We start from the raw sequence: 57,671 nt of genomic DNA on the forward strand, positions 1-57,671 counted from the left end.
CACCCCCCCAAATCACCTAAGGGGAGTGAATCACCGTCCGTCAGCTAACGGAATCCATTTATGAGTACAGAACCTAGTCGGCGGCCGTCGACACCATGCCGCCGCCGCCGGACATCCAATTCGGCTGCCTGGTCATGTCGGGCATTGGCGGCCGCTTGCCGGTGGTGGGATCGGCTTGCGGCTCGGCGATGCGTGCGGCCTTGTCCTCGCCGACGGAGAAGCCGGTGTCGGTCAGCGCCAGCGGCTTGCTGATGCGCTCGGCAATGAACTGATCGAGCAGCTGGCCCGAGACGACCTCGACGATGCGGCCGAGCACGTCGGTCGACATGCTGTAGTCCCATGTCGTGCCCGGCTGCGCCGCAAGCGGCAGCTTCGCCAGCTTCGTGATCAGGTCGGCCGATGTCTGGCTCGGATCGAACAGATTGGCATTGTTGTAGGCCTGCTTGACCAGTGACTTGCCGAAGATGCCGTAGGTCAGGCCCGACGTGTGCCGCATCAGGTCCTGCACGGTCATCTCGCGCCGGGCCGGCTCCAAGGTCAGCTCCGGCTGGCCGGTGCCTTGATTGATCTTCTCGACGCCGACCTGCAGGCCCTTGAACTCCGGCAGATAGACCGAGACCGGGTCGAGCAGTTGCAGCCGGCCTTCCTCGACCAGCATCATGGCCGCGACCGAGGTGAACGGCTTGGTCATCGAGGCGACGCGGAAGATCGCGTCCAGCTTCATCGGCAGCTGCTTCTCGCGGTCCTGGAAGCCGAAGGCCTTGGCATAGGCCACCTTGCCCTTGCGCGCGACCAGCACCACGGCGCCGGGGATCAGCCCCTTGTCGACGTCGGCCTGGAACGCATGGGTCAGGCGTTGCAGCCGCTCGGACGACAGCCCGACGTTTTCGGGCCGATCGACCTTGGGCAGGCCTTCGGCGAAGGCCGGGATCGTGAGGCTGGCGGCTAGCAGCAACGATGACAGCGTGGCGCGCCACGGCCCTTGCATCTTCAGAGACGGTCGCATGGCTCCTCCCTCTGGTGTTGTTGGGCAGTCAGAACAGCCTGCGCGTGCGGAAGCCGTCCGTGATTGATTTGGGTCAATGGCGACGTCCGCGCCGGCGAGGCCGGGCGCTTCGTGAGCTTCAGGAACCGGCTCAGGCGGCTTTCCAATGCGCCCGCAGCGCCGCTGCGATGCTGTCTGGCCGCTCGACGATGCTCCAGTGGCCGGCGTCCGGCTCGACATGCAGCGTAGCGTCGTGACGCCTGGCGAAGCGGCCGAGGACATCGAAGGACATGTAGGGATCGTGCGCGGCTGAGATCACGAGCCCGCATCGCGGCAGCTGCGCGAGGCGCGCGATCCAGTCGCCGCCGAAGCGCAGCCCATCGGCGGAGCGATACAGCGCGAGGATCGCCCGGCGCATCGGCGCCCGCCATGCCGCGGCTTCACGCGCGGCCAGCTCCGGTGGCAGCCCGCTCTGCCGGAACATCCGCGCCATCGCCCCCTGGGTCGACACCGCCATGACGACCTCGCCCAGGACCGGCGTGTTCCAGAGCCGAGCGATGCGATGGCCGCGATAGTCCGGATCGAGCACGCCGCCGGCCACCGCCCAGGAGCGCACCAGCTCCGGCCGCAGCGACGCCGCGCGCAGCACCAGCAGTGCGCCCCAATCATGCCCGACCAGATCGAGCGGCCCGAATGCCGCATGCTGTGCTTCCATCAGGGCGACAAGCCAGTCGGCGTAGGCGTCCTTGGTGCAGGCGAAGCCCGGAGGCACATCGCCCCCGAAGCCGGGCAGGGCGGGCACTGCCACGGTCTCGCTGAGCGCTGCGATCAGCGGTCCCCAGATTGCGGGCGTATCCGGCACGCCGTGGACGAAGATGCGGTTTGTCATGAGGTCATGTACCATATGCTCGATCTTCGTATTCGGCGAAATTTTCTCTTTCCCTTTTTCAGAAAACGTGCTTCTCTACGCCATCCCGCCTCATCGAAGAGGGGCGTACGCGTCGTCACGATACGTGGAGTGCGGGGAGCGATGGCCGTGAGGCGCCGGTGGACGACCGGTGTCTTGCGGACGGCGAAGTCGTGTGGTCCTGGCCTCCCGATGCTGAGGTCAAGTTCGTGCCGTTGCGCGAAGCAGCAGTGCGGATGATGGGGGCAAGAAAGCCCGGTCCCCAGGGAGAGCACGAAGTAAGCCGTAAAGCCGTTGCGCAGGGAAGGCCGGGATGTCCTGGCCGATCCTGTGGTTCCTGCCCCGTGCACTTCTTTCCGCACGGGGGCCGCGGGTGTCGGCAGACGCCCGGCCTTCCCTGCACCCTCGATTGCCGAGGGGCGGTGCTGATGATCAGCCTGGGCACGATGGTGCCGCGGGAGCGGAGAGGTGTGTGCGGATGCGATTGGAACAATCGATCAAGGCCAGAGGGGCGCCCAGCTCGTGCGTCAAACACCGGCGTCATTGCGAGCGGAGCGAAGCAATCCAGGGCTGCGTGCGTGACTCTGGATTGCTTCGCTTCGCTCGCAATGACGCGGAGAGAGTTTGCCCCACCCACGGCTGTCATCGTCCGCGCAGGCGGACGATCCAGTATTCCAGAGGCAGTTATGGTCGGCTGAGAGGCGGCGGCGTACTGGATACCCCGCTTTCGCGGGGTATGACGGCGGGGGATGGGGCGGCGGCGCTGGCCCCCAGCGCAAGAGAACTGGGCCTTAGGCAAAAGAATGAGGACCAGAGGCCGCAAGCCCCCCAATACGTCACCCCTTCTGACCCTTATTCGGCGTTGCGAGGCCCTCTTATTCCCGGTAAAAGCGCTGTCGAGGGCACCTCGGCAACAATCCATCAATGGTTTTGCCGCACTGTTTTCGTGTCTTCGCAAAAGGGTTTGGCAATGCTGATTCGCAGCGCAGAGATCGAGGCCATCGCCGGGGCAGACGCCCGGTCGATCGCGCTCGCCTCGCTGTCCGCTCGCGGCCTGACCGGCGCGCTCGAGCTTCTGCTTCTTAGCTGCCCCTGAGGGCCGGCTGGGCGGGATGCGCCTGGGCACTCAGGGGGCTGCTTCGACACCGAAACACCCTTCAGCGCCCAATGTCTGGAGATCCTGACAGCCAGGCGCGCCACCTTCAGACTTCGAGGAAAGCCAATGTCCAATCCCGTTCAGTCCGACAAGGACCGCGTCGTCATTTTCGACACCACTTTGCGCGACGGCGAGCAGTGCCCCGGCGCCACCATGACGTTCGAGGAGAAGCTCAACATCGCCGCCATGCTGGACGGTATGGGCGTCGACATCATCGAGGCCGGCTTCCCGATCGCCTCCGACGGTGACTTCGAAGCGGTCAACGAGATCGCCAAGCGCACCCAGAACGCGGTGGTCTGCGGCCTGTCGCGCGCCGGCGCCAAGGACATCGACCGATGTGCGGAAGCGATCCGCCCGGCCAGGCGCGGCCGCATCCACACCTTCCTGTCCACCTCGCCGGTGCACATGAAGTACAAGCTGCAGATGGACCCGCAGCAGGTGTTCGAGCTGGTGATCTCCTCGGTGACGCGCGCGCGCAATCACACCGACGACGTCGAATGGTCGTCGGAGGACGGCACCCGCACCGAGTTCGACTTCCTGTGCCGCTGCGTCGAGGCCGCGATCAAGGCAGGCGCCACCACCATCAACATCCCGGACACCGTCGGCTACGCCGTGCCGGAGGAGTATTACGACCTGTTCAAGCGCGTGCGCGAGAGCGTGCCGAACTCCGACAAGGCGGTGTTCTCGGTCCACTGCCACAACGATCTGGGCATGGCGGTCGCCAACTCGATGGCCGGCGTGCGCGCCGGTGCCCGCCAGATCGAGTGCACCATCAACGGTATCGGCGAGCGCGCCGGCAACGCGGCCCTGGAAGAGGTCGTGATGGCGATGCGCGTGCGCAACGACAAGCTGCCGTTCTGGAACAAGATCGACACCACGCAGCTGACCCATGCCTCGAAGGTGGTGTCGGCGGCGACCTCGTTCCCGGTGCAGTACAACAAGGCCATCGTCGGCCGCAACGCGTTCGCGCATGAGAGCGGCATCCATCAGGACGGCATGCTGAAGAATGCGCAGACCTACGAGATCATGCTGCCGGAGACGGTCGGCGTGAAGCAGACCTCGCTGGTGATGGGCAAGCATTCCGGCCGCCACGCCTTCATCCACAAGCTGGAGGAGATGGGCCACAAGCTGGCGGGCAATCAGGTCGAGGACGCCTTCGTCCGCTTCAAGGCTTTGGCCGACCGCAAGAAGCACATCTATGACGAGGACATCGAGGCCTTGATCGACGAGGGCATGGTGAGCGCCCATGACCGCATCAAGCTGCTGTCGCTGTCGGTGATCGCCGGCACCCGCGGCCCGCAGCGCGCCACCATGAAGCTCGACGTCGACGGCGTGACCAAGATCGAGGAGAGCGAGGGCAACGGGCCGGTCGATGCGGTGTTCAACTGCATCAAGTCGCTGGTGCCGCACGAGGCCAAGCTGGAGCTGTACCAGGTCCACGCCGTCACCGAGGGCACCGACGCCCAGGCCGAGGTCTCGGTCCGGCTGTCGCAGGACGGCCGCTCGATGACCGCGCGCGCGGCGGATCCGGATACGCTGGTGGCTTCGGCAAAAGCCTACCTCGGCGCGCTGAACAAGCTGGTGATGAAGCGCCAGCGCGACGTCGCGCATGGGGCTGGCGCATCGGCTGCGGCAGCGAGCTGACCCCAAGACGTCATTCCGGGGCAGCCGCGAGAGCGGCTGAACCCGGAATCCCGACCTTGGTTTGCACCGGCTGTCGCAATCTCGAGGTTCCCCGATGGGCAATTGCGCATCTGAGGTTCGGCCCTGCGGGCCGCCCTGGACCGACGAACAGGAAGCGGCGGGCCTCGTCATCGCAGCGTCGCTTGGACTTGTTTTGCTCCGTCATTCCGGGGCGCGCGGAGCGCGAGCCCGGAATCCATACTCCCGATCGTGGTTATGGATTCCGGGCTCGCTCGCGTTGCTCGCGCCCCGGAATGACGGCGGAAGGGGGGCGATCGCTGCTGCATCGCAGCACGCGAATCCCGCCCGTGCTGCTAACGGTGAATGGCATTCCCGCCGCGTACCCGCTAACAATGTCCTTGGCATACAAAGCGGGGGCGTCGTTGCAATGCCCCCCGAACGTCGGGAGGACACTTTGCACCAGTTCAAATTCCGCCATCTGATCGCCACCGCCGCGTCGCTGGCTGCGCTCGCGCTGGCCGGCCCGGCCTCGGCCGCCGATCCGATCGTGATCAAGTTCAGCCACGTGGTGGCCTCGAACACGCCGAAGGGCCTCGCCGCCGACAAGTTCAAGGAGCTGGCCGAGAAGTACACCGACGGCAAGGTCAAGGTCGAAGTCTATCCGAACTCGCAGCTCTACAAGGACAAGGAAGAGCTCGAGGCGCTGCAGCTCGGCGCGGTGCAGATGCTGGCGCCGTCGAACTCCAAGTTCGGCCCGATCGGCATCAAGGAATTCGAGGTGTTCGATCTGCCCTACATTCTGCCCGACCTCGCCACCCTGCGGAAGGTCACCGACGGCCCGCTCGGCGCCAGGCTGCTGAAGCTGCTGGAGCCGAAGGGGATGATCGGGCTGGCCTACTGGGACAACGGCTTCAAGCAGATGAGCGCCAACAAGAAGCTGGTCGATCCCGCCGACTACAAGGGCCTCAAGTTCCGCATCCAGTCCTCGAAGGTGCTGGACGCGCAGTTCCGCACGCTCGGCGCCATCCCGCAGGTGATGGCGTTCTCCGAAGTCTATCAGGCGCTGCAGACCGGCGTCGTCGACGGCCAGGAGAACACGCCCTCGAACATCTATACGCAGAAGATGCACGAGGTGCAGAAGTACATCACGCTCACCAATCACGGCTACATCGGCTATGTCGTGGTCGTGAACAAGAAGTTCTGGGACGGTCTGCCGCCGGACATCCGCGCCGCCTGCGAGAAGGCGATGAAGGAGGCCACCGCGTATGGCAACGGCCAGTCGGCGAAGGAGAACGACGACGCGCTGGAGGAGATCCGCAAGTCGGGCAAGTCCGAACTGGTCAAGCTGACGCCGGCCCAGGACGAAGCGATGCGCAAGGCGATGCAGCCGGTCTACAAGGACGTCGCGGGGCGCGTCGGCCAGCCGCTGATCGACGAATTCCTCAAGGAGACGCGCGGCACGACCAATTGAGCGCATGAGCGAAGGATGCGCGGGCTGTCCGCCCGCGCATCGCAGCAGTCAAGGCGTTCCGGGGGACGCCCAAAACAAGCAGACGGCGCGACAAGCGCCGTGAACGTTTGAAGTTTGGGGGGAGGGGACTTGGGTTTCCTGTTGCGCATCCTCGATCGGCTCGAGGAGATCCTGATCGCATTCCTGATCGCGGCGGCGACCTCGATCATCTTCGTGGCCGTGCTGCACCGCTATCTGGTCGGCATTCCCTTGCTCTATCCCATCCTGTTCCCGATCGACCTGTCCTGGGCGCAGGAGCTGTGCATCTACATGTTCGTGTGGATGGCCAAGTTCGGCGCCGCCTATGGCGTGCGCACCGGCATCCATGTCGGCGTCGACGTCGTCGTCAACATGCTCAGGCCCTCGTTGCGCAAGGTGACGATCCTGTTCGGCCTGCTGTGCGGGGCGCTGTTCACCGCGATCATCGGCACCATGGGCGCGAAGTTCGTCTATGGCCTGTCGATGACCGACCAGGTGACGCCGGACATGGAGATCCCGAGCTGGCTGGTCTATCTGTGCATCCCGCTCGGCTCCTACCTGATGTGCTTCCGCTTCCTCCAGGTCGCCTGGCACTATCTCCGCCACGACGAGCTGCCGCATCACGACCACGCTTACGTCGAAGGTGTCGACCCGACGGCGACGGAGGTGCTGCGATGAGCAGCCTCCTGATCTTCAGCCTGCTCATCTTCCTGATGCTGACGGGCATGCCGATCTCGATCGCGCTCGGCCTCACCGTGCTGTCGTTCGTGTTCTTCATGACCAACGTGCCGACCGAATCGGTCGCGCTGAAGCTGTTCACGGGCATCGACAATTTCGAGATCATGGCGATCCCGTTCTTCATTCTCGCCGGCAACTTCCTGACCCATGGCGGTGTAGCGCGAAGGATGATCAATTTCGCGACCTCGATGGTCGGGCATTGGTATGGCGGCCTGGGGCTTGCCGGCGTCGTGGCCTGCGCGCTGTTCGCCGCCGTGTCGGGCTCATCGCCCGCCACCGTGATCGCGATCGGCTCGATCATGCTGCCGGCGATGGTGAAGCAGGGTTTTCCCAAACGGTTCGGCGCCGGGGTGATCACGACGTCGGGCGCTCTCGGCATCCTGATCCCGCCCTCGATCGTCATGGTGGTGTATTCGGTGGCGACCGGCGGCAGCATCGCACTCGATCCTGCCGGCCACCGCGTCTCCTCGGCCTCGGTGGGGCAACTGTTCATCGCCGGCGTGGTCCCCGGCATCATGCTGGCGACATTGCTCGGCCTTACGACCTTCTACCGCGCCTGGAAGAATGACTATCCGAGGCTGCCGCGCGCCAGCTGGGCCGAGCGCTTCACGGCCTTCCGCAAATGCATGTGGGGCCTGCTGCTGATCGTGATCGTGCTCGGCGGCATCTACACCGGCAAGTTCACGCCGACCGAGGCCGCCGCCGTCAGCGCCGTCTACGCCTTCGTCATCGCGGTGTTCGTCTATCGCGACATGTCGCTGAAGGACGTGCCGAAGGTGCTGCTCGGCTCGGCGAACATGAGCGCGATGATTCTCTACATCATCACCAATGCCGTGCTGTTCTCGTTCCTGATGGCCAACGAGAACATTCCCCAGCAGATCGCCAACTGGATGGCTGCGGCGGGCGTCAACTGGATCGTGTTCCTGCTGGTGGTCAACATCCTGCTGCTGCTCGCCGGCAACGTCATGGAGGCCACCTCGATCGTCTTGATCATGGCGCCGATCCTGTTCCCGGTGGCGGTCAAGCTCGGCATCCATCCGGTGCATCTGGGCATCCTGATGGTGGTCAACATGGAGGTCGGCATGTGCCATCCGCCCGTGGGCCTCAATCTCTATGTCGCCTCCGGCATCGCCAAGATGGGCATCACTGAGCTGACCATTGCCGTCATGCCATGGCTGCTCACCATGCTGGGCTTCCTGGTGCTCGTCACCTACGTCCCGGAAATCTCGCTCTGGTTGCCGCGCATGCTGGGGATGCTTTGAGGCGTAGCAATGAACTGAAACTGATTTGCAGAAACAGAAAGCGATTTGAAGCAATTACATCTTCGTAAGGTCGCACACTCTGTCCAAACTGTAAGTTGAAGACCGGGTGCGGCGGGCTCATGTTGCACCGGCTTTCCAAGGAGGTTGGCATGAGGAAGTTCACCATTGCCGCTGTCGCCGTGCTCGCCATTGCCGGCTCGACCGCGGTCTACGCCCAGCGCGGCTGGTTTCATGATCACATGCATCATGCGCGCATGAATCCGGAAGACCGTGCCGCGATGCTCGATGCGCGCATCGCAGCCGTCCATGCCGGCCTGAAGCTATCGGCCGACCAGGAGAAGCTTTGGCCGCCGGTCGAGAGCGCCGTCCGCGATCTGGTCAAGCTGAGGTTCGACCGCGCCAACGCGCGGATGAAGGCGGCCGACGACGCGCAGGACAAGGACGTCGATCCGGTTGCGCGGCTGCGTGACCACGCCGACACCATGGCCGTGACGGCGGATGCGATGAAGAAGGTCGCTGACGCCGCCGACCCGCTCTACAAGACCCTCGACGAAGGCCAGAAGCGTCGGCTCTCGGCGTTGACGCGGCCCATGGGACGCATGATGGGCCCTGATGGTCCGCGCCACCATCGCTGGATGGAGCGCGGCGAGGGCGGGCCCGGGGATGGTCCGCGCTTCGGCGAGCATCGCTTCGGTCCGGGACCGATGGGCCACCCGATGGACCGCATGGGCTGGTCCGATGAGGATCGGGAGTCCGGGCGGCTCTGACGGCGGGGCGATGATCCGCCTGATTCCGCTTCGAATTTCGCTTGGGGAAAGCCGCCGCCCGCCGGCGGTTTTTCTACATCGAAATCGCCGAAAAATCGTCAGGGATCGCTGGACATCCCGGAATCGCTTTGCTAAACGACCGGCTCTTGCGAAGGCTTTCTCCGGATGCAAGATCCGGGCGCATAGCTCAGTTGGTAGAGCAGCTGACTCTTAATCAGCGGGTCCTAGGTTCGAGCCCTAGTGCGCCCACCAAGCCTTTCAAGGACTTGTGCCGAAATACCGTTTGGGCTTGAAAAACTGAAACGTTTTTCAAACGGTGTTTTTCGATATACTGCTCTCAATAATTTGAAAAACCGAACCAGAGGACGTGCGGCTGGCGAGCCACGATCTTCGGTGCTGTCCAGATCCAATTTCTTTGAACGTTAAGAAGCTGCTGACGTCCGAATGGCGTACGCCGGCCCACCTGAGGGTGACCAGAATTGAGGCCGGCAAATCCCTCAGCCATGCGAGGACGTGACGAAGGTTGTGGCCCGGCGGCGGTAAGGATCACGTTGATGGCGTCACCCTCACGGCCCTTGAGATGGCTGCGGCCGAGATGCCCATTGCTCTTCATGTGGCTGATGATCGGCTCGATGGCTGGGCGCGGCGCAACTTGCGTCCGGTAACGTCGAATGTGCCGCGCTTCTGCCCGGAGATGAAGACGCGGCGCAGACTGCGCATGGAGCACGAACTGGCTGCCCGACTCGCCCGTTGGTGGTGACGATCGAAGCCTTGACGCCGAACTCGTAAGGCGCCGTGCCTTGCCCTGCGGATGCATTCGATCTCCGGCACGTGCAGGAATGGAGCTTCCAGCCGCACTGGCGCTGCTGCTATGACCTGACCTGGTTCGCGGGGGCAGCGGCGTATCGAACACTGCTTCGAGTTCGCGGCGCAATTGCCGACGATGGCCCTCTCAATTGATGCCCAATCTGCAAGTCTCAGGCTTCCGAGCTTCGACTCTGCCAACGCCTGCAATCGGAAATGCGCCAATATCCATAAATCCGATTCCAAGCCAGATACTTATTTGTTATTTAGAGACGGCTAATTAGTTTGTCGAGGGAGCACTCTGAACGAGCTCAAGGCGCGCATTGTTGCTGCGTTCGAAAGCAGGTGCGTTTCTGGTGCGGCGACCCCCAACAGTATTCGTGGTCGCTAAGTCTCGTGGCTTGAAACCTGCAACCAAGCCGTTATGAGCGGGAGGATATTGAACGGGTTCGTTGATCTTGCTGGGTTTCCATTTGATTTCGATCGCATTCGTTGTGTTTTGATGCGGTCGTTTCTGGTGCGAAACTGGTGCGGATGCAGAAGCCGAATTCAAGCCTTTGTTCTCGTATCGTGCGGCTAGCCGGCTTTTGGAATCTGCACCACGAGTTCGCGAACAGTTTCGAGGCACGTTTCTTGTTCGTGCTCCCATCCAGCTTGGATGTCGAGCTCTGCGAGGTCTGCTTTGAGGTAGTCGACGCGGATACTATTGAGGCGACGAAGGAGGTCGTCCTTTTTCGAAGCAACTGCACTCAAGTTTGTGGTGAGGGAGACGCCGTCGATCTTTTTGATGACTGTGATGTCGAAGATGTCGCGAGGCTTCAGCATCGTCGCCCGGTGGTACATCTTCTTGAGCGCGATCTCCGTTGGAGGCTCAACGATGATCGTTGGCTTCCAACCCTTCCGAATTGACGTCAGGTCGATCTCTTTCTCGACTGGATCAAGCGCCGAGAGGGCGCCGCTGACGATAAAGTCGATCTCGCCCTCTGGATAGTGGGCGGCCTTGTCCCAATCCGCGCAGTTCCATACGTCCGTGATCTCAGGCGATAGCAAGGCAAGATGCTGTGGGTCGTCGATGAACGCGTCGATGTCCCGGCTCAGCCGGTGGTTCGCATGAAGCATGAGGGCGGTGCCGCCGCCCAGCACCCAATCTGGAGCCGGCTGGCCCTGCTGCTTGAGGTCCTGGAGCCCGTCGAGTGTTCGCCCAAGAAGTCTACGCCAGCCGCTCAAGTGCGCGCTCCAATGCAGGGTTGCTTTCGCCCGTGGCCGATTTCATCGATCGATAAGAGGCAGCCAGGTTCTGCATGGGAATAGCGTGAAGCCGAGCAAATTCCAGAACGAGTTCAGGTCGTACTTCTGTAAAGAACGTCGCAACATGGGCGATCCAGTTTTGCCAGTCTCTTGAGGTGAGGCGATCAACAAGATCGACAGCTTCCATGGTTCGACGGTATGGAGCGTTGATCGTGCCCAGAACAAGTTGATCGATGCTCTGACGCTTTGTGGCCCGATTGGAGGAGCGTGCGGGAGGATCCGATGTCGTCGTGCGACGCGTCGGTTTGTTTTTTGCGGGATCGGCCGCAATAGTCTCCGTGGAGCTGCCTCTGCGCTTCTCAAGACCCGCGGCGTCTTCGGCAAGCGCTTCCATCGCTGCGCGCTGGGCGTCGATCTGCGACTTCAGCACCAACACGTCCCTTAGCTTCGCACGGCGGTGCTTGCCGACATACCGGAACGGCAGGTCACCGACGTCCATGCGATGGACGACCAGTGGCCTGGAAATTCCCAGAATGTCCGCCGCATCGTTCGGACTGAGTTCCTGATCCTCGGCGAGGACAGCGACGCGCTCTCCCTGGAGCAGATGGCCGAGCGCCGCCTCCAGCAGCGACGCTGCATTCGGTGGCAGCCTGATGACTTGATCCTCGCCCGACCGGCGACGGACCCGGACTTCGACCTGATCGCCCTTGCCAAGCTTCTCGAAGGTCTTGGCCGCCTTGCGGTCCCGGTCGGAGAGCTGGACGAATTGCAGCACATGGGTAGTCATGGTCGGATCCTTGCCGAGTCCCAATATATGACTTCCCTCACTTAACTGCAATATCTGAAATGTTCTGCTGAAGGCGCGGACCTCGGCAATGGGCTATAGAATGGTAACCGAGGGAGGAGCCGTGACCCGAGACCAGCCCGACCTTCTTGGGACACGCGACCGCGAAATCGCGGCGCTCCGCGAGCGGTTGGCACGGCTCGAATCCGAAAAAGCAGAGCTACAAGCAAATCTCAATAGGCTGATCTCCACGCCGGAAGCTCATCCCAGCCCGCATCTTGCCGGCGGCGTCTCGGTGACAAATGCCTCGAGCCCCGCCACCAAGATAGCTCTGTTTCGTTCGCTATTTCGAGGCCGACATGATGTGTTCCCGAAGCGTTGGGAGAACGCGAAGACTGGCAAGGCAGGCTATGCCCCGGCCTGTGCAATGAGTGGATGCCGCGAATCTGCGGCAAGCCGAAAGTAAAGTGCGGTGACTGTCCGCATCATGCCTTCCTTCCCGTCACCAATGATGTGATCGGTGGACACCTCCGTGGACACCATACGATTGGTGTCTATCCTCTCCTGACGGATGAAACTTGCTGGTTTCTGGCAGTCGATTTCGACAAGGCGACTTGGACGAATGATTCCGCTGCTTTCCTGCAAGCATGCTCGGCGCGCGGCATTCCGGCGGCGCTCGAGCGTTCCCGTCAGGGCAAACAGCCGCGATCGCGCGTCGGCTCGGCGCGCATCTCATCACGGAGACCATGGAGCGCAATCCAGACATCGGCTTTTCGTCCTATGACCGGTTCTTCCCCAGTCAGGATAGTATGCCGGCAGGGGGGTCGGCAATCTCATCGCGCTTCCCTTGCAACATGATCCGCGCTCGGCTGGGAACAGCCTCTTTCTCGACGAGACGACTTTTGAGCCTCATTCCGATCAATGGGCTTTCCTCGCGACGGTCAGGCGTATGACGCTTGCAGAGGCAACAGCGGTTGCCGAAGAGGCCGGAAGGCACGGACGAGTGACGGGACTGCGGTTGCCTCTGGAGGAGGAAGACGATGCGCCTTGGGCCGTGCCGCCCTCCCGGCGGAAACCGGAGATCTCGATTACCGGACCCATGCCTGACCGCATCGATGTCATGCTGGCAGACCAGATCTATATTCAGCGTGAAGGACTTCCCGCCGGCCTCGTCAATCGACCCATTCGGCTGGCCGCCTTTCAGAACCCGGCGTTCTACAGTGCGCAAGCCATGCGGCTTTCGACATTTGGGCTTCCGCGCATTATCGCATGCGCCGAATTGCTTTCGCATCACATCGCCCTGCCACGCGGGTGCCGTGAGGGTGTTGAGGAGTTGGCGAGTGGCCTGAACGTCGATCTGTGCTGGCGGGATGAACGAAACGCAGGAGCCGACATCCAGGCGGGCTTTCTTGGGACGCTGACCAAGAAGCAGAAGACAGCAGTCACAGCCCTGCTGGCGCACGAAACCGGCGTGCTGGCAGCGACTACGGGATTCGGGAAGACGGTCGTGGCGGCGGCGATGATTGCCGAACGCAAGGCCACCACGCTCATCCCCGTGCATCGCCGTCAGCTCATGGAGCAATGGGCCACACGTCTGCAAAACTTCCTCGATTTGCCGCAGGACAGTATTGGCCAGGTTGGTGGAGGAGCGCGCAAGCCGACTGGCATCATTGACATCGCGATGATCCAAAGCCTTGCCCGCGGGGGCATCGTAGATGATCTGGTTGCTGGATATGGCCAACTGATTGTCGATGAGTGCCATCATCTTTCGGCCGTCAGCTTCGAGGCGGTGGCACGACGTGCGAAGGCAAGGTTTGTCTTGGGTCTCTCCGCCACGGTCACCCGCAAAGACGGTCATCACCCGATCATCTTCATGCAATGTGGTCCCGTACGTTTTCGCGTAGACGCAAAATCTCAAGCCGCTCGACGTCCCTTCGGTCATCGCGTCGTGCCGCGCAGAACATCCTTCGTGCTTCCACCTGAGCTCCAGTACGATCGCCCGCCGATTCAGCAGGTCTACGCGGCGCTTGCCGCTGACGAGGCTCGCAACGGTATGATCTTTGACGATGTCTTACAGGCGCTGGAGCATAAGCGGTCGCCGGTCATCTTGACCGAGCGCAAGGACCACGCGTTGCTCCTGGCCGAAAGGCTCTCTCGTTTCGCACGCAATGTCATCGTCTTGACCGGAGGGGTAGGCGTGAAGCAAAGAAGAGGCGCAACGCAAAGGCTCGGCGACATTCCCGCGACCGACGAGCGGATGCTGATCGCCACCGGGCGATACATCGGCGAGGGCTTCGATGATGCTCGGCTCGATACGCTCTTTCTTGCGATGCCGATCTCATGGAAGGGAACGCTCGCACAATATGTCGGGCGTCTGCATCGATCATACCATGCCAAGCGCGAGGTCATCGTCTACGACTACGTCGATGAAGCCGTGCCAGTCCTGAAACGCATGAGCGAGAAGCGGGGCAGGGGTTACAAGAGCCTCGGCTATACGATCGACGATAGCGGCGCGACATTGTCAAACCATCCAACGATGTTGCCGATGTTATGAGCGTCGCTGCCTTATCGGGAAAGAAGAGTTGCGAAATGTCGACCCTTCGACCTTCGCCAGCCTATCCTTTTCTCCCCCGCGCTCTCCGATTGCGCGGCCGTCTGAAAGTGGACCTTCTGACATCTGCAGCCAGGGCGTATGGTGGGCCCGGCAGGAACCTGCAACCAGACCGTTATGAGCGGGAGGATACGGATCGGGTTCGTTGATTTTCCTGGATTTTCGTTCGGTTTCGATCGCGTTTCACGCGGTTTGTTCAGGTCGTTTCTGGTGCGAAACTGGTGCGGCTAGTTATGCGGCGATTGCCCTCCCAGGCGAGCATGGGTCCCCTAGGGAGCGCCAATAAACTCAATGACTTAGCGCACGGCGCCATCCCTGCCGTTGCGCCTGCCGCTGCCTGAGCGCTCCGATCAATCGTCCATCCGCATGGGCTACTCCGACTGTGGTCTTCACCGGCTGCGCGAGGCACGCACGCCGTTCTTGCGTTTGGTGACGCGGTGACGATGCGGGCCTGCTTCGCCGATGGCAGGCCGGGTCCGTTTGGACGGATCGATCAGCGTGTGGTTCGTGCAGCCGATACCGCGCGCCCGGATCGAACGATGCGCATCCTGGTCACGGGAGCCGAGGGCCCGACGACCGCCGCTGCCGCTTCGCATCATGGCGGTTATCATCAGGCGTTGCTGACACAACGGGGCGGCGTGAGCTTACGCAGGTTGGCCGCGAATGATGAGGTGTTCGCAACGGCTTATTTAGAACGCAACGGCAAAGCCGCATTGTCCTCGGAAAGCATGAAAGTGAGATACGGACCGCGGTGGGCCCGGATGCGGCCAAGGCGTCTGGTGGCATGTGTTGCCACTCATCATGGGCAGTTCAGGCTCAACGTGGGCGCCGGCTCCAGACATCTCCCTTGCGCAATGTCTGTTTCGCATTGATTGCGACGGTCTCGGCTGCCACAATATCGATGCCCAGCACCCGCAGGATGGCTTGGGCCGCCATTGCCGGAATCGAGTCGTCTCTTTTGACCAATGCTTCGCGCATCGCGGCGCTGACGATGGCCAACAGCATCGCATACAGGGCCGGCGAATCGACCGTCTTGAAATAGCCCTGGCGGATGCCGATGCCGACATCCTTGCGAATCCCCGCAAAGATCTGCTCACGAAATTCTCCGAGATCGGAGAGTGCGTGGACGATCAGGCGCCCCCATGTCGGATCCTGCAGACCGCGTTCGATGAACAACATCGTTGCGAGCGCAACGCGCTCGGTGCCCTGCTCAGTTCCAGCAATCGCCTCGTCGACTTCGCGGACCAATGCGGCCGCGACGGCGCCGGCGACGGCATCGACCAGCTCCGTCTTGTTTCGGAAGTGATAATAGAAGCTTCCGTTGGAGAGCCCGGCCTCCTCGGCGACTTCCATGACGGACGTGCGTTCGATTCCTTTTTTGGCCATGACCGCGATGGCCGTATCCAGGATCAACGCTCGCGTCCGCAGGCGCTTGGTGTCGTCCTGACTTGCGTCCTGAAAGTGCCGGCTTTTCTTCGTCTGAGGCGCGTGCGTGCTCATTTCAAAGCAATAGCACGGTCAGGCTGCGGTGGCACCGATCATCCCATCCAATGAGCGCTGAATCATCTCCGTATATTCCGCTGCGGACGGGTGGTAGCGTGCGGTCTGGTTGAACGGGCTCGCATGCGCGCGCGAGCCCAAAGCTGAGACGTCGCCCCCCCTATAGCCAAGTTCGGCCAAGGTCGCCGGCAGGTTCAGGGTCCGCATCAACACGGCGATGGCCGCGGAAAGCGATGCGCCGGGGGGCAGTCCCATCGCCGCCGCAATGGCCGCGGCCCGATCGGAGGCGTGACGGCTGACGGAATCCAATGAGCAGACCAGGCCAGTGCCGCTCAAGAGTCCATGATGGAAGCCCTGGTCGCCGCAGGTGATCGCGATGGCGTGCGCCGGCCCTAGGCCCATGCTGATGGCTACGCCGCCGGCATAGGCAGCAGCCATCATCTCCGATCGTGAGCGAAGGTCACCGCCGCGCTCGGTTGCGTCTCGGATGGCCGCCATTGCTCGTCGGATGCCGTCCAATGCGAGCGCGTCGGCAAAGGGTAACATTCGGCTGGACAGATAGCCCTCCACGCAGTGCGAGATCGCGTCGATGCCGGTGGCTGCGGTGAGCCGGGGTGGCAGCGTCAACGACAGCTCCGGATCGAGCATCGCAAGATGCGGCACGATGGCGGGCGAACTCATTCCCGTCGAGGCGGTCGCGGCGTCCGGGTGGATGCCGGCATCGGGCGACGCCTCGCTGCCAGTTCCGGCAGTGGTCGGAAGCACTGCAAGCGGGGCGCATCGCCGAGGCCTGGCCGTGGGATTTCCGGCATAGGTGCTTACGCTGCCAGGGTTGGTGGCGAGCAGCGCGATGTATTTGGCCGTGTCGATCACCGAGCCACCGCCGAGCGCGATCACGCCATCGCAATGGTTTGCCCGGTAGAGCGCCGCACCCCGGTCGGCGTCCGAGAACAGGGGATTTTCCGTCACGTCGTTCAGGATTGCCGCGGCCGGGCCCCGCTTGAGCGCGGCGTTGACGCGATCGACCAGGCCGACCGTCGTGATCCCGTGGTCGGTCACCAGCATCGGCCGCCTCATGCCCAGACAATCGAGCTCCTCGTCGAGGCAGGACAGTGCACCGGCGCCGAACACGGTGCGGGGAAGTTGCAGTGACGCGACCATCTGCAATCCGGTGATCATTTTCCGCCGAGGACCATGCGCAATGCTCTCACAACGAGAGCCCAGCTCAGAAACCTGTAGCCGGCCCGCAACTCGTCGCCGCGAACGACGCCCTTCATCGGCATGGCGCCCATGATCGTGCCGCCGATGACAAGCCCGTCCTCCGTCGCGTCGACGCTGGTGATCGTCATCAGCTCGGTCCCTTCCGGTGTGAAGATCCGCATCGCCTCACCCGATCAAGCTGTCGAAGTTGATCTTCAGATCCTGGCAGGCCCTGATGGCGGTCGCTCGGCCGGCACCGCTGACGCTCGAGACGTTGATCGCGGTCCCCGTGAGATAGAGGTTCTCAATGCCGGGTATCTTCAGTTTCGCGAGCTCGGGATTGGGACGGTGGCCGCCGATCTGGTGCAGATATTCGCCGGCCCCGCTGACGTCGCCCTTCTGGAACATCGATGAATGCCGTGACACTTCCAATGGCGTATCGAACCGGCGGCCGATGATGTTCTCATGGGTGACGTTGGGCGCATATTCGCGGTAACGCTCCAGCAGCCAGTCGCCGATTTCCCATTGGCGCTCATCCCAGGATGCCGCACCGGTCCGCAGGTCGAACGGACCGAAGCCATAGACGGTGATCGCGGCCTTGCCCGGGGGACATTGGGTCTCATCGAACTGGCACTGCATATGCGAGGCAAGAATGGTGTCGGTCGATCCTTCGCTCCACATGTCGCCGTAGCGATAATTGTCGAAGACGCGCAGGAATCGCTCAAGCGTGGGCGGTGCATAATTGGCGAGGATCACCCGGCCGGCCTCGGCGCCGGCCTTGTATTTCGGGGGGTCGTTAAGCGCGAGATGCTGGGGCATGATGGAGAAGGCGCCGGTTTTGACTCGCCTGGCGCGGGCGACGACATCCGGTGCCACTTTCTCGACCATATCGCCGATCAGCCAAGGATGAATTTGACCGACAACGGCGACACGCGCCTTGATCTCTTCGCCGGACGCCAGACGGACCGAGGTGGCGCGGCCGTTTTGGACCAGTACCTTTTCGACCGGTGCTTCCGTCCGAAGCTCCGCGCCATGATCTTCAAGGCAGGCGACCAATGCGTCGACCAGCGCGCCGCTGCCGCCGACCGGGACGCCGATCGGATAGGTGTGAACCATCCCAGGCATGGTGTAGAGGATGAACCCGGTGCCCATGTCCTCCGGCGCGGTCAGCGTCTCCGCGGCGAACTTGAGCAGATGAATGATCAGCTTGTCGCTCTCGAACCATTCGCGGCAGATGTCGAGCTTGCTCATCTGCAGAGCGCGGAAAATCTCCTGTCCCTCCACGCTCTGGTCGAGCAGGGCGTAAAACGGTCCTTGCTGCGGCGCCGGCGTGAACAGGCTCTGCGTCACCATCGGCACGATCTTCATGCTCATCGCCGCAAAGCGGCGGTACGCCTCGGCGTCTCTGGGCGAGATCCTGGCAATGCTCTCGCAGGTCCGGTCGACATCCTTGTAGGTAATGAGCGCGGAGCCATCCTCGAACATCGTCGAATAGACGGCGTCCGGGTAAAGATATTTCAGGCCGTATTTGGACTGAAGCTTCAACTCGTCATTCCTGATCAGCGGATTGGCCTGGATGTTGACGTGCAACGACGAATGCAGGTCGAACTTGAAGCCGGGCGCCAGGATCTCCTTGGTCACCACGCCGCCGCCGAGCCAGTCATTCTTTTCCAGCACAAGCACGCTCAGGCCTGCCTTGGCCAGATAGGCTGCGGTCGTCAGGCCGTTATGGCCGGACCCGACGACCACGATGTCGTAGCTCTTGGACATTGGATGTTCCTCGCGAGCTCAGATCGGATAGTGCTGGTTGGGATCCTCGACGGAGATCCACTGCACGTCGGTGAATTCGTGGATACCCGGGGCACCGCCGAACCGGCCATATCCGCTTGCCTTCATGCCGCCGAGCGGCATCTGAGCTTCGTCATTGACGGTCGGTCCGTTGATATGGCAGCAGCCGAAATCGAGCCGCTGCGCGATCACCATCGCGAGACCGACATCCCTGGTGAAGATCGCGGAGGAAAGACCATACTCGGTGTCGTTGGCCACACGGATGGCATCCTCGACGTCATTGACGCGCACAATCGTCGTGACCGGTCCAAAGGACTCCTCGTAGTAGATGTCCATGCCGGGACTGACGTGATCGAGCAGCGCCGCATTCATCAACGCGCCGTCCGCTTCGCCGCCGGCAAGCAGCTTTGCGCCTTTTCCAACAGCGTCCGCGATCAGGGCCTGCACGCGATGAACGGACTGGACGGAGATCAATCCGCCGAGCGGAACATCGCTGGTCAACGGATTGCCTGCGACCAGAGTCTTGGCCTTCGCCGCGAGCTTGCCGGCGAACTCGTCGGCGACGGCTTGATCGACAACCACGCGCTCGGTCGACATGCAGATCTGACCCTGGTGCATGTAAGCGCCGAACGCTGTCGCTGCGACCGCGGCGTCGATATCAGCATCTCTCAACACCAGAATCGGAGCTTTGCCACCGAGCTCGAGCAGTGCCGGCTTCAGATAGCGGGCACAAGTCTCGGCGACGATCCTGCCCGTTCGCGTCGAACCGGTGAAGTTGACGCGACGGACGGCCGGATGAGCGATCATCGCCTCGGCGACAGCTCCGGCATCCTGCGGCTTGTGAGTGATGAAGTTGAGGACGCCCGGCGGTAGCCCCGCATCGTGCATGACCTGCGCGAGCTTGAACTGGGTCCCGGGACTAAGCTCGGAGGCCTTGAGAACGACCGTGTTGCCGCAAGCAATGGCCGTGCAGAACGCGCGCACGGCCAGGATCACGGGTGCATTCCACGGCGCAATAGCCAACACCACGCCAGCCGGGCGTCGTACCGCCATCGAGAACATTCCCGGCTTGTTGCTCGGAATGATCTCTCCCTTCACCTGGGTGGTAAGACCGGCGGCTTCCTGCAACATGCCGGCGGCAAGTTTCGCGTTGAAGACATACCAGGGCTTCGAGGCTCCGGTCTCGCCGATCATGACGTCCCTGAACTCGTCAGTGCGCGCTTCGAGCAAAGCGGCAGCTCGTAGGAGAATGTCGCGCCTGGCGGCGGGGGCCGTCGCGGCCCAGGCGGGAAAAGCCGCCGCGCAGGACACCACCGCCTCGACGGCCTGTTCGGATGTCGCTGCGGCTGCTTCCGTGACCAGATCGCCGCTGATGGGGCTGCGCCGTTCGAACCGTCCGGCGGCGCCCGGCCGCTCCACGCCGTCGATGATCAATGATGCCTCGATCATGCATTCCTCCCCAAAGCCGTAGGATGCCCTGGTTCGGTCACCGGGGGCCGCGTCTATTGTTTTTGAGAGTAGTCTCGAAATTGTCCGGCTGTCAAACCGAACGTCGCGTGAAACGAAGAGAGCGGTCCGGATCTGTGCTCCGAAGAGGCGGCAGAGGGCTGCCGCACTGCGAGACGGATATGTATCGACAACGTCGATCCATATCCTCGAAAGAACTTAGCGACGGTTCGGACGTTCAATCGCTCATCGAGCGCGACGGAAATGTGGCTCCAGCACCAGCACCAGCAGCAGGTTCAGGTCCATTCGATGGCGTCGCCAAGGCCCGCCGCTGAGGACGTTGCATCGCGCGACATGTCTCGCCGGTCGGCGGCCGGCCGAGCTGCGTCAGGACAGCGCAAACAGGCGCTCGGCGTTCTGGTATGCAATTAGTTCGCGCTCGCGCTGCGTGAGCGCAGCTTCGTCAAGGAAGCGAACGGCTTCGGCATCATCCTCGTAAGGAAAATCGGCGGCGAACAGGATGCGTTCAGCGCCGAGCACGTCGATCGAGAGGCGAAGTGCGGGCATCGAAGTGACGCCGGCCGTGGTGATCACGAAGTTGTCCAGGAAATATTCGCTCGGAAGTCGGGGCAGTTGTTCGACGGCGCCGATTTTCACCTGCAGCAGATAGCGGTTGTCGATGCGCTGCAGCCAGAACGGGATGCCTTCGCCCATATGGCCAAGAATGATCTTGAGCTTCGGATAGCGGGCAAAGGTGCCGGACATGATCAGCCGCATGGCGTGCAGTCCGGTCTCCGCCGCAAAGCCCCAGCCGGCGAAATACAGGCCATAGTCGAGAAACGGCTGGACCATTCCGGGTCCAGGTTCCCGCGGGTGCAAGTACATCGGCAGGCCGGTTGCCTCCATCGCCTCGAAGATCGGGGCGTAGCGGGACGCATCGAGATATTCGCCGAACGTGTGGGAATTGACGATCAGGCCGCGCAGGCCGAGCGCCTTGATCCGTTCGATCTCGCGCGCGGCAGCAACCGGATCCTGGGGCGCAATGGCGCCCAGCCCGGCCAGCCTTGTCGGTGCAGCGCGCACTGCTTCAGCTAGCGCATCGTTGGCTTCGGCGGCGAGCCGTACCGCGAGATCCGGTGCGAACACCTGGACGCCTGGGGACGTCAAGGAGAGCACCTGGACGTCGATACCGACTTTGTCCATATGGGCGATCCGGCCCTTGCCGATATCGATCAGGCGTCCGTGCAGCAGCGCGTTGCCGGGCGTGTCGGCCAGGATGCTTTCGCCCATCTTGGCAAAGCCCGGCTCGACGTCGGAGCGCGCCAGCACCTTCTTCCATTCCGCGGCGATCTCGGCGGTGACGAAGGCTTCCTCGACCGCAATCTTCTTCATGTCGATCTCCCTTGCGGCCGTCGGCCGCTCACTCTTCAGTCCCGAAGTAAAGATGACGCAGCCGCTCGTCCGCACGCAGGACGGCAGGCGGCCCGGATAGGGTAATCCGTCCCTTGTTGATGATATGCGCGACGTCGGCAAGGTCGAGCGCGCGCTCGATATCCTGCTCCACCACGAGCATGGTGAGGCCCTCGCGCTTGAGCTCGGCGAGTGCCGCGTACAGGCGGTCCATCATGACCGGTGCGAGGCCCAGGCTGATTTCGTCGAAGATGACGAGCCGCGGCTTGGCCATCAGCGCGCGACCGATCGCCAATGTCTGCTGCTGGCCGCCGGACATCGAGGTGCCCGGCGCGTTGCGGCGATCGGCGAGCACCGGAAACAGGGCGTAGACGTGCGCCAGACGCGCCTTGCGCTCCGCTGCATCGGCGCGGCGTGCGGCGACCAGTAGATTTTCCTCAACCGACAGCGAGCTGAAGATGCGCCGCCCCTCCATGCAATGGGCGAGGCCGCGTGTCGCCACCGCATGCGCCGGCAAGCGTGTGATGTCCTCGCCGTCAAATCGGATCCGGCCGGCGGTGACCGGCAAGGCGCGGCTGATGACATGGGCGACAGTGGTCTTGCCGGCACCATTGCTGCCGAGAATCCCGACGACCTGGCCCTGCATGACCGACAGGCTGAAGTCATGGAGCACGCGGGCTTGGCCGTAGTCCGCGGACACGCCATCAAGTGCGAGCAGCGGCTCGGTGCTTGCCGTCGACGAAACGACATCGACGCGCGGTGCGACTGAAGTGGAGGTCCTGGCCGCGGCGCCATGGCTGGTGCCGAGATAGATTGCAGCGACCTCGTCGCTCCCCAGCACGTCGGTCGTCGGCCCCCTGGCAAGGACCTTGCCGAAGTTGATGACCATGAGGTCCTCGCAGCATTCCTTCACGATCCGGATCACATGTTCGATGATGATGATCGAGCGTTCCGCGTCCCTCAGCGACTGGATCAGGGCGATCAATTCGCTGACTTCGCTGTCGATGAGACCGGCACCGACCTCGTCGAGCAGAAGCAGTTTGGGCTTGAGCGCAAGGGCGCGGGCGACTTCGAGGCGCTTGCGCCGCAGCAGCGGCAGATCGCGCGCCGTGACGTGTGCAGCATCGCCGAGGCCGCAGCGATCGAGGATCTCGCGCCGTTCAGCGGCGGCGGTGCCCGAGGCGATGAAGGGAGACAGCGAGAATTGCGCGACGGCCAGATTTTCTTCAACGGTCATGTCGAGGAAGGGGCGAGGAATCTGATAGGTCCGGCCAATGCCGCTGCGCGCCCGCTCGGAAGCGGGCAGGCTGGTGATGTCGTGGCCGTCGAAATGGATTCGTCCTGCGCTTGCGGAAATGGCGCCGCCGAGCAGCCCTATCAGGGTCGACTTGCCGGCGCCGTTCGGCCCGATGACGCCGAGCACGCGGCCCTTGTCGAGGCGGATATCGAGGCTTTCGACTGCGACAAGGCCGCCATAGCGCTTGCCGAGGCCGACGGCGTCGAGCAGGGGAGGCGCGTCAGCGGCAATCATGAGCTCGCAACCTTGGTGAGGCCGGCACGCCGAAGCGCGGTTTCCAGCAAGCCGCAAAGTCCGCGTGGGGCACAACGGATCAGGATGATGAGAATGGCCCCGGTGATCGCGACATGAAGCTCGGGATAATCGGCGAGCAGCTCGCCGATCGCGACGAAGAAGATCGCGCCGACGATGGCGCCGAAGCGCATGCCGAGGCCGCCGATGATCACGATTGCGAGCGGATCGACCGACCATTGCAGGCCGAAGCTGCCATAGGGCTCGATGGCGCCGAGCTTGATCGCCTGGAGGCCGCCCGCGATCGCGATCAATGCGCTGGCGACCATGAGAGCCGCGAGCTTCACCCGGAATGCGCGCACGCCGACTTGGCTTGCGGCGTCCTCGTCGTCGCGCACCGCTCGCAGCAGCACTGAGAACCGCGAGCCCGTGGCCAAGGTCATGACCAGGGAGGTGACGACGAGCAGCAGAGCGGCGTCCCGAAACAGCTCCGCGATTTCGGGCAAGTCGGCTCTGACGAACAGGCCGGAAGCACCGCCGAACCAGGGCACGTTGACGACGAGCAGCCGCAGCGCTTCGGCGAGCGCCAGGGTCCCGACGGTGAAATAGAGCCCGCGCAGTCGAAACAGACCGCGCGACATCACAAGCGCCAGCGCCATAGCCACAAGCGCCGAGGCAGCCAGCGCCAAGCCGATGCCGCTATCCGTGTGATTGAGCAGCCCGACCGTGACATAGGCGCCGAGGCCGAAGAAGGAGGAACTGCCCAGCGACACCAGCCCGCAATAACCGGCGAGCAGATTCCACGCTTCCGCCAGCACGATATAGAGCAGCAGCTTGAATCCGATCTCGACGAAATAGGCCGGAAGAAACGAAGGCGCCGCCATCAGCGCCGCGAAGGAGATGCCGGCAACCGTGACGCGGACGAACGGGTGATACAGCAACAGGCTGCGTTCGGGGACGGACGTTGTCAGCACGGTCATGCGCGGCTCCCGAGGAAGCCTTGCGGCCTGAGCTGCAGCATCGCCAGGAACAGCACGAGGCCGACGAGGTCGCGATAGCCGTCGCCGAGGGTGAGCCCGCCGACGCTCTGCAGCACCCCGAGCACGATGCCTCCGACCAGCGTCCCCAGCACGTTGCCGAGCCCGCCAAGCACGATCACCGCGAAATCCGTCAGCAGATAGGTGGCCCCGCTGGTCGGCGTGAACGACAACGCCACACCGATCAGCGTGCCGCCGATTCCCGCACAGGCGGTGCCGAGGCAGAAGGTCAGGGCGTAGACCCGGTTGACATTGATGCCGATGATCGCAGCGGCCAGGGGCTGGTCGGCGCTCGCGCGCAACTCGCTGCCGAACCGGCTGCGCGCGATCAACACATGCACGGCCATGATCAGTGCGACCGAGATGGCAAAGCCGATTGCATAGATCTGCGGCACGCTGATTGGGCCGAGCGTCAGGGGAACTGTGGCGTAGTCCCGCTCGATGGCGCGGGTATCGGCGCTGAACAGCAGCACGAACAGGTTCTGCAGGATGATCGAGAGACCGAACATGGTCATCATCGCTGCTTCGGATCCCTTGCCGGCGAGCGGCGCCAGCAGGAAGCGATAGATCGGATACCCGATCAGCGCGAGAATGAGGCCGATCAGCAGGAGTCCAACGAGCGGATCGATGCCGGTTCGTTGCAGCAGAAAGAGACCGGCGTAGGCACCCGCAACGAGGAATTCGCCATGCGCGAGGTTCACCAGACGCATGACGCCCAGGATGATCGAGAGGCCGAGCGCCGTCAGCGCCAGCATGCCGCCGAGCAGCAGGCCAGAGATCAGTGCATTGACGATCACATCGAGACCGGGCATTCGCGTTCGCTCCGCATGAGATCATTGAAGGCCGGCGCGATCGGCGCCGGCCTTCGGTCTGCGGTCAAGGCACGGGGAACAGGATCTTGCCGGTGGCGCGGTCCGCCGGCCAGACGATGCTCGTCTTGCCGCCCTGCCATTGCAGCATCGCCAGCGGCAGCTTGGCGGTATGGCTCTCGTCGAACTTGATGGGCCCGACCACATAGGTCTTGTCGGTCTTGGCTACCGCGGCATTTATCTTTTCGGGATCGAGCGAGCCGGCTGACGCGATCGCGTCGAGCAGGATCTGCGCCGCCGCATAACTGTCGGCGATGTGCTGGCTGAAGGTGAGCTTGGTCTCGCTTTCGAACGCGGTCGCGAGATCCTTGGCACCGGGATAGGGGAAGCTTGGATCCCAGTAGCCGCCAACCAGAACGCCGTCGGCGAGCTTGCCGAGCGCTTCGGCGAACTGCACCGGCTCGGCGCCTTTTTCGATGACGAGTAGCTTGGGTGCATAGCCTGCCGAGGCAATCTGCTTGCGGATCGAGACCGCTTGCGGCGTGATGGCATCGACCAGCACGACCTCTGCGCCCTTTGCTTTCGCCTCCGCAACGAGCGAGGTGAACTGGGTATTGTCGACCGGGAATGATGCGTTCTGTACGACCTCGTAGCCGGCGGCCTTGGCCATCTGCGGCCACAGCGTGCCGCCGACGACTTGGCCGTCCGGACCGTTGTCGTGGAAGATCGCGACCTTCTTGTTGGTCTCGAGCTTGAGATCGTCCAGCACCTTGAACGGAATCGCCGCGAGCTCGGGCTCGTGGAAGAACAGATCCCAGGCGTAATTCCATTTGCGAACCGACTTGAACGCTTCGAGCGGATTGCAGCCGGTGACCAGCGGGATCTTCTTGCGTTCGGCGACCAGCGCCCCGGCATTGACCAATGCCGGAGTGCAGGAGCCGAGCAGGGCTCGCGCCTGATCGCGCGACAGCAGGCTCTCCGTATTGGCCGCTGTGACATTGGGATCGGTCTTGTCGTCACGCAGCACGAGTCTAACCGGCATCTTCCTGCCGTCGATGGTGATGCCGCCGGCCTTGTTGACCTCGTCGACCGCCCGGCTGTAGCCCCACTTCTGGAAGCTGCCGAAACCGGCGAGCGGTCCGCTCAGCGGGATCGACGCGCCGATGACGATTTCATCTGCGGCTTCGGCCGATGTTGCGGTCCAGGCTGCTGCGATCGCGAGCAGCGCGACGGGAAGAAGTCGCTTCAAAACGGGAAGCGGCGCTGATAACGCCGCCTGCGACGTGCGAGTTGCCATGTTTTCCTCCATGATGGGTGAGGCCGTTTCGCCTCATTTTATTGACGGTCGCTCCGTCGGGCCGGAGCGTTCCGCAGACGCGTCAGAACCCGTTGTCGCCGGTGTAGCGCCGGTACAGCACCGGCAGGATCTCGGCGAGATAGCCCATCTCCTCGGTGGCGTGCTGATGCAGGCGACGGGCAAAATCGTCATTGAGCTGACGCTTGCGCCCTTCGACCGCGATGTGCTCAGGCACCGGCTCGCGTGTCTTCTTGTTGGCGAGAATGCCGAGCCAGAACCGCGAGCGCATCTCGCAGCCATAATCGGTGTCGCGCACGAAGTGGCACATCCGGCCGACATGGACGGGCGCGTCCTGATCGCCGATCCGCGCGCACACCGCGACCGCGCCGGAGGCGTCATAGCGCGCAGCGTCGAAGATCTCGTGCGGATGATGGAAGTCGATGGTCAGGTCATAGACGGGGCCCGTGGGACCCGCGAGATATTCGCTGACCACGTGAGAGGCGCCGATGTAATTACCGTCGACCCGGTTGAGCCAGGCGCTCGCGACGTGATCGCGCGGATGCCAGAGCTTGTATTGTTTGATGCCGCCGAGCCAGCCGAACCACCAATGGACCATCTTGGCACGGCAGCCCGGCATGCGGGTCAAGGCGGCGACCAGTTTCTTGCCGCCGGTGAGGTCCTTATACCCCGACTCGAACGGAAGATAGCCGGGATCAAGCAGCTGATTGCAGTCCTCGAATTCCACCGTTTCCTCCCGATGTCGTTATCGTCGATCTTGCTTATGGTCTTCGTCTCAAGCGCAAGATGCCACGGCTATGCGGCGTGAGATGGTCGCCCCGAAAGGTTGAGAATCTCCCGCGCGCCGGGTGCGGTTGCAACGCTCCCGTTTGCCTCGCGTACGAGACGTGCGGCACGGGCGACAAACTCAGCATTGTTCTTGGCAAGGCGGCCCTTGGCGTAGAGGACGTTGTCCTCCATGCCGACCCTGATATGGCCCCCTAGCGAAAGGGTCGCGAACAAGATTGGCAGATGGCCAGCACCGATTCCGAAAGCCGACCATTGCGCGTGAGGTGGCAAGAGGCTCTTGAGGAACACAAGGTTTTCGACCGTAGCGGCTATGCCTCCGGCTGCGCCCAGTACGAACTGAAAATAGCCGGGCCCTCGCAATACGTTTTTCTTCATGTAGTGGATGGCGTTGTAGAGCATGCCCGGATCGAATACCTCGATCTCCGGCCTGACGCCGTTCTCGTTCATGACGCCAGCAAGCCTCTCAAGGAAGGCCGGATGATTGATGAACAGTGTCGAATGCATCCAATTCATAGAGCCTGCGTCAAAGGAAGCTAGCTCGGGCTTCAGCTCGATCAAATGCGCCATGCGGGTCTCATCAGTCGCATTCAGATCGCCGGACGTGGTGAGGTTCAGCACGATGTCGCAGCGTTGGCGGATGCGTCCGACGGTCTCGATAAATCGGCCTTTGTCCATCGTGCCCTTGCCGGCATCGTCGCGCATATGCAAATGCGCGATGGCTGCGCCTGCCTGCCAGCATTCATAGACGTCCTCGGCGATTTCGCGCGGCGTCAGCGGAACCGCGGGATTATGTTCCTTGGTGGGCCAGGCGCCGGTTGGTGCGACGGTGATGATGGTATCGGACATGGGGCGTTCCTCTTATTTAGGCGGCCCGCGTCTTTGCGCGTCCTGCAATCGTCAGGGATAGGTACGTGATGCCTTCAGTTGCGTGATCAGCCGGCCGAGAAATGCGCGGCGCACCGCTGAGGTCGATGACGGGTCGTATCGATAGAAACCTTCGCCGCTCTTCACGCCGAGCTTGCCTTCGGCCACCTTGCGGCGCAGCAGGGGGCTCGCCTGTTTTGAAGCATCCATGACGGCGAGCAGATTGTCGCCGACCGTGAGCCAGATATCGAGGCCGCCGAAATCGGAGACTTCGAGCTGGCCGGTCGTGGCATAGCGAAAAGCCGGACCAAATTTCAGCGCGGTGTCGATGTCGGCGGCATCGGCGACGCCCTGCTCGATCAACGAGAACACCTCGCGTGCGATCGCCTGCTGAATGCGATTGGCGATCAGGCCGGGGACGTCCTTCGCCACCTTGGCGACGCGCTTGCCGATCTGACGATGCAGGGCTTCGACCTCTTCGAGCAGATCGGAAGGCATGTTGCCGAAGGCGGAGATCTCGACGAGCGGCATCAGCAGCGGCGGATTGTACCAATGCGTCACCAGGGTGCGGACCTGTCGCGTTTCCGGCAAGGCCGCGATCATCGGCCCAAGCGGCAGGCTCGACGTGTTGGTGGCGAAGATGGCATCAGCTGGCGCCAGAGCGTCGATCTCTGCCAACAGCGCCTGCTTCAGCTCCATCTTCTCGGGCGCGGCCTCCACGATGAAGTCGCGGTCTTGCACCGCCGGCGCCAGTGCTTTGAACAGAGCGATACGATCGGAGGCGGCTCCAGCCGTGTCCGCATCGACAAAATTCTCATCTACCAGAAGGCGAAAGCCGTCCGCGATCTCGGACCTGATGGTTGCACGCTGTGCGGCCGAAGGTTCGACCAGATTCACCGAAAAACCGTGCAGCGCAAAGCAGGCCGCGATCCCGCGCCCCATCGTGCCGCCACCGATGACGCCAATCCGCTGCAACATGCCTTTCTCCAGATGTTAGGAGCTAGGCGGCGGGATCATCCCGCCGTATAGCCGCCGTCGGCGTCGAGGATGTGGCCGGTGTAGAAATCCGACGCCTTCGAGACCAGGAAGAGCAGGGGACCTGCGAGATCCTGCGGCTCGCCCAGTCGTCCCTTGGGGACGCGGGCGAGGAAACCCTTGCGGACCTCGCGCGCCCGCTCGGTGTCCTCGAACATCCAGGCCGTCAGCGGCGAGCGGAAGACCGTCGGCGCGATCGCATTGACGGTGATGCCGGTATCGCCCCATTCACAGCCCAGCGCACGGGTGATGCCGTCGATCGCCGATTTCGAGGCGCAATAGGCCGAATAGCCGGCGGGATGGCCGAGCTTTCCGCGCGCCGATGACATCAGCACGATCTTGCCGCCACGGCCCTGCGCCAGCATCTGCTTGCCGACCGCCTTGGCCATCAGCCAGGACTGCGTGACATTGGCGTCCATCACGTCGAGGAAACGATCCGCCGCCATGTCGACGATCTTCGATACGTCGTTCTTGCCGGAGGCGACGACGAGGATATCGACGCCGCCGAACGCCGCGACGGTCTTCGCAACGATATCGTCGCAGATCTTCTCATCAGTTGGGCGCGCCTGGATGCTCAGCGTCTCGGCTCCGAGCGCCCTGGCGTCGGCGGCCGTCTGCTCCAGCGCTTCGAGATTGCCGGCGACCGCAGCGACCTTGGCGCCGGCACCGGCCAGCACCTGCACGGCCAGCGCGCCAAACGCACCTGAGGCGCCGGTCACGATCGCGACCTTGCCGCTGATGTCGAACAGAGACAGGGGATTTTTCAGGAAGTTTGCGCTCTCGCTCATGGTGTGACACCCGGCGGATAGGGGATGACGACCAGCATCGTGCAGACATCATTGCGACGATTGACGATCTCGCGAATCTCGTTCGGTGCGATGGTGCAGCTGTCGTAAGGCCCGAGCACGGTCTCCTTCCCGTCGACCATCACCGTCATCTCGCCGGCAAGGACGACATAGACCTTCTCGAACGGCGTCGAGTCCGGACCGGCGCCGCCGCCTGGCAGGAATTGCGAGAGGCCGACCCATTGGTTGGTCGGGCCGCCCGGCTCAAAGCCCTGCAGCCGCAAGCCAACCACGCCGCGGTGATTGGGCGCGTCATAGGGCTTGGCTTCATGGAAGCGTTTCACACGCATCAGAACGCCTCGCCCTTCTCGATGCGGTAAGCTTGGTTCGGATCGGTGATGGCAACCAAGCGGATGATGCAGCCGTCGCCACGATCCCAATTCCAGGGGAAGAACGCGAATGTGCAGCGCTTGCCGGTGACCTCGTCGAGATCGCCGCCGACATTCTCGATGCCGAGGATGCCATGCTTGAACAGCTTGTTGTGCACCGGCTCCCATTCCGGAAAGTCCTCGGTCCAGTCGCGACCGCCCGACCAGGCACGATATTCCTCCCTCAGATGCGGCAGCAGCGGGCCATTGCGATGCTGGCCGATCGCGGTGGCGAGCGGGTGATCATTGGCCTGGGTGTCGTGACCGACGACCTTCACCTGCTTGTCGACCATCCAATCCGCCGCTGACGGGACCAGCCCCGGGCAATAGGCGAAATAATCGCCGTCCTCATAGACCTTGTGCCAACCGGTATTGATGATCAGAACGTCGTGCGGGCGGATGGCATGGCCACAGGCCTTTTCCAGATCATCTGCGGTGATGGATTCCCATTTCTTCTTCGGCAGCGAGACGACGAGGCCCGAGCCGAAGAAATGCGGCAGCGGCACTTCGTCGATGAAAGGCGTGCCCTGCACGACGTGGGCCGGCGCATCGATATGCGTCGTTGAATGCATCGAGGTCGTGATGCGTTGCGACAGCACGCCAGACTTCGCCATGTAGTGGATGCGCTCGATCTTGACGTCTTCGAAATAGGGCCAGTTCGGGCACTGGAAACCCCAGCGATGGGAGAGATTGGTGAACCTCAGGCCCATGGCGTTGTCGGTATTGCTCTGAAAATCGATGCCCCGAATCTTGATGGACATGCGCATCCTTCCCTTCTGAAGTTGTTCTTGCTGGAGGCAAGCGATCGCACTTGCCCCACGTTGCGATACACATGTACCATATCATGGAAAACGTCAACCGAAATTCGGAATGGACAACGGTTCACGCGAGCCGGCTGCGTCCGTCAGTCAGGTGCATCGGTATGATCCGCGCACCCGGCATCGTCGGGCATCGGCCGCTGCGCTAAAGTGTTAGCAAGAGATTCCGATCTCATGATCGATCCAATGGAGAGGACAGGAGACTGATGTCGAAAGCCGCAGCGCGGGCGTTGAAAACGAGAGCCTCCGCGCCGCCACCGTCTGACGACCGTGGTGGCAATGGCATTCAAGTGCTGGCGCGAGCTGGCAGCATTCTGCGCACGCTGGAGAGCCATCCGAACGGTTTGAGCCTTGGCCAGATCGCGAAGTCGGTCGGGCTCGCTCGTTCGACGGTGCAACGAATCGTGGCGGCGCTGATGGCCGAGGACTTCGTCACGTCGAGCGGGCCTGGACAGGTCAGGATCGGCATGGGTCTGTTGCGGATCGCGGCTTCCATTGGTGCGAATTCCAGCGAGATAATCCGTCCGCACCTTCTGGCCTTGGGCGAGGAAGTTGGCGAAACCGTCGACCTGTCAGTTCTGTCGGGCGGCTCGGTGGTGTTCGTCGACCAGGTGCCGGGCCGGCGTCGACTCACGGCGCTGTCGGCCGTCGGCGAGCGCTTCCCGCTGCATTGCACCGCGAACGGCAAGGCGGTGCTGTCCTGCTTTTCACCTGAAGAAAGCGAGGAACTGATCGAGAAGAGCCTTGCTGAACATCCCGACTTTCCGCTGGCGAACCGCAGGCGCCTGATCGATGAACTCAACGACATCCGCCGCACCCATCTCGCCTATGATCTCGAAGAGCATGGTGCCGGCATCAGCGCGATCGGAACGGCCGTCATCGATCATTTTGGCCGCCCCGTCGCCGTATCGATTCCGGTGCCGACGCAGCGCTTTCTCGAAAACCGCGACGCCTTTGCCGAAAAGTTGCTCGGCTTCCGGCGGAGGGTGGAAGGCATTCTGTCGCGCTGATCGGTGCGAACGGGCCTTGCAGAGGCGACCGTGATGCGATACGGCTGAACCGGATAACAGTACAGCGACAGAAGGTGTCCGATCGAGACATCCGCGCTGCAGCACCGGGGCGAACAAGCTCCGGGCATTTGAGGGAAACGCCATGTTCACACGTCGTTCGGCTCTGCTTGGAGCCATCTCGGGGGCTGCGATTGGGATGGTCGGCTCACGGTCCGCAAGGGCAGAGCCCATCGGGCTGAAGGTCTCGCATTATCTGCCGCCCAACCACACCTTCCACCGCGAGCTGACAAAATGGGGCGAGAGCCTCGCCGAGCAGTCGCAGGGGCAGCTCACGCTCAATATCTTCCCGGCGTCACAGCTGGGGCCGGTCAACCGCCAATTCGATCTGGTGCGCAACGGTGTCGTGGACATCGCGGTTGGTCTCCATGGCGCTACCCCCGGCCGTTTCCCAATGGCAGATCTGGTGGCGCTGCCCTATTCGGGGCCGAAGGCCGGCAACAACAGCGCCGTGACGTCACGCAGGCTCACGGAATTGGCGCCGACCTATCTCTATCCAGAACATCCGGGCATGAAGGTGTTGTGGATGGCGGTGACCAATCCGCTCATGGTCCACACCAGCAAGCGTCCCCTCGCCAAGCTTGAAGATTTCAAGGGCTTGCGGGTGCGCTATGCCGGCGAACAGTTCGCCCAGATCATTCCGCTGCTCGGTGCAACGCCGCTCGCCGTGCCGCCGGCCGAGACGGCGGACAGCCTCTCCAAGGGCATCATCGATGCCGCCACATTTCCCTATGAAGCGTGCCAGAGCTTCGATCTGGGCACGGTGATCAAATACTCGCTGGAGCCAGGCGTCAGCACGGCGACCTTCGCGGTGGCCATGAATCCAAATAAGTTCAAGTCGCTGCCTGCCGATCTGCAACAGCTGATCGACAAGACCACGGGGCCTGCAATGGCCGAACGATTCGGCGCCGCGTTCGACGCCAGCGAGAAGGCGGGCCGTGCCTACATGACCGGCAAGGGCGTACAAATTTCGCAACTCGCCGACGCTGAGCTGTCCCGCGTGAAGGAGATTCTCGCGCCGCTGCGCGACAAGGCCCTCGGCGAGCTCGAAAAGGCAGGCAAGCCGGGCAAGGCGTTTCTCGACGCCTACACGGCCTGACGCGGAAGCCACCTGACACCTGCCGGAAGCCCGGCAGGGTCCTGCGACAGGATATCAGCATGGCCGCCGCGCCTCTCGAAACCTTCACCGCACGTCTGAAAACAACTCAGGTCCGGCTCGCGATGATCGCACTGGTCATCATGATGCTCAGCACATGCGTCGACGTGACCTTGCGTTTTCTCTTCAACCGCCCGATCCGCGGGGCCTATGACATCGTCGAGGCCTGCCTCGTCGTCTTCGTCTTTCACGGCATGTCGGCGAGTTTCTTTGCCCGCAAGAACATCGTGATCGACATCATCGACTCCTTGGTGAGCCCGCGGGTCGAGCGCGTGCTGGTGCGCCTCTCGGACATCATCTCGGTTGCGCTCCTCATCCTCGTCACCGCGGCGATGATCGCGCCCGCCCTGCAGGCCTATGAGTTCGGCGATCGCAAGCTGGAGCTGGGCCTGCAGCTCTGGGTGCTCTGGATTTTTGCGATCGTCGGCCTGATCGGCACGCTGCTGTGCGCGCTCGGACCCTTAGTGAGACCAGTGCCGACCTCGCGCAGGATATCTCATGCCGAAGGCGGGGAGGGGGCATGAGCGTCCAGTGGATCGGTGCGATCGGCGTTCTCGCGCTGTTTGCGCTGCTGTTCTTTCGCATTCCGGTCTGGGCGGCGTTGATCATCGTCGGCCTGACCGGCAACACCATCATCAATGGCTGGGCCGCGGCTTTCACCACTCTGGGCACGACGCCGTTCGACGTCGCGAATTCCTACCCGTTGTCGGTGATTCCGCTGTTCATCCTGATGGGGGACGTCGCTTCGAGCACGCGGCTGTCGGCCGATCTGTTCAACGCCGCGCGCCTGCTGCTGTCGGGCGTGCGCGGTGGCCTCGCGGTCGCGGCGATCGGGGCGTCCGCCTGTTTCGGCGCGGTCTGTGGCTCATCGATCGCGACGGCGGCCACCATGTCGCGTATTGCGTTGCCGGAGATGCGTAAGGCAGACTATGATGATGGTCTTGCCGCGGGTGCGATCGCGGCGGGAGGATCGATCGGCATTCTGGTCCCGCCATCGATCATCCTGGTGATCTACGGCGCCATCGCCGAGCAGTCGGTGCCAAAGCTGTTCGCGGCCGCGCTGTTTCCGGCGATCCTCCTCACCGTGTCCTACGTCGCGCTGGCGCTGCTTGCGGCGAAGCTGAACCCGAAGCTGGCCCCGCTCGGCAAGCCCGTCAGTTGGCGAGAGCGTCTCGGCGCGCTGCGCCAGCCCTGGCAATTCGTACTGCTGTTCACGCTGACCATCGGCGGCATCTATGGCGGCATTTTCAGTCCGACCGAAGCCGCAGCGCTTGGTGCATTCGGCGCGATCCTGCTCGGCGTGATCGGCCGCAGGCTGTCGGTGGCCCAGTTGTTTCATGCGGTCGAGGGCGCGGTTTCGACCTCGGCCTTGCTTTTTGCCATCATCATCGGTGCGACCTATTTCGCAAATTTCGTCGTCCAGACGCAATTGCCGCAGCTGCTCGCCACGGCCGCGCAGTCGCTGCACCTGCCTGGCCTTGCGGTGATGGGCATCATCATCGTCGCCTATGTCGTGATCGGATGCTTCCTTGAAGGCATCGGCATGGTCCTGATCACGGTCCCGGTGTTCCTGCCGTTGGTGACGCAGTATGGCTATGATCCGGTGTGGTTCTCGATCATCGTGGTGATCGTGGTCGAGCTCGGCCTGATCCATCCGCCGGTTGGCATGAACCTGTTCGTCATCCAGGCGCAGGTGCCAGACATCAGCCTCGGCGCCATCTATCGCGGCATCCTGCCGTTTTTGATTGCGCCTTTCGTGCTGCTCGCTCTGCTCCTGATCTTTCCCGAACTCGCACTCTGGCTGCCGAGGATCCTGTATGGCTGATCGTCCGCTCGAGATCGTCGTTATCACGCAGGACGTGCCAAGGCTGGCGGGGCGCCTCGCCGAGGCCTGTCCGGAGGTCATCATCTATGCCGGCGAGGCCGCGTCGGAGGTGCTGGCGCACGCAGCCTCGGCACAGGTACTCATGGGCCTCGCGCAGTCGATTACGCCCGGTCTGGTCGCGGCGACCCCGCAGCTGCAATGGATTCAGGCCTTCACCACCGGGGTCGATCCCTTGCTGGCGCTTGGCTTGCCTCGCCACATCCTCGTCACTTCGGCGCGCGGCATTCACGGCCCGCAGATGTCGGAAATGGCGTTCATGCACATGCTGGCGCTGGGACGGGGATTGCCGCGAATGGTCGACAATCAGCGTCGCGCGGCATGGGAGCGCTGGCCACAGCGGCTTCTGCTCGGAAAGACCGCGGTGTTGGTCGGTATCGGGACGATCAGCGAGGAGCTCGCGCTACGCTGTCAGGCATTCGGCATGCGCGTGATCGGCATCAGCGACGCGCGCAGCGAGGCGGCTGGATTTGACGCGATCCGTCCCCGCGGCGAGCTGGTGCGCACAGCGCGAGAGGCGGATTTCCTGATCGTACTCGCAGCCTCTACGCCGGAGACGCGGCACCTGATCGACGGAGCGGTGCTCGACGCGCTGCCATCCCACGGCTTCCTGATCAATCTGGCGCGCGGGCCGGTCGTGGACGAAGCCGCGCTGATCGAAAGGCTGCAGCGGCGGACATTCGCGGGGGCAGGGCTCGACGTCTTCAACGTTGAACCGCTACCTGCCAGCAGCGCCCTCTGGCAGTTGGACAACGTGCTGATCACGCCGCATCTCGGCGGCATGAGCGACTGCTATGACGAGCAGCTGCTGCCGCTTGTCGTCGAGAACGTAAGGGCATTCGTGACCGGGAATCATGCGCGGATGCGCAACCGGATCATATTGGGTCAAGCTGGAGCTGCCGCATGAGCATGCACGAACGAATCCCGGTCCGCATCAGCGATTCTGAACTCGCTCGGCGCTGGGCCGCGATGCGGGTAGCGATGAAGCGGCACGACATCGATGTCGTCATTGTGCAGGCCACCAATGATTGGCTCGGTGGAAATGTCAAGTGGCTCACCGACATTCCCGCCAATAACGGCTATCCTCGGACGGTCTTGTTCTATGCTGACGACCTGATGACCGTGATCGAAATGGGCGTCTTCGATGGCCGGCGTTCGCTCAAGGGCGAAGACCCTGTCCATCGCGGTGTCGGCACCATCCTGACGACGCCATCGTTTCCGTCGATCGACTACACGGTGCGCTATGATGCTGATCTGGCCGTGAGGGATCTGCTGGCGCGGAATGTTCGGCGGGTCGGGCTCGCCAATGCCGGCGGATTTCTCGCGGGGTTCAGTGATGCTCTGCGCGGCGGACTTGCCAATATTGAGATCATCGACGTCACCGCTGATCTCGACGCGCTGAAGGCGATCAAGAGCGAGGAGGAGCAGGGCCTGATCCGGCGTACCGCGGCGCTGCAGGATGAGGTGTTCGCGCATGTCTGCCGCGTGATCCGTCCTGGCCTTCGCGACATCGATGTTACCTCGGCCGCTCAGATGAAGGCCCAGCAGCTCGGCAGCGAGCAGGGCATCTTCCTGGGTGCGTCAGCCAAGATCGGCATCCGCTCGCCCTTCATGGGCCGGCACTTCCAGGGCCGCACCCTGGCCGAGGGCGATCATCTGTCGCTGCTGATCGAGGTCAACGGTCCCGGCGGCTTCTTTTGCGAGATCGCGCGCACCTTGGCACTGGGCAAGGCGAGTGCGGAATTGCACGACGGCTTTGCGGCCGTGAAGGCGGCACAGGACCATACGTTATCGCTGCTCAAGCCAGGAATATCGGCACAGTCTATTGCGGCGGCTCACGATGCGTACATGACCTCACGCGGCCTGCCGCCGGAGGTGAGGCTCTATGCGCACAGTCAGGGCTATGACATGGTGGAGCGCCCGCTGATCCGGCGCGACGAGACGATGGCGGTCGCTTCAGGAATGAACCTCGCCGTGCATCCGGGATATGAGACCGAAGCGATCTTTGCGGTGATCTGCGATAACTACATCATCGGTCCCGAAGGACCGGGGGCATGCCTGCACCGGACCGAGAAGGGGATATTCGAGATATAACGGTTCGCACCGGCGACTAGCCCGTTGATTTTGTTGGAGTTGCCCGTTTCCCTAGGGAGCGCCATTTTCCAGGCCAAGCTATTGATCTCCAAAGCTTCGTCGGTGGAGTTTGCCACTTCGCTGTCTGGCGGTTTGCCACTTTGGTTTTCGGACTGCCGCTGGATCGCCTGTCTCGCCAGCCGCTCTTGGTCCGCTGCGCGCGTATAGCGCTCGACTTCTGCCAGCGCCTTGTGCCCGGTAATGGCCGCGATCTCGCTTGCGGAGCACCCGGCCTCGGCCAGCCGCCGAGCGGCAGCTTTTCGGAGCCCATGGGCTTTGCAGCGACGACCTATGGCGAGCAGCTCTCGGTGAAGGGCTTCGGCCGGCCGAACCGGCTTCCATCGGGAAGCGGCGGAGGTTCATTTCGCACCCGACAGTAAGCTCTTGATGAAATCGACGGCTCCCGCGGATTTTGCCGGATCGGGCGGCGGCGCTTCGGCGGTCGACGGTTGCGCCGCCAGACGCACGGTGTGCGCGTGAAGATGCCGCGTCCGCCGGTGGGCGTGAGTGGCGCTCTGTCCGTGCCTCTGCGAAGCACTGCTCACGGTGATCGTGATCTTCTTCGATACCAGCGGTGGATCGAAGTTGAAGTGCATGCCGTCGCCCAGGACGAGCTGCAGGGTATGCTTGCCGGGAGGCAGCTCGATCAGAGCCTCGGTCTCGCCCGCGCCGTAGTGCAGGTGCTTTCTGTCCTGCGGAATCGGCTCGCCCGGGCTGATCGGCTCATCGGCGTCGATCAGGAGGTGATGATGGCCGGTGTTGGCAAAGCTGTCGCCGGCATGGGTGACGCCCATGTTGCGGAGGCCGAAGCGGCACCAGAACGCGCTCTTCGTGGTGTCGCCGTCGGCGGGCGTGATGAAATACAGGTAGGCGTCCTTCGGGGCCGTCTTGCCCTGCGCCCATGAAGGCGCCGGCGATAGCATCAGCGTGCAGGCCAGCACGGCGGACCCGAGCGTCGCGCATCGAGCGCGACGAAGTCGTCGCCAGCACCTCAGATCGAATAGCGGCGCGTGAAGCGCGGATGTCTCACTCCACATAACTCCTCAACTCACAAATAACGACGATCATGGATGGCAAATATCGAACGATCGAGCCGATCAATGAATGGGCACTAGCGCGGCGAATTTGAGGTTTCGATCGGTCTCGTCCTGCGACTCCGATAAGAATTTGAATAAAGAAGGCTCAGCAGAAGAGTCGTCCTGCGGATCTCCCCGACGCTGCAATTTGCTGCGTTGCAAGAGGCCTGCGGGCGCTGGCCCGGCATCGGCGTCGACGGCACGCTGGCCCCGGCTCAGCACAGGGCGGCCGCATCAGAGCGAAAGCGCGACGCGGAAGCCATGGGTTGGATATCTGACGCGCCCATCATAGCGGTCGCGGCTTCCGCTGCGGGCGTAGCTCGCGTCCTTCTTCCACGAGCCCGAGCGAATGACATGCACGAAGCTCTGCTCGTCGATCCATGAAGAACCATCGGACGGCGCGCCCTGATAGCTCTTGTGCCAGCTGTCGGCCACCCATTGGTCGACGCCCCCGCCCATGTCGAACAGTCCAAACGGATTGGCCGCAAAGCTTCCGACCTTCATCAGTTGCGCGGGCGCGCCGGTGCCATTGCATCCGTTGCAATTGGCCATGCCGGAGCGCATCTGGTCGCCCCACCAGAACGTCGTCGTTGCGCCGCCACGTGCTGCGTACTCCCATTCGGCTTCAGTCGGCAGCCGAAACGGTTTGCCGACTGCCCGTGAGAGCCATGCCAGATAGTCCGTGGCGTCGTCATAGCCGACATTCGTCACCGGGTTGTCGTCCGGGCCGCTCATCACGTCGGCGCATGCCTTGTCAGCCACGCACGCCTTCCACTCGCCAATCGTGACGGGGTATCTGCCGAGTGCGAACGGCTTGATCGTGACGCGGTGGACCGGAAGCTCGGAGCTCTCGACGCCGCCCATCACGAATGTTCCTCCTGGAATCATCACGATGTCGGGCAGGCGAATCGTCGCTGCCTCCGCCGGCCCTGAGACCGCTGTTGGTGCGGTCTCGGCAATTGTCGCAGCGCTTGCCGACGCGGGGAGGGCGGGCGCCTCGAGCGGCGCGGTTTCCGCGGAGCGCGAGAGCGTTGCAGTATCCGAGGGCGCGTCCGGCAGCGGCGCCGGGGCGGTCGCGGCCGACATGGCCTCTGCCGTGACGACGCGCACCGAACTCTCGACGCTTGCGCGGCTTGACGCGGCCACGGAGGCCTCGACGGTTTGCGGCTGTGTCGGCGGGGGAGCGGCCGGCTCCCGCGCCAGCATGAACCAGCTAGCGGCGGCAGCGAGCAACAATGCGCCGAGGCCGGCCGCCGCGGCGCGGGTCCAGACCGGCGGCCTGCGCTCCGCCCTCGCCGCGGCCGCACGAAGCCTCATCGCCAGCCTGTCGTAGCCGTGCGCCTGCCAGATCTCCGCGCGGCTGCGCGCCTCGTTCGGGACGTATTGAGCGATCGAGACGCCGGGAATGCTGCAGACGACCCGTCCCGCCTGTCCGCCGCCGGGAGCGGTGGCCTCGACCTCGGCTGCATCGCATCGTGCGGCGAGCGATTGCTTCAAGGGGCCGCACATCATCAACAACAGTCCGCCGTCACCCCTACTTCGGCGCTCCTGGACATCGGGACACGCGACCTGCTCGTCGACACGGTGGAAGCTGGGCGGGCGCAGCGCGTTCATCGCCACCCGCACGATCCGGCCGCACTGCTCGCAAGGCACCGGATAGGTGACGGCAGTCAGCGGTCTCTCGTCCCGATCGGTGGCCGGCGCCTGCGTTGGCGCGAGGACGTCGATGCCCATCAGCGGACGCCTTCCGTGCGCCGGCCTTGCCGTCTGGTCATTGTCCCCAGGCGGCAAACGCATCCTTGAACGCGCGCTCGCCGTCTGCTCCCTTCTCGATCGCCAGCACTGCCCGGCTGCCTCCATTGTAGACGATCGGGATGTCGATCCAGTCCTTGCCCTTGAGCAGCAACACGTTTCGCTTCATGTCGACATCACCCGCCGACAGCGCGATCATGAAGAACTCGGGCGTCACCTTGGCGGTCATGGTGGTCAACGGGGTGCCCCGACCCGCTTCCTTGGGCTTCATGCTGACGCCCTTCAAAGTCTCCACCCCGGCATGCGACGGGGCGCCCGGCCAGCTGAACTTGATCTCCATGATGTGGCTCGCCGGCATCTCGGTTTCCTTGTTGGGACGCAGCGACAACGTCGCCGTCATCCTCTTGTCGATCTCCACATCGCCCTTGATCGACGCCGGCACCGCTCCGGCAGCCGGCTCGACGTGCCAGGTCACTTTCCCGAGATAGCGCTTGCCGTGCGGATCCTGTGGATCCTCCTGGTACAGCACAGCGTGTGACACCATCGTCTCGGTCGCGTTCCCCGTGGTGATCGCATCGCCGCCAGGCGTTATCCGATCAGCGATGATCTTGCGCGGCTCGCTGCCGGCCGGCAGCGCGACGGCCGGTGAGGCGGCGTTCCAGGACACCGGGAATCGGTTTAGGGCCGTCTGCCAGGACCTCGCGATCCGACTCGCTGCCGGCTGCCAGTACATCGACGCGCCAACGATCGCGACCGCCAAGGTGGCGGCAGCGGCCATGGCGTGTCGGCGGAGCAAGCGGCGCGGACGCTTCGCCCTGCGATCAGGCCACCGATGCCGACCATCCGCCAGATGGGCGGGCACGGCCAGCTGCGCGATGGTGATATCGTCGGCCGGCGACTTTGCAGCCTCGGCGCGCGGATTGGCCGCGGGCGGCCCATCCTCCGCGATGTTGACCGGCGCTGCGGGCCCGACGGACGCAGGCGGGGCAAAGGCGGGTGCATCAGACGATGAGGCGGCACGCGTTTCGTCGGTCGCCACCTCACGCCCTCGGCGCCGCGTTGGATGCGCCTCGATGCCGTCGCCTGTCCGGTTGCTCGGCCAATCCGGCACCGGACTCTCGATCGAGATGGCCTGCTCGGCGCGCTGCTCCGACAGCCGAGCCATCGACAGACTCTCGGCCACCGTGGCGATCTCGTCTTCCAGCGAGACGCGGCGCGTCACGGATCGCGCGGATGCCGGGTGATCCTCCGCAGCGCCAGCGACCCGCGCGGAAGCCGGATGCGTGCCGGTCGCAGTCTGTGCCGGTGGCGGCGGCGAGCCGAGGGTTGCAAGCGCGACCGGATCGACCCGGCGAGCCTGCTCGCGAAGTCGGATCATCCGGTCGGGAAACAGCATCTTGATGAAATCGCTCAGCGGTGCGCCCGACAGCACGAACTGGCGCATGGCAGCCGGACCGCTGCGCAGGACGCCGCGTGCGTTCGTTTCGATGTGGTGCTCATCTTGCGCGATGCGCGAGTCGGTCTGCCGATCGTGCTGGATGACGACGATCTTGCGTGCCCGAAGCATCGCAGTGAGCTCGCGGAGATCGGATTGCAATGCATCGTCGATGACGACGAGATCAAATGCGCCGAGCCGGGCCGGCAACTGTTCGGCCACGCGCCATGCCGGCATAAGCTGGCATGGGATGCCTTCATAGCAGCTTTCGAGAGCCTCGCGCGCAACCTGACGCAACCGGCACGCGGTTGAGCCGGAACAGGTCGCAGCCATCTTTCGCAGCGTTGTCATGAACACAGTGAACGCCTGCCTCATGGCGCCGCCGGTGTTTTGTGTCAGGCCGAGATGCATCCGTGCCACGACCACCTGGCCGAACAGCGCGCGCAACTGCGTCTCCAGCGCCGCGCGCTGGTCGGACAGTTCCTGCAAACGCAGATGCTGGCCGATGCCTTCGGTCTGCCGCATCAGCACTGCCCAGTTCCAGGCCATCATCCAATCTGCAACGAGCACCGGATCGCCGGTCTCTGGATGTGCCGGCTCGGTCCTGAGCCGACGGGCGAAGGCGCCTGCTCCGGCCTCGGTCATCGCTCGGCAGACCTCGTCGAGCAACTCGATATCCTGGCGCCGGTCGTGCAGCGACTTCAGCCGGGTGCGAAGGGTGGTCCAACGCGTCTCGATGTCGCGCGGCTCGACACCATCGCAGCCGATCTGCGACAGCACGTCCGCATGAGCCAGTGTTGTGAGCTTGCCGCTGCCGCGAAACAGCCCGTTCAGCCGGGTGAGCTCCAGCCGCTGCTTGGTGATGCGGAGAGCCATGCTCCTCACCGCAGCTGCCAGCGCAGAAAGTCGTCGGCCGTCAGCGAGCAATCCGGCGATCGCCTCGTCCGGCATCGACAGCTTCGGTACGGCGGTGAGAACATTGCGCTTCGCCAGCGCCGCCAGCACGATCGCGGCCTCGACGCTTTTGACGACGCGCTCGTGACCGTGGAACGTGTGAGAGGAGTCCGGCTCGGCCGCAGGCGCACCGATTTCGGCCGCCAGCGATCGCCATCTGGCGTCGAGCGAATGCAGGTGACGACGCCAGGTCAGATAGTCGCGAACATGGCCCCAGTCGGCCGCGCCTTTCGGCGCGAAGCCCGCCACCCTGATCGCCTCCACGGTCTGCTTCAACGCGCGGCCGGACAAGGTGAATGTCGCGAACGGCCTTGCCCCGGCCGACAGTCGCTCGACAACCGTGAGCAGTTCCTGGCTGGCGAAGGCGTCCGCCGGCGTCTCCACCGGCCGAACCAGGAAGCCGGCGCGTTGCGATAGCAGGGACGATGCATCGCGGGCAAAATCGACGAGGATGCCGCCGTCAACCGACGTTGCATCGGCCTTGCGGCCGACCGGAGATAGTGCTGCGAGCCAAGGCTCGTCAGCAATGACCCGGTGGGCCGCCGCGAGCGCGTCGAGGTCGTCGGCGAGCAAGTCCGCTCCGTCCGGCCCCAGCTCCGCAACGATCTGCACGGCCAGACGGCCGTCATGGCTTTCGCCATCGATCCGCGCCGGCTGCAGGTCTTGGTGCAGACGCCTCACCGTTGCGGCGTCCGGCAGGGTCGCGATCTCCGGAAGCGCGTCGTCGACACATGCGAGATCGGCACCCAGCCGAACACGCGCCTCACGGGCCTGCTCGACCGCCGCAACCAGAAGATCGCTCTCGCTCACGAACCGTGACGGTTCATCGGTAAACCAGGCATAGGCGTCGCGGTCGGCGATCAGCGTCGTCAACGCATCGAACGGCAGGTCGGGGACACCGGATAACTGCAGCATGCTGCGGCGGGCGACATCTGCGAACGCGTCATCGATACGCGATATCTCGACGCTGGTCGCGATGATGTCACGCTCCAGCCGATTGACCTGTTCAGCCTGCTCGCGCGGGTTCATCGTCTCGAGGATCGACAGCAGCCGGCTGACGACTGTCTCAGCATGCTTCAAGACGTCCTTGTCGGAGCCGGTCAGATCGATCGTCAGATCACGGACGGCGCGCGGCAGCTTCTCGGACAACAGCCCGAGTGCAGCCTCGTTGCGAGATATGACGAGAATGCGCAGGCCCAGCGCGAGATGATGGCAAACCAGATTGAGGAGAGCGGAGGTGCGCTCGGACCCGCGCGCGACTTGCACGACAAGTCCGTCCGATCGCCGGAGCTGTCGCACCATCTCCATCTGGTCGGCGTTCGTCGGCAGCGGAAAGAACAGGTCGCCGTGATCCGCCGCGATCTGCGCATCCGGCCCGTTGTCGATCGGGCCACCGATCACGCCGGACAGCCGCCGGCGTGCGCCGTCATGGGTTTCGTGGTCTGGCGCGCCAAGCAGGAGGTGAGACAGTGCGGCCAGGCAGCACGCGCCGCCTGGCGCGTACTCGATCGCTCGCTTCAGCCGCTCGATGTCGCGCAGCAGCAGCGCGTCCGAGCGAGGCCGCGCAAAGATCACCCAGCGATCGGAGACGACCAGTTGCTCACCCTCCTCTGGAGGCAGTAACGCCGAGTCGGGCATGGTGGGACAGTAGATGCCATGTGGGTCGAGCTGCGAGCCGATGGCGCTGAGAACTGGTTCGAAGCTGGCTGGCTGGAATGGCGAAAGCTCGTCGCCGCGCTCTATCGTCTCGAGCAACTGCTCGGTCGTTCGACGCGACGATCCGGTCGCTGATGTCAACAGTTCGAATGTCTTGAGATTGACCGTCGAACCGGCCAAGCGGGGGCGGATTCTGATTTCGGCATCGGAGCCGTCGAGGACCTCGATCTCGACCAAGCGTTCGAGCAGCGGCAGATCCAACTCGCGGCCTTGTCGCCGCCAGCGCGAGACGCCAACGCCCCACACGATCTCGCAGCTGCCGTCGCTGCCTCGGGCCCCGGCCACAAGAGCCATCTCGCGCAATCGCTGGTGAACCGCCATGGTCCTTCGACGTGGCCGTTCGGCGCCGGCCCACGTGGCCCACGAGCCAGCGAGATAGCGGTCCAGACGCTCGACGATGTCGGAGCGTTGTTCCAGGTGCAATCGCACGCTCCAGAGCCCAGTGGCCACCTCGGGCTCGTTCGCCGGCGAGCAGTGCTCGGCGCGTGCGTGGCCCGCTGCGACCAGCCGGTCCTTTTCCGCCGCGCTCACAGTGATCGTCACGCGCTGTCGAACCAGCGGGCGACGGTCCGGATCGGCGGACACGTCGATCCACATCGCCAGGTCGTATTCGACGGCGGGAGGCTCGATGGCGACCAGGCGTTCGATGGACAGCCACACGGGGCCATCGGCGTCGAAAGTGTCGTAGGTGATGCCGGGCAGCTTCTCCAGTTCATGCTGATGAAACACGAAGCATCGTCCGTCCGCAAGCCGATGGTCAGCCAGACGCTCGACCACGCGTGCGTCGCGCATGATCATCTCGGTGAGATATCCAAGAACATTCTGCAACGGTCCGGCGGCCGGCTCCAACCGAGGGACAGCGTTCATAGTGCCTCTCCAATGATAGCGGCGACCAAGTGAAGCAATCGGTTCACTCTCAACTCCCGTCCCGACGTTCGTCCCGCTTTGCGGCAAGCTCTGCCACGAGCAACAAGGCCGAGATGGACGCGTCTGAATATTCACGATCCTGTTGTGGCCAAGCGACGTCTTTCATCTGCGGCGTTCGCGGGAATACTAAAACAAACGTCAGATAGACCACACTAACTGGCGAATAGTTGCACTACGCAATGCGGCGTAATGATGGGAGCGCTGCCGGACTTTGTTATGGTCGAAAAATTGCACCAACTGATTTGTTATCATTCCGAGAAACGTTGCCGCCAGTTTTCGCAATCCGTTTAGAATCTCTTTAAATAGGCGGGCGTCTTTCCGGTTTGACTGCCTTGATCGGAGGCGGCTGGTATTCGCGTGCCGCCGCTGTGAGTAAGCCATGCGGCGCCTCGCCGCAATCTCAGCCGCGTTCGCTTCCGGTTTGCCGTTGGATTTCATTGCTTCATCCGAGCGGCGCCATCGCATGAACGTAATTTCTTTCGGAGTGAGGCCGTCGTTGACGAAGTGTGGCGTCGCTTATTACTTCGCGATGAAACACGTGAATGCAGCTCTACGCTGTGCTGCTCGACGCTCGGCACGCCGGATACGCATCCGGCAGCAATGATCAATGACTGAAAGTACTTAGCCAGATCCCGGCAGGTGTCGGCGCGATTGGTCTGCCCAGGCGTATCTCTGTCGCGCAATGAGCTCCGCCCAAGTGCTGACACGCGAGCATCCCCGACGAGCCCAAGTATCGACATCGCGGGCTTCTAGCGCGAATGGCTCGCAGTCGCGCACGAATTCTGTGCCTACGGCGGCGCGGGCGAAGGGGATGCACGTCCGCGTATCATCATGGGGAGGTCTGACTGATGGTTTTGATTGACCGCAGCGGAAGACGCGCAAGTTTCTCCGCGTCTTCACACGACGGTGCTTTGAGTATTGGCAAGGGCGGTCGCTCGCTTCGTGGCTACGGCGGACTCCCGTCAACCTTACTCGCCGCCGTATCGATATTGGCGTTGAGCGCCGCGGCAGCCCAGGCGGCCGACGGCGCTGCGTCGCGGCCCGTAGACGGGGCCGCCGTCAAGGCGCTGATGGCGAAGATCGAGTCCATGGAGCAGCGCATCAACACCCTTCAGGTCGAGCTCAAGGACGCCAAGACGAAGAAGCCGACCGGCGTCGGGCAGTCTGCGTCGCTCGCATCTCGCCGCCCGGCCGACCCGGTGTCTCTGACCGGCACCAAGGACGCCCGTGCCGGCGCGGCCAAGGCATCCGACAACACGCAGGCTGCGTCGAAACAGCAGGTCGCCAATGCCATGGCGCTCGCCGACCCCAAAGACATCAAGGCCGGTGGATCGAAGACGGCCGATGGCGAGCCGTCGTCATCCCCGGCATCGCGAATGGCGGCTGCATTCGCCGATTCGGATCCCAAGCCGCGATTCCAGCACGCAGCGGATCTGAAGGCGCCCGCGCCGCAGCCCGGCAGAGAGCTGTTCGGCGTCGCGCCGTCGCCGGTCCCCGGAATGAAGATCGGCATGTATGGCGAGATCAAGCTCGGCTCGGCGCAAAATCCCGCGGCCAACGGTCAGTGGCAGAACGGCTTCGACATGGCCCGCTTGGTCCTGCTGCCGACCTATCAGGTCAACGACTCCATCACCTTCAATGCCGAGCTGGAGTGGGAGCATGGCGGCGCCGCGTTCGACGCCGACGACAAGCTGCACGGCGCGATCGAGGTCGAGCAAGCCTACTTCGACGTGAAGTTCAACGACCACTTCACCTTGCGCTCGCCGGGCGTCGACCTGATCCCGATCTCCTTCATCAATCTCTATCATGAGCCGACGCTGTTCTACAGCGTGCAGCGGCCCGAACTCTCGAGGGGCCTGGTCCCGTCGACCTGGTATGCCCCATCCGCAGGCTTTTACGGCAAGATCGTCGACGGCTTGAACTATCAGTTCCAGGCCAGTCAGAGCGCGGAGGATTTCGGCGACGACTTCGATCACCGGGGCGACAACGGTCGCATCAATCCGGGAGGTTATGCTGGCGGCATCAGCAGCGGGGAGGCGCTCAAACTCGCACGCGCACCGATCGGCGACTTCAAGCAGCTGAGCAACCAGCTCGCCTATACGCTGCGGCTGAGCTACAGCCCGTCGTTCCTTCCGGGCTTCGCCGGAAGCTCGGCGATCTACTATTCGCCGGACGTCACGCCGCGCGGTGCCTATGCCACGCTGCCCGACGGCAGCGAGGCGCCGCTCGGCAAGAATGCGATGACGATCTTCAATACCGAGGCTCGCTACCGCGTTCCGAACACCGGGCTCGAGCTGCGGGGCGAGTATGTCCACGTGAATTTCTCGAATCCCGAGAACCTCCGTGCCAACAACGATCTCGACGACACCAACAATGTCGGCAAGAACATGTGGGGCTATTCGGGCGAGATCGCCTACCACTTCAGGGCGCCCAACGACTACGACATCGTGCCGTTCTATCGGTATACCCGGCAGAATTTCCAGACGTCGGGCATGCTCGGCTCCGATCTCACCAACGGGTTGAACAACCCCACGGGCAGCGGCGATATGACGTTCCACGACGTTGGCCTCGCCGTGTTTCCCAATCCGAGCCTGGTCTACAAGCTGAACTACACCAAGGTGATCGATCACAGCGCGGCCGGGGCCATGTCCGACCGGGTTCTCGCCGGTGTCGGCTGGCTCTGGTAGCGGACCGACGGGAGCAGGGGCTGCGGCCTGACGGCCGCAGGGTCTCCTCGCAACATCCTGGGTGGGAAGCAGCCGCTCTCCGCCCGGGAATGCTTCAAACGAGAGTGTAAGTGGCAGATCGGGTGGGCGGGCGCGTGGTTGAGATTGCTGATTTGAGCCCAGGTTGGCTGCGATGTCGCACGCTCGCAACGCTGGTCACGATGTCGATCGCATTGGCGGGCTGCAACCCGGCGACGCTCGGGAGCGATAGCCGCGGCGATGACGTGCTCGACAGGGTCGGCCGGCTCGACCTGTCGCCGCGCTATCCCAGGCAGGTCATGCCGGAGCAGTCGCCGGCCGCGCGGCGTGCCCGCGCCGAAATCTATGGCGGCCACGACGACGCAAGAGGCGCGAGAGACGCGCGCGCAGAAGCGCCGGCTGCGGGCTCGCTTCCGATCCAGGAGGTCGCGGCCCATTCGCAGCCGGTCGGCAACGGGTTCGAGCTGAATTTCGAGAACACGCCGATTGCGACCGTCGCCAAGGTCGTGCTTGGTGACGTCCTTGGCGTCGGCTATACGATCGACCCGAGAATCCAGGGAACGGTCAGCCTGTCTTCGGTGCGCCCGGTCCCCAGATCCGACGTTGCCTATGTGCTCGAGAACGCGCTCCGGCTCGCCGGGACGGCGCTGGTCCGCGACAATTCCGGTTACCGGCTGATTCCGCTCGGCGACGCGGTGGGTGCGGGCAACGTCGATCGCGGCGGAGGTTCGGCAGAACCCGGCTACGGGATCTCCGTGCTGCCGCTGCAATATGTCTCCGCCCCGACACTGCTGAAGCTGCTCGACAGCTTTGCGCTCAAGCCCGGCACGGTGCGCGCCGATCCCGGTCGCAACGTGCTGCTGATCCAAGGGACGGGCGCCGAGCGCCGCACTGCGATCGATGCCGCTCTGAGTTTCGATGCCGACTGGATGCGCGGGCAGTCGGTCGGGATCTTTCCGATCGTCAACGGCAATCCCGAGCCGATCGTGGCCGAGCTCGAGAAGATCATGGACAGCGGCGACAGCGGGCTCGGCCAGAACATGGTCAAGTTCCAGACCGTCAGCCGGATGAATGCGGTCATGGTCATCAGCCGCAAGCCGGCCTTGCTGCGGGCTGCGGAGACCTGGATCAAGCGACTCGATGCCGGCAACACGCTTCGTAACAGCGTCCATGTCTATCGCGTCAAGTATGGCGAGGCCCGGCAGATGGCGCGGGTGCTGAACGAGATGTTCACCGGCAACGCCGGCGGTGCGGCCGAGGCGTCGTCCACGGATCTCGCTCCCGGCTCGGCAGCATCGTCGAGCTCGAGCAGCGAGCGTCTGTCGGCCGCCGGCACGACGGCCCAGTCGGGCGGCTTCTCGGGCCAGCAGCAGGGCAACAACGGTCTGGTCGCCAACCGCGGCTTCGGCGGAGCACCGCCGCCGACCCAGGCCGGCCTCGATACGGGATCAGACGCGCGCGCATCGGGCCCCGGCGGCAAGCCGCTGATGGAGGGCGTGCGGATCACGCCGGACGTCGTGAACAACACGCTTCTGATCTATGCCGACAGGGAAAACTACCGGCTGATCGAAGCCACCCTGCGCCAGTGCGATCGTCCCCAGCTGCAGGTCGCGATCGACGCCACCATCGCCGAAGTCACGCTCAACGATTCGCTGAACTACGGCGTGCAGGCCTATCTCACCAGCAAGAACCTCGGCCTGAGACCCGATCAGGGGTCGATGCTCAACACGACCTCGACGTCGGCGCCGGCATCGGTCGCTTCGGCCGCGGGGACGATCACCAACGCCTTCCTCAATCGCGCCTTCCCAGGGTTCAATTTCCTGATCGGGTCGGAGTCCCAGCCGAGCGCGATCCTGAGCGCGCTGCATACGGTCACCGATGTCAAGGTTCTGTCCAACCCATCGCTGGTGGTGATCGACAACCAGGCGGCGACATTGCAGGTCGGCGATCAGGTGCCGGTCTCGACCGGCAGCGCCACGGTGCTGACGACCAACAACACGGTCGTCAACACGATCGACTACCGCAACACCGGAATCATCCTGCGGGTCGCTCCGCGGGTCAACGAGAACGGCAATGTACGGCTGGAGATCGAGCAGGAAATCAGCAACGTCTCGCCGCAGACCGCCAACAGCCTCACGCCGACGGTCGCCCAGCGCAAGGTGAAGAGCTCGGTGGCAGTCGCCAGCGGCCAGACCGTGCTGCTGGCGGGTCTCATCAGTGAAACTCATCAGGGCACCCGCAATGGCGTGCCGGGGATCGACCAGATCCCGGTCCTTGGCGACCTCTTCAGCAACAACGATCGCAGCCGCGGACGGACCGAGCTGATCATCTTCATTCGACCCCAGATCATCCGTGACGGCACCGACGCCCACTACGTCGCCGAAGAGCTGCGCTCCAAGCTGCGCGGCACGATCGGGACGGTCTCGACGAGTGCTCTCCAGACGTCGCGGGCCAATCGATGATGCGGCATGCGACGGCCTTCGCTGTTCTGGCGCTCGCCTTCGGCATCGTGACGGCCGACGCCAGGCCGCGCGGAGACGGATGGGCCGCGCTGGCGCGCGGCGATTATGTCCGGGCGGCCGCAGCGTTGGCGCCGATGGCCCGGAGTGGACATCCGCGCGCCATGACCGCGCTCGGCTACATGTATGAAAACGGATTCGGCGTCCCGCAGTCCTACGACGCCGCGGTCGAGCTCTATATCGGAGCCGCCGAGCGCGGCGACCCGACGGCGCAGCATCTCCTGGGCCTCAGCTACGACAAGGGGCACGGCGTCTACCAGGACCACGTGCTGGCCTACAAATGGCTCAGTCTCGCGGCGGGCGCAGCGCCCAATCGCCTGCGCGAGCCATACCAGCGAATTCGCGATGCCGTCGCGTTCAAGATGTCGCCGGATCAGGTCGCCGACGGCCAGCGGCTCGCGCTCGAATGGCGGTCGACGCTGCCGGGCAAAGTTCGCGCGACGGCATCGGCCTCGGGCTTGTAGTTGTTCTAATCAGCTGACCGCAGAAGGGTCATCTTTGGCGTCGAGAATGAACAGTTCAACGATCCGGACCTCCGCAATGAGCTGATCGACAACGATCCGTCACGGGACGTGCCATGAGTTCACCTCCTCCTCTACGTTTGGCCGACGACCTCGGGGATAGCCGAGGGGTGGTCCGGCTCGCCGCTGGACGGGTCGGCGCCGCTGCGCAGGACAGCGCGGGGATGGGATCATCGACGGCGCCCCATCTCGCGGGTCTTGACTCCGCCGACGAGATCGCGCGGCAGCTCGGCTTGCCGCGGATCGCACTGTCCGATCTGCTGGCGTCCAAGCCGCTGACGGACCAATTTTCCCGGCGCTTCCTGCGGGAGACGATGGTCTTCCCGTTCCAGTCTGCCGGGCGCGGACCATGCCTCGCAGTAGCGGATCCCCGCGACACCGCGGCGGCACGCGCCGCAGAGCTGGTGTTCGGCAGCGCGGTCGAGCTGGCCGTTGCCTCCGCCGAGGACATTGCCACCGCGCTGAACCGGCTCTCCGGCGAGGATGAGGCGCCGGCACGCAACGAAGCGGCTGAGCCGCAGCTGCGCGACGACGACATCGAAAGCCTGCGCGACCTCGCCACCGGAGCGCCGGTGGTACGCGCGGTCAACGATCTGTTCGAGCTGGCGGTGGAGTTGCGCGCCAGCGACATTCACGTCGAGGCAATGCGGAGCGGGCTGTCGGTCCGGATGCGCGTCGACGGCCTGCTGAAGCCGGTCGCCGAGCCGTCCGGCGTGCTGCCCCAGGCCGTCATCTCGCGCATCAAGATCGTCGCCGGGCTGAACATCGCGGAACGGCGCCTGCCACAGGACGGCGCCGCGCGGCTCCGCATCGGCCGCATCGAGCTCGACGTGCGCGTTGCCGTGATGCCGACGCAGTATGGCGAGTCGGCGGTGATCCGGCTGCTGCCGAAGGACCGGGGTCTGCTCGCGATCGAGAAGCTCGGCTTTTCTCCCCACGACGATCGATCGCTCCGCCGCCTGCTGGCGCTGCCGCACGGCATGATCGTGATCTGCGGGCCGACCGGCAGCGGCAAGACCACGACGCTGGCGACTGCGCTGTCGATCCTCAACGAGCCGACGCGCAAGATCCTCACGATCGAGGACCCGGTCGAGTACGAGATTCCAGGCATCAACCAGTCGCAGGTCAAGCCCTCGATCGGGCTGACCTTCGCCTCCGCCCTGCGGTCCTTCGTGCGGCAGGATCCGGATGTCATCATGGTCGGCGAGGTGCGCGACGGCGAAACCGCCCATGTCGCCGTTCATGCGGCGCTGACAGGCCATCTCGTGCTGACCACGCTGCACACCGAAAACGCAGCGGCTGCCGTGCCGCGTCTGCTCGATCTCGGCGTCGAGGACTTTCTGTTGCGCTCGACGCTCCGCGCGGTGATCGCGCAGCGGCTGGTGCGCCGGTTGTGCGAGCGCTGCAGGTCGACGCGGATGCTGAGCGCCGACGATTTCTGCGCGGACCCGCGCTACGCCGCGGTGGGCTTCGCCGTCGGCGAGACGGTCTTCGAGCCGGCGGGCTGTGAGCGCTGCGGCGGCACCGGCTATCGGGGCCGGCTCGGCATCTTCGAGGTTCTGGAGCTCAATCCGGAGATCCGGTCGCTGATCCAGGGCACGACCGATGCGACCGTGATCGACCGCAGCGCCATTCTGAACGGCATGACCACGATGCTCGACGATGGCGTCGCAAAGTGCCGGGCCGGCGCCACGTCGATCGCGGAAATCCTGCGCGTCACAACTTTAAGGTGAGCGGTGAGCAAATTCCGCTATCGTGCACTGACCGAGAACGGCGATGTCGTGCATGGCACGATCTCGGCTGCGACGGCCAAGGAGGTGATCGACCGGATCGAGTATCTGCGGCTGCTGCCGATCGAGACGGTGGAGGAAAAGGCCGCGAGCGTCCTCGCCCGCGATGCGCTGGCGCTGTTCGGCGGTCCGACGCCCGGCGATGTCACGACGTTCACGCGTGATCTGGCGCTGTTGTTGAAGGCCGGAGCCCGGCTTGAGGATTCGCTCGAGCTTCTCGCTGGCGATGCCGATATCGGGCGGCTGCGTCCGATCGTCAGCCGGTTGCGATCCAGCGTTCTGGCCGGAGAGAGTTTCGCTGAAGCGCTGGCACATCATGCCGTGCAGTTTCCCGCGATGTATGTCGCGCTGGTGCGGGTCGGGGAGGTCTCGGGCACCCTCGATCACGTGCTCGACGTGCTCGGCACTGAGCGGGCGCGCGCGGAAGCCATGCGTCGCAAGCTCAGCGATGCGATGCAGTACCCGCTGTTCGTCCTGATCGCCGCGTTTCTGGTGATGCTGTTCTTCTTCATCGTCGTACTGCCGCAGTTCTCGGCGGTGCTGCGCGATTTCGGCGCCAGGTCCGACGCGACCATCAACACGTTTCTCGACATCTCCGATTTCGTCCGCGGCAATGGCGCTGCGATCGCGCTGTCGGCGAGTGCGCTGATCGCCGCCGCTCTGCTTCTCCTCGGCCGCGCAAGCGTGCGCGCTGCCGTGATCGCGCGGGTCTGCCGGCTCCCGGGCCTCGCGACCGTGTTCCGGTCGTATCGCACGAGCGTATTCTGCCGCAATCTCGCGATCCTGCTCGGCAGCGGGCTGACCTTGACGGCGACGCTGCGCATCCTGGTCGACATCATGGCGGCCACCGGCAGCGCTGCGGCGTGGAACGCCGCGGCCGACCGCGTTCGTCACGGCGGCAAACTGTCGGAAGCGCTGGCCGCGACCAACATTCTGCCGGCCATGGCCACGCGGATGATCCGGATCGGCGAGGAGACCGGACAGCTGCCGGTTCTCGCCGGCCGCATCGCCGAGTTCTACGAGGCGAAGCTGCAGCGCGGCCTAGATCGCATCGTCGGCATCGTCGGTCCCGCCGCGATCATTCTCATCAGCACCGTCGTCGGCGGCCTCATCGTCTCGGTGATGACCGCACTCCTGTCGGTGACGCAACTCGTTGGGTAGCACAAGATGGACCATCGCATGACACAGGCTGGGATCAGCGGCACCGCGCGGCGGATGAAGATTGCGCGCGATAACCCTCAGAGCGGCTTCACGCTGGTCGAGATGCTGGTCGTCATCGCCATCATCGGAATGATCATGGGTCTGATCGGACCGCGTGTCCTGACCTCCTTGAACGAATCCCGGATCAAGACCGCCCGGATTCAAATTCAGAGTTTTTCGAGCGCGCTCGATCTCTTCTATCTCGACACCGGGCGCTATCCGACCTCGTCGGAAGGTCTGACCGCGCTGGTCCGGCCCGCCTCGACCATCGCGGGCTGGGCGGGCCCGTATCTCAAGGGTGGAAACGTCCCGAGCGATCCCTGGAGTCACGCCTACGTCTACCGGTCGCCCGGACAGCATGTGCCCTATGAAATCATGTCGTACGGATCGGACGGCCAGGAAGGCGGCGTCGATCTCGCCGCCGACATCTCGTCGTCGCTCACGATCGGAGCCAAATAGCGATGGATGGCCGTGACGGCTGCGAGGCCGGCTTCACTCTGATCGAGGTGGTCTGTGTGCTGGCGATCGTCGCGCTGCTCGCGTCCGTCGCGGTCCCCGCCGTCTCGCGGCAGACCTCGCGGCCGCAGCTCGAAGCCTATGCGCTCGAGGCTGCTGCTCTGTTGAAGGCCGATCGCAACGCTGCGATCAGGCGAGGCCTCGAGGTCGCGACGCGCATCGACGCGCAGGCGCGCTCGTTCAGTTCGGGTGCGAACGGGCAGGTCGTTCGCTTGCCGACGGACGTGCGGGTCGAGACGTTGCTGCCGCGTCGCTGCGACGACCGGCCTTCATTCCAGACCATCAGCTTCTTCGGATCGGGCATGTCGTGCGGCGGCGTCATCAAGCTCGCCCATCTCGATGCAGGCTACCAAATTCGCGTCAACTGGCTGACAGGAGGGATCGAGATTGTCCCGGGCACTGGTCTGCCGAGCCGATAAGGCGACGGCAGGATTTACCCTGATCGAGACGTTGGTCGCGCTTGCGATCATGGCGGTGTCGCTCGTCGCCATCGGCGCGCTGATGGGGTCCTCGGCGCGCGGCAGCAGGAAGCTCGAGCAGCACGTCGCTCTGGTGCAGGTAGCCTACAACGCAATGTGGCTGGCCTTTCCGTCCCGCCTGCCGCCGGCATCGCCGTCGCAGTCCGGAGAGTCGACGGCTCATCTCTGGCGCGCGCAGGCGGAGCCTTTCGCCATCGATGCCGGCGCGCAGGACAGCACGTCGGCCTGGATTCCTAAGAAGATCATGCTCCAGGTGCGATCGCCATCGGGCGCGACCATGGAGCTGGAAACCGTCAGGCTGTTTCGGAGGCGGGCCAAGTGATGGCGACGCGGGACAACGATGCGCAAGCGGGTTTTTCCCTCGTGGAAGCACTCGTCGCGATGGTGTTGATGGGGCTGATCGTCTCCGGGCTGCTCGCGATCACGTCGCAATGGCTGCCGAACTGGAATCGTGGTTTGCATCGCATCCAGCGCAGCGAATCCGTGAGCCTGGCGCTCGACCGCATCGGCGCCGATATCGCGGCCTCCGAATTCATCAGGCCCGATGGGCAGACCAAGTCCGTTCTGTTCGACGGGTCGGAGACGTCGATCACGCTCGTCCGATCGGCGCTCGGACCGCATCGGGGCCGGGGACTGGACGTGGTCCGCATCGCCGAAGGCGGCGGCGACGGCGCGGCCCTCACCCGCAGCCGCGCCGCATTCGCGCCCGGCCATGCGTCCGCTCGGGATTTCGGTGATCCGGTGGTGCTGCTGACGGCGCAGTACCGGGTGTCGTTCGCCTATGCGGGAACAGACCGGATCTGGAGTCCCTCGTGGCAGAATGCAGAACGGCTGCCGGCGGCCGTGCGGGTGACGGTGCACGACGGAAGCCGCGCGAGCGCACCATCGCTGTCACGGATCGCCGTCATTCGTGTTTCAGCGCCGCCCGACAGCGTCTGCCGGCCTGCGGACCCGACCTGCGACAGACATGCGCTCTCGGCCGATGCCACGGTCGGGCGAGCCTCCACGGCATCGAAGTAATGCTGATGTGGCGACAGAAGCACCCGCGAGATTCGGATCTCGATGATCGGGAAGGTGGCTTCGTGCTCGTCGCGGTGCTGTGGCTCCTGATCTCGCTGGCAGCGCTGGCGGGAGCCCTGTCCGTCTATCTCGTCAGCACCTCTCAACGCCTGTCGCTCGATGATGCTCGCCTGCGATCGGCGGCGCTAGCTTCTGCAGGCCTGGAGCTTGCAGCCTACAGATTGTCTGCGTCGCCGAAGCCGCAGCGCCCTGCCGCAGGCGCTTTTTCATTCCGGCTCGATCATGCGCAGGTTTCGGTCACGTTCCGGTCGGAAGCCGCCCGAATCGATCTCAATCAGGCGTCCAGGCAGATGCTGGCCAATCTGTTCGAGGTTCTCGGCGCGCGCGCTGACAAGGCCGGCGAGTATGCCGAGCGGATCGTCGGCTGGAGGACACTGCCGGCCGACAACGTTCCGGACGCAGAGCGCGATCTCTACCGCACGGCCGGCGCGGACTACATGCCTCGCACCGCGCCATTCGCGAACGTCGAGGAGCTTCGGCTGGTGCTCAACGTGCCGCCGGCACTCGCCGACAAAGCAATGTCCTTCGTCACCGTCTTCAGCGGCCGGCGTGAGATCGACGCGCTGGAGGCCGCCCCTGAGGTGGTGGCAGCGCTTCCCGGGATGACCCAGGATCAGCTCAAGAGCTTCCTCGATCAGCGGGGTGGCCTGCACCGCGACGTCAGGTCGCTCAACGCGGCGCTGGGGCCGGCGCGCGCCGGAGCGACCTTGGAGGTCGCCGATGCCGTGCGCGTGTGGGTCACGATCGGCTTTGACGGCGGTCGCAGGGCGGCAACGGAAGCGGTCATCCTGCTGGGCGATGGTGAGGATCCCTATCAGGTCCTGGCGTGGCGTGATGATCTCGATGCTGCGGGGATACGCAGGCAAACAGGAAAGGCGCCGAGATGACAATGTCGACGCGCGTGCGCCGCGAACTGACGGCCTGGATCGGCTCCGTCGCCGAAGCCGTCGTTGCCACGATGGACCGGCTCAGGATCAAGCCGCCAGTCCGACTGATCGAGACGGAACGAAACGTCTTCATCATGCGGATGATCGCGCGACCCGGGCGATCCGTCCCGCCCGATTGTCGTATCCTCCTGCCGGACGGCGACGCAAGTCTGCCTGCGGCTCCGGAGAGCTGGAAGGCGGCCCTTCACGGCAGCCGGATCGAAGTCGTGCTGAGGCCGGACCGCTTTCTCTGGCGGCCGCTGGATCTGCCAAAGCGCGCTGTCGAATTTCTCGATGCGATGGTCGGCTCGCAGCTCGATCGCCTGACGCCGTGGTCGGCACATGAGGCCGTGTTTGGCAGCACTGCGCCGGTCGAGATATCGAGTGAACGTATCCAGACAACGGTGATCGCCACGCCAAGGCCGAAGCTGGAGTCTCTCATTCGCCTCGCCGAGTCCTGGCGGGCTGGATCGATCGTCCTGCTTGCTGCGCCCGAAGCAGCACCGATGCCGGTAAACGATCCGCTCATCGAAGCCAGCGCAACGAGGCTGACCGAGCAGCGGCTGGGCGGATCGCTCGACGTTGGCCGCGTCAGTCGCGTCCTGGCCGCTCTCTTGATCGTCGCCGCAATCTCCGCGGCGCTGTCTATCGCGGCGGCGAGCCTGATGGACGAGAAGCTGGACGCGCAGC

49 protein-coding genes, 1 tRNA gene and 2 pseudogenes (1 of these 52 running past the window's edge) are annotated in these 57,671 nt (G+C 63.9%); 26 read left to right on the forward strand and 26 right to left on the reverse strand.

Features of this window, described 5'->3' with window-relative positions:
* Positions 1–73: 73 nt before the first annotated feature.
* Positions 74–1,006 carry a serine hydrolase domain-containing protein gene (locus QXZ94_RS00005; RefSeq protein WP_315718677.1) on the reverse strand — a complete coding sequence of 311 codons (933 nt, stop codon included), beginning with the start codon at positions 1,004–1,006 and terminating at the stop codon, positions 74–76.
* Positions 1,007–1,136: 130 nt separating this feature from the next.
* Positions 1,137–1,874: an alpha/beta hydrolase gene (locus tag QXZ94_RS00010; RefSeq protein ID WP_315718678.1), complete on the reverse strand. Its 738-nt coding sequence runs from the start codon at positions 1,872–1,874 to the stop codon at positions 1,137–1,139.
* A gap of 988 nt (positions 1,875–2,862) precedes the next feature.
* On the opposite strand from QXZ94_RS00010, the gene QXZ94_RS00015 reads away from it, so the two are divergent.
* From QXZ94_RS00015 to QXZ94_RS00045, 7 genes are all read left to right on the forward strand, one after another.
* Positions 2,863–2,988, forward strand: coding sequence for a hypothetical protein (locus QXZ94_RS00015; RefSeq protein ID WP_315718679.1), 126 nt, complete (start codon positions 2,863–2,865; stop codon positions 2,986–2,988).
* Positions 2,989–3,114: 126 nt separating this feature from the next.
* Positions 3,115–4,692: a 2-isopropylmalate synthase gene (locus QXZ94_RS00020; RefSeq protein ID WP_315718680.1), complete on the forward strand. Its 1,578-nt coding sequence runs from the start codon at positions 3,115–3,117 to the stop codon at positions 4,690–4,692.
* Positions 4,693–5,146: 454 nt separating this feature from the next.
* On the forward strand, positions 5,147–6,163 hold the full coding sequence (locus QXZ94_RS00025) for a TRAP transporter substrate-binding protein (RefSeq protein WP_315718681.1): 1,017 nt from the start codon (positions 5,147–5,149) through the stop codon (positions 6,161–6,163).
* 129 nt (positions 6,164–6,292) lie between these two features.
* Positions 6,293–6,859: a TRAP transporter small permease gene (locus QXZ94_RS00030; RefSeq protein ID WP_315718682.1), complete on the forward strand. Its 567-nt coding sequence runs from the start codon at positions 6,293–6,295 to the stop codon at positions 6,857–6,859.
* Positions 6,856–8,181 (forward strand): TRAP transporter large permease subunit, encoded by a 1,326-nt coding sequence (locus tag QXZ94_RS00035; protein ID WP_315718683.1) that lies wholly within the window; start codon positions 6,856–6,858, stop codon positions 8,179–8,181. The genes QXZ94_RS00030 and QXZ94_RS00035 overlap by 4 nt, the downstream gene beginning before the upstream one ends.
* A gap of 149 nt (positions 8,182–8,330) precedes the next feature.
* Complete coding sequence (locus QXZ94_RS00040; RefSeq protein ID WP_315718684.1) at positions 8,331–8,948, forward strand: Spy/CpxP family protein refolding chaperone; 618 nt, start codon at positions 8,331–8,333, stop codon at positions 8,946–8,948.
* 176 nt (positions 8,949–9,124) lie between these two features.
* A tRNA-Lys gene (locus QXZ94_RS00045) sits at positions 9,125–9,200 on the forward strand.
* 213 nt (positions 9,201–9,413) lie between these two features.
* Here QXZ94_RS00045 and QXZ94_RS00050 read toward each other — a convergent pair.
* From QXZ94_RS00050 to QXZ94_RS00060, 3 genes and pseudogenes are all read right to left on the reverse strand, one after another.
* Positions 9,414–9,817: pseudogene (locus QXZ94_RS00050) on the reverse strand (IS5/IS1182 family transposase); the annotation flags it as partial.
* 511 nt (positions 9,818–10,328) lie between these two features.
* Positions 10,329–10,979, reverse strand: a complete 651-nt coding sequence (locus QXZ94_RS00055; protein WP_315718685.1) for a nucleotidyl transferase AbiEii/AbiGii toxin family protein — start codon at positions 10,977–10,979, stop codon at positions 10,329–10,331.
* Positions 10,963–11,787 (reverse strand): hypothetical protein, encoded by an 825-nt coding sequence (locus tag QXZ94_RS00060; protein WP_315718686.1) that lies wholly within the window; start codon positions 11,785–11,787, stop codon positions 10,963–10,965. Before QXZ94_RS00060 ends, QXZ94_RS00055 begins: the two co-directional genes overlap by 17 nt.
* Positions 11,788–11,887: 100 nt before the next feature.
* Here QXZ94_RS00060 and QXZ94_RS34365 point away from each other — a divergent pair.
* Together QXZ94_RS34365 and QXZ94_RS00065 are read left to right on the forward strand one after the other, a co-directional pair.
* Positions 11,888–12,736: pseudogene (locus QXZ94_RS34365) on the forward strand (TOTE conflict system archaeo-eukaryotic primase domain-containing protein); the annotation flags it as partial.
* A 147-nt stretch (positions 12,737–12,883) separates the two neighbouring features.
* Complete coding sequence (locus QXZ94_RS00065; RefSeq protein WP_315718687.1) at positions 12,884–14,338, forward strand: DEAD/DEAH box helicase family protein; 1,455 nt, start codon at positions 12,884–12,886, stop codon at positions 14,336–14,338.
* A gap of 446 nt (positions 14,339–14,784) precedes the next feature.
* Here QXZ94_RS00065 and QXZ94_RS34370 read toward each other — a convergent pair whose 3' ends face one another.
* The 17 genes from QXZ94_RS34370 to QXZ94_RS00150 form a co-directional block, all read right to left on the reverse strand.
* The gene (locus QXZ94_RS34370) at positions 14,785–15,006 is read right to left on the reverse strand and encodes a hypothetical protein (RefSeq protein WP_409998722.1); all 222 of its coding nucleotides are present in this window, start codon (positions 15,004–15,006) and stop codon (positions 14,785–14,787) included.
* Positions 15,007–15,211: 205 nt separating this feature from the next.
* A complete protein-coding gene (locus QXZ94_RS00075; RefSeq protein WP_315718688.1) occupies positions 15,212–15,895 on the reverse strand; it encodes a helix-turn-helix domain-containing protein in 684 nt (227 codons plus the stop codon).
* 18 nt (positions 15,896–15,913) lie between these two features.
* Complete coding sequence (locus QXZ94_RS00080; protein ID WP_315718689.1) at positions 15,914–17,074, reverse strand: iron-containing alcohol dehydrogenase; 1,161 nt, start codon at positions 17,072–17,074, stop codon at positions 15,914–15,916.
* Positions 17,071–17,244 (reverse strand): hypothetical protein, encoded by a 174-nt coding sequence (locus QXZ94_RS00085; RefSeq protein ID WP_315718690.1) that lies wholly within the window; start codon positions 17,242–17,244, stop codon positions 17,071–17,073. Before QXZ94_RS00085 ends, QXZ94_RS00080 begins: the two co-directional genes overlap by 4 nt.
* 37 nt (positions 17,245–17,281) lie before the next feature.
* Complete coding sequence (locus tag QXZ94_RS00090; RefSeq protein ID WP_315718691.1) at positions 17,282–18,865, reverse strand: NAD(P)/FAD-dependent oxidoreductase; 1,584 nt, start codon at positions 18,863–18,865, stop codon at positions 17,282–17,284.
* Positions 18,866–18,883: 18 nt separating this feature from the next.
* Positions 18,884–20,329 (reverse strand): aldehyde dehydrogenase family protein, encoded by a 1,446-nt coding sequence (locus QXZ94_RS00095; RefSeq protein ID WP_315725988.1) that lies wholly within the window; start codon positions 20,327–20,329, stop codon positions 18,884–18,886.
* A gap of 387 nt (positions 20,330–20,716) precedes the next feature.
* Positions 20,717–21,721 (reverse strand): amidohydrolase family protein, encoded by a 1,005-nt coding sequence (locus QXZ94_RS00100; RefSeq protein WP_315718692.1) that lies wholly within the window; start codon positions 21,719–21,721, stop codon positions 20,717–20,719.
* Positions 21,722–21,749: 28 nt separating this feature from the next.
* Positions 21,750–23,270: an ATP-binding cassette domain-containing protein gene (locus QXZ94_RS00105; protein WP_315718693.1), complete on the reverse strand. Its 1,521-nt coding sequence runs from the start codon at positions 23,268–23,270 to the stop codon at positions 21,750–21,752.
* Complete coding sequence (locus tag QXZ94_RS00110; protein ID WP_315718694.1) at positions 23,267–24,247, reverse strand: branched-chain amino acid ABC transporter permease; 981 nt, start codon at positions 24,245–24,247, stop codon at positions 23,267–23,269. The genes QXZ94_RS00105 and QXZ94_RS00110 overlap by 4 nt, the downstream gene beginning before the upstream one ends.
* Positions 24,244–25,116 carry a branched-chain amino acid ABC transporter permease gene (locus tag QXZ94_RS00115; protein WP_315718695.1) on the reverse strand — a complete coding sequence of 291 codons (873 nt, stop codon included), beginning with the start codon at positions 25,114–25,116 and terminating at the stop codon, positions 24,244–24,246. The genes QXZ94_RS00110 and QXZ94_RS00115 overlap by 4 nt, the downstream gene beginning before the upstream one ends.
* Positions 25,117–25,180: 64 nt before the next feature.
* Positions 25,181–26,410, reverse strand: coding sequence for an amino acid ABC transporter substrate-binding protein (locus tag QXZ94_RS00120; RefSeq protein WP_315718696.1), 1,230 nt, complete (start codon positions 26,408–26,410; stop codon positions 25,181–25,183).
* A gap of 82 nt (positions 26,411–26,492) precedes the next feature.
* Positions 26,493–27,155 carry a DAPG hydrolase family protein gene (locus QXZ94_RS00125; RefSeq protein ID WP_315718697.1) on the reverse strand — a complete coding sequence of 221 codons (663 nt, stop codon included), beginning with the start codon at positions 27,153–27,155 and terminating at the stop codon, positions 26,493–26,495.
* 68 nt (positions 27,156–27,223) lie between these two features.
* A complete protein-coding gene (locus QXZ94_RS00130) occupies positions 27,224–28,063 on the reverse strand; it encodes a 3-keto-5-aminohexanoate cleavage protein (protein WP_315718698.1) in 840 nt (279 codons plus the stop codon).
* Positions 28,064–28,114: 51 nt separating this feature from the next.
* A complete protein-coding gene (locus QXZ94_RS00135; RefSeq protein ID WP_315718699.1) occupies positions 28,115–29,059 on the reverse strand; it encodes a 3-hydroxyacyl-CoA dehydrogenase family protein in 945 nt (314 codons plus the stop codon).
* A 35-nt stretch (positions 29,060–29,094) separates the two neighbouring features.
* Positions 29,095–29,904 (reverse strand): SDR family NAD(P)-dependent oxidoreductase, encoded by an 810-nt coding sequence (locus QXZ94_RS00140; RefSeq protein WP_315718700.1) that lies wholly within the window; start codon positions 29,902–29,904, stop codon positions 29,095–29,097.
* Positions 29,901–30,251 (reverse strand): cupin domain-containing protein, encoded by a 351-nt coding sequence (locus QXZ94_RS00145; RefSeq protein ID WP_315718701.1) that lies wholly within the window; start codon positions 30,249–30,251, stop codon positions 29,901–29,903. The genes QXZ94_RS00140 and QXZ94_RS00145 overlap by 4 nt, the downstream gene beginning before the upstream one ends.
* Positions 30,251–31,090, reverse strand: a complete 840-nt coding sequence (locus QXZ94_RS00150; RefSeq protein WP_315718702.1) for a cyclase family protein — start codon at positions 31,088–31,090, stop codon at positions 30,251–30,253. Before QXZ94_RS00150 ends, QXZ94_RS00145 begins: the two co-directional genes overlap by 1 nt.
* Positions 31,091–31,353: 263 nt before the next feature.
* Here QXZ94_RS00150 and QXZ94_RS00155 point away from each other — a divergent pair, with 263 nt between their 5' ends.
* The 6 genes from QXZ94_RS00155 to QXZ94_RS00180 all read left to right on the forward strand — a co-directional run bounded on the left by QXZ94_RS00155 (position 31,354) and on the right by QXZ94_RS00180 (position 37,346).
* Positions 31,354–32,157 (forward strand): IclR family transcriptional regulator, encoded by an 804-nt coding sequence (locus tag QXZ94_RS00155; RefSeq protein WP_315718703.1) that lies wholly within the window; start codon positions 31,354–31,356, stop codon positions 32,155–32,157.
* Positions 32,158–32,353: 196 nt separating this feature from the next.
* Positions 32,354–33,313, forward strand: a complete 960-nt coding sequence (locus QXZ94_RS00160) for a TRAP transporter substrate-binding protein (RefSeq protein ID WP_315718704.1) — start codon at positions 32,354–32,356, stop codon at positions 33,311–33,313.
* Between the two features lie 59 nt (positions 33,314–33,372).
* Positions 33,373–33,894 carry a TRAP transporter small permease gene (locus QXZ94_RS00165; RefSeq protein WP_315718705.1) on the forward strand — a complete coding sequence of 174 codons (522 nt, stop codon included), beginning with the start codon at positions 33,373–33,375 and terminating at the stop codon, positions 33,892–33,894.
* On the forward strand, positions 33,891–35,195 hold the full coding sequence (locus QXZ94_RS00170) for a TRAP transporter large permease (RefSeq protein WP_315718706.1): 1,305 nt from the start codon (positions 33,891–33,893) through the stop codon (positions 35,193–35,195). Before QXZ94_RS00165 ends, QXZ94_RS00170 begins: the two co-directional genes overlap by 4 nt.
* Positions 35,188–36,159, forward strand: coding sequence for a D-2-hydroxyacid dehydrogenase (locus QXZ94_RS00175; protein WP_315718707.1), 972 nt, complete (start codon positions 35,188–35,190; stop codon positions 36,157–36,159). The genes QXZ94_RS00170 and QXZ94_RS00175 overlap by 8 nt, the downstream gene beginning before the upstream one ends.
* Complete coding sequence (locus QXZ94_RS00180) at positions 36,156–37,346, forward strand: M24 family metallopeptidase (RefSeq protein WP_315718708.1); 1,191 nt, start codon at positions 36,156–36,158, stop codon at positions 37,344–37,346. Before QXZ94_RS00175 ends, QXZ94_RS00180 begins: the two co-directional genes overlap by 4 nt.
* Here QXZ94_RS00180 and QXZ94_RS00185 read toward each other — a convergent pair.
* From QXZ94_RS00185 to QXZ94_RS00200, 4 genes are all read right to left on the reverse strand, one after another.
* On the reverse strand, positions 37,277–37,687 hold the full coding sequence (locus QXZ94_RS00185) for a tyrosine-type recombinase/integrase (RefSeq protein ID WP_315725989.1): 411 nt from the start codon (positions 37,685–37,687) through the stop codon (positions 37,277–37,279). The two genes, QXZ94_RS00180 and QXZ94_RS00185, sit on opposite strands and share 70 nt — an antisense overlap.
* Before the next feature lie 57 nt (positions 37,688–37,744).
* Positions 37,745–38,308 (reverse strand): DUF4399 domain-containing protein, encoded by a 564-nt coding sequence (locus tag QXZ94_RS00190; protein WP_315725991.1) that lies wholly within the window; start codon positions 38,306–38,308, stop codon positions 37,745–37,747.
* 387 nt (positions 38,309–38,695) lie between these two features.
* A complete protein-coding gene (locus QXZ94_RS00195; RefSeq protein ID WP_315718709.1) occupies positions 38,696–40,195 on the reverse strand; it encodes a formylglycine-generating enzyme family protein in 1,500 nt (499 codons plus the stop codon).
* A gap of 37 nt (positions 40,196–40,232) precedes the next feature.
* Positions 40,233–45,185 (reverse strand): helicase, encoded by a 4,953-nt coding sequence (locus tag QXZ94_RS00200; protein ID WP_315718710.1) that lies wholly within the window; start codon positions 45,183–45,185, stop codon positions 40,233–40,235.
* A gap of 908 nt (positions 45,186–46,093) precedes the next feature.
* On the opposite strand from QXZ94_RS00200, the gene QXZ94_RS00205 reads away from it, so the two are divergent.
* From QXZ94_RS00205 to QXZ94_RS00255, 11 genes are all read left to right on the forward strand, one after another.
* A complete protein-coding gene (locus tag QXZ94_RS00205) occupies positions 46,094–47,932 on the forward strand; it encodes a hypothetical protein (RefSeq protein ID WP_409998511.1) in 1,839 nt (612 codons plus the stop codon).
* A 122-nt stretch (positions 47,933–48,054) separates the two neighbouring features.
* Positions 48,055–50,412, forward strand: a complete 2,358-nt coding sequence (gene gspD / locus QXZ94_RS00210) for a type II secretion system secretin GspD (protein ID WP_315725995.1) — start codon at positions 48,055–48,057, stop codon at positions 50,410–50,412.
* The gene (locus QXZ94_RS00215; protein WP_315718711.1) at positions 50,409–50,933 is read left to right on the forward strand and encodes a tetratricopeptide repeat protein; all 525 of its coding nucleotides are present in this window, start codon (positions 50,409–50,411) and stop codon (positions 50,931–50,933) included. The genes gspD and QXZ94_RS00215 overlap by 4 nt, the downstream gene beginning before the upstream one ends.
* Before the next feature lie 221 nt (positions 50,934–51,154).
* The gene (locus tag QXZ94_RS00220; protein ID WP_315718712.1) at positions 51,155–52,723 is read left to right on the forward strand and encodes a GspE/PulE family protein; all 1,569 of its coding nucleotides are present in this window, start codon (positions 51,155–51,157) and stop codon (positions 52,721–52,723) included.
* A 3-nt stretch (positions 52,724–52,726) separates the two neighbouring features.
* Positions 52,727–53,941: a type II secretion system F family protein gene (locus QXZ94_RS00225; RefSeq protein ID WP_315718713.1), complete on the forward strand. Its 1,215-nt coding sequence runs from the start codon at positions 52,727–52,729 to the stop codon at positions 53,939–53,941.
* Positions 53,942–53,959: 18 nt separating this feature from the next.
* Positions 53,960–54,439, forward strand: a complete 480-nt coding sequence (gene gspG, locus QXZ94_RS00230) for a type II secretion system major pseudopilin GspG (RefSeq protein WP_315718714.1) — start codon at positions 53,960–53,962, stop codon at positions 54,437–54,439.
* 2 nt (positions 54,440–54,441) lie between these two features.
* Positions 54,442–54,915 carry a prepilin-type N-terminal cleavage/methylation domain-containing protein gene (locus tag QXZ94_RS00235; RefSeq protein WP_315718715.1) on the forward strand — a complete coding sequence of 158 codons (474 nt, stop codon included), beginning with the start codon at positions 54,442–54,444 and terminating at the stop codon, positions 54,913–54,915.
* Entirely contained in the window at positions 54,884–55,297 is a 414-nt protein-coding gene (locus QXZ94_RS00240; RefSeq protein WP_315718716.1) for a type II secretion system protein, read from the forward strand. The genes QXZ94_RS00235 and QXZ94_RS00240 overlap by 32 nt, the downstream gene beginning before the upstream one ends.
* Positions 55,297–55,995: a prepilin-type N-terminal cleavage/methylation domain-containing protein gene (locus QXZ94_RS00245; protein WP_315718717.1), complete on the forward strand. Its 699-nt coding sequence runs from the start codon at positions 55,297–55,299 to the stop codon at positions 55,993–55,995. Before QXZ94_RS00240 ends, QXZ94_RS00245 begins: the two co-directional genes overlap by 1 nt.
* A gap of 5 nt (positions 55,996–56,000) precedes the next feature.
* Complete coding sequence (locus tag QXZ94_RS00250; RefSeq protein ID WP_315718718.1) at positions 56,001–56,942, forward strand: type II secretion system protein GspK; 942 nt, start codon at positions 56,001–56,003, stop codon at positions 56,940–56,942.
* Positions 56,939–57,671, forward strand: partial view of a PilN domain-containing protein gene (locus QXZ94_RS00255; protein WP_315718719.1) — the 5' portion only. It continues 371 nt past the right edge of the window; 733 of the gene's 1,104 nt are visible here — the first part of the coding sequence; its start codon is at positions 56,939–56,941; its stop codon lies off the right edge, out of view. The genes QXZ94_RS00250 and QXZ94_RS00255 overlap by 4 nt, the downstream gene beginning before the upstream one ends.

This window comes from Bradyrhizobium sp. SZCCHNS2022, assembly GCF_032377575.1.
GTDB lineage: Bacteria > Pseudomonadota > Alphaproteobacteria > Rhizobiales > Xanthobacteraceae > Bradyrhizobium > Bradyrhizobium aeschynomenes.

Excerpts from the sequence above, each read along its gene's own strand:
- QXZ94_RS00005 (WP_315718677.1), bottom strand. The coding sequence starts at position 1,006 with ATGCGACCGTCTCTGAAGATGCAAGGGCCGTGGCGCGCCACGCTGTCA.
- QXZ94_RS00010 (WP_315718678.1), bottom strand. The coding sequence starts at position 1,874 with ATGACAAACCGCATCTTCGTCCACGGCGTGCCGGATACGCCCGCAATC.
- QXZ94_RS00015 (WP_315718679.1), top strand. The coding sequence starts at position 2,863 with ATGCTGATTCGCAGCGCAGAGATCGAGGCCATCGCCGGGGCAGACGCC.
- QXZ94_RS00020 (WP_315718680.1), top strand. The coding sequence starts at position 3,115 with ATGTCCAATCCCGTTCAGTCCGACAAGGACCGCGTCGTCATTTTCGAC.
- QXZ94_RS00035 (WP_315718683.1), top strand. The coding sequence starts at position 6,856 with ATGAGCAGCCTCCTGATCTTCAGCCTGCTCATCTTCCTGATGCTGACG.
- QXZ94_RS00040 (WP_315718684.1), top strand. The coding sequence starts at position 8,331 with ATGAGGAAGTTCACCATTGCCGCTGTCGCCGTGCTCGCCATTGCCGGC.
- QXZ94_RS00060 (WP_315718686.1), bottom strand. The coding sequence starts at position 11,787 with ATGACTACCCATGTGCTGCAATTCGTCCAGCTCTCCGACCGGGACCGC.
- QXZ94_RS00065 (WP_315718687.1), top strand. The coding sequence starts at position 12,884 with ATGCCTGACCGCATCGATGTCATGCTGGCAGACCAGATCTATATTCAG.
- QXZ94_RS34370 (WP_409998722.1), bottom strand. The coding sequence starts at position 15,006 with ATGATAACCGCCATGATGCGAAGCGGCAGCGGCGGTCGTCGGGCCCTC.
- QXZ94_RS00075 (WP_315718688.1), bottom strand. The coding sequence starts at position 15,895 with ATGAGCACGCACGCGCCTCAGACGAAGAAAAGCCGGCACTTTCAGGAC.
- QXZ94_RS00080 (WP_315718689.1), bottom strand. The coding sequence starts at position 17,074 with ATGATCACCGGATTGCAGATGGTCGCGTCACTGCAACTTCCCCGCACC.
- QXZ94_RS00085 (WP_315718690.1), bottom strand. The coding sequence starts at position 17,244 with ATGACGATCACCAGCGTCGACGCGACGGAGGACGGGCTTGTCATCGGC.
- QXZ94_RS00090 (WP_315718691.1), bottom strand. The coding sequence starts at position 18,865 with ATGTCCAAGAGCTACGACATCGTGGTCGTCGGGTCCGGCCATAACGGC.
- QXZ94_RS00100 (WP_315718692.1), bottom strand. The coding sequence starts at position 21,721 with ATGAAGAAGATTGCGGTCGAGGAAGCCTTCGTCACCGCCGAGATCGCC.
- QXZ94_RS00105 (WP_315718693.1), bottom strand. The coding sequence starts at position 23,270 with ATGATTGCCGCTGACGCGCCTCCCCTGCTCGACGCCGTCGGCCTCGGC.
- QXZ94_RS00110 (WP_315718694.1), bottom strand. The coding sequence starts at position 24,247 with ATGACCGTGCTGACAACGTCCGTCCCCGAACGCAGCCTGTTGCTGTAT.
- QXZ94_RS00115 (WP_315718695.1), bottom strand. The coding sequence starts at position 25,116 with ATGCCCGGTCTCGATGTGATCGTCAATGCACTGATCTCTGGCCTGCTG.
- QXZ94_RS00120 (WP_315718696.1), bottom strand. The coding sequence starts at position 26,410 with ATGGCAACTCGCACGTCGCAGGCGGCGTTATCAGCGCCGCTTCCCGTT.
- QXZ94_RS00130 (WP_315718698.1), bottom strand. The coding sequence starts at position 28,063 with ATGTCCGATACCATCATCACCGTCGCACCAACCGGCGCCTGGCCCACC.
- QXZ94_RS00135 (WP_315718699.1), bottom strand. The coding sequence starts at position 29,059 with ATGTTGCAGCGGATTGGCGTCATCGGTGGCGGCACGATGGGGCGCGGG.
- QXZ94_RS00140 (WP_315718700.1), bottom strand. The coding sequence starts at position 29,904 with ATGAGCGAGAGCGCAAACTTCCTGAAAAATCCCCTGTCTCTGTTCGAC.
- QXZ94_RS00145 (WP_315718701.1), bottom strand. The coding sequence starts at position 30,251 with ATGCGTGTGAAACGCTTCCATGAAGCCAAGCCCTATGACGCGCCCAAT.
- QXZ94_RS00150 (WP_315718702.1), bottom strand. The coding sequence starts at position 31,090 with ATGTCCATCAAGATTCGGGGCATCGATTTTCAGAGCAATACCGACAAC.
- QXZ94_RS00155 (WP_315718703.1), top strand. The coding sequence starts at position 31,354 with ATGTCGAAAGCCGCAGCGCGGGCGTTGAAAACGAGAGCCTCCGCGCCG.
- QXZ94_RS00160 (WP_315718704.1), top strand. The coding sequence starts at position 32,354 with ATGGTCGGCTCACGGTCCGCAAGGGCAGAGCCCATCGGGCTGAAGGTC.
- QXZ94_RS00165 (WP_315718705.1), top strand. The coding sequence starts at position 33,373 with ATGGCCGCCGCGCCTCTCGAAACCTTCACCGCACGTCTGAAAACAACT.
- QXZ94_RS00170 (WP_315718706.1), top strand. The coding sequence starts at position 33,891 with ATGAGCGTCCAGTGGATCGGTGCGATCGGCGTTCTCGCGCTGTTTGCG.
- QXZ94_RS00175 (WP_315718707.1), top strand. The coding sequence starts at position 35,188 with ATGGCTGATCGTCCGCTCGAGATCGTCGTTATCACGCAGGACGTGCCA.
- QXZ94_RS00180 (WP_315718708.1), top strand. The coding sequence starts at position 36,156 with ATGAGCATGCACGAACGAATCCCGGTCCGCATCAGCGATTCTGAACTC.
- QXZ94_RS00190 (WP_315725991.1), bottom strand. The coding sequence starts at position 38,308 with ATGCTATCGCCGGCGCCTTCATGGGCGCAGGGCAAGACGGCCCCGAAG.
- QXZ94_RS00195 (WP_315718709.1), bottom strand. The coding sequence starts at position 40,195 with ATGGGCATCGACGTCCTCGCGCCAACGCAGGCGCCGGCCACCGATCGG.
- QXZ94_RS00200 (WP_315718710.1), bottom strand. The coding sequence starts at position 45,185 with ATGAACGCTGTCCCTCGGTTGGAGCCGGCCGCCGGACCGTTGCAGAAT.
- QXZ94_RS00205 (WP_409998511.1), top strand. The coding sequence starts at position 46,094 with ATGGTTTTGATTGACCGCAGCGGAAGACGCGCAAGTTTCTCCGCGTCT.
- QXZ94_RS00215 (WP_315718711.1), top strand. The coding sequence starts at position 50,409 with ATGATGCGGCATGCGACGGCCTTCGCTGTTCTGGCGCTCGCCTTCGGC.
- QXZ94_RS00220 (WP_315718712.1), top strand. The coding sequence starts at position 51,155 with ATGGGATCATCGACGGCGCCCCATCTCGCGGGTCTTGACTCCGCCGAC.
- gspG (WP_315718714.1), top strand. The coding sequence starts at position 53,960 with ATGACACAGGCTGGGATCAGCGGCACCGCGCGGCGGATGAAGATTGCG.
- QXZ94_RS00235 (WP_315718715.1), top strand. The coding sequence starts at position 54,442 with ATGGATGGCCGTGACGGCTGCGAGGCCGGCTTCACTCTGATCGAGGTG.
- QXZ94_RS00245 (WP_315718717.1), top strand. The coding sequence starts at position 55,297 with ATGGCGACGCGGGACAACGATGCGCAAGCGGGTTTTTCCCTCGTGGAA.
- QXZ94_RS00250 (WP_315718718.1), top strand. The coding sequence starts at position 56,001 with ATGTGGCGACAGAAGCACCCGCGAGATTCGGATCTCGATGATCGGGAA.